We start from the raw sequence: 57,671 nt of genomic DNA on the forward strand, positions 1-57,671 counted from the left end.
CGGTTAATTGGAGCTTTACCACAAATTACTAAACCACCCCATTTTCCAGCTTCTTTAACTGTAGCAGTCATGATAACTGGTTTTGCAGCTGTACCGTTTACGTTGATTTTTCCTCCTTGTGCGATTGCGATATAAGATGCAGTTCCGCCAGTACCTTCAATAGTTGTTCCAGCAGGAATTGTTAAAGTTGCTCCATTTTCTACTTTTATTGCACCAGTCAATTTATAAGTTTTAGATGCATCAAGTACAACTTCACCATCAGCGATAGTTCCTTTAAAATTAGCAGCATCAGCAACAAATGTTGAAGTTGGTGTTTTTGTATTGTTATCATCACTAGAACAACTTGTAAGTAGGCCTCCTGATAAAGCGATAACTGTAACGAAATTTAAAATTGATTTTTTCATAATCGTTTTAATAATGTTTTTTTTGTGTTTAATTTCTTGTTGCAAAGATGGATCAGAAATCTTTTTTGGATGTTAAGTAACTGTGATTCTTAGTTTAATAAATAGCATTTTTTATATTAACTAAATGTTAACTGCTTAACATATCGTTTGAGGCAAATATGCAGTAAAAAATAAGACAGCTCTAGAGCTGTCTTATTACTAATTCAAAAAATATTTGTCTATTTAGAATTCATGGCTAAATTGTAAGCTTAGGTTTAAACCTTTTTTATAGCTTAAAACATTTACGTCTCCAGATTGGTTTTCCTGAACTCTGTTTACCGTTGGGTCAAGAATATTTTTTACAACTAGACCAAGACCATAGTTCTTACTAAGTTTAGATTTTGCAATGAAATCTAATGAACCAACAGCCTTATCAACTAAATCACCTTTTTCAAGTGTGCCAATTGCGTTTACTCGATCAGAGAAATAATTGTAAGCAATTGTTGTAGTCAGGTTACTGTTTTTATCATTCCATTCGTTATAGAAAGAAATATCAGCATTTAATAATAAAGGAGAAGCTCCTGTAAATTTACCCGTTTTATTAGTAAAAGTAGTTGGACGTGTTCCGTTAGTTTCTTCAAGAACTTTTTCGTCGTTTAACTCTTGTTTGCTATATAAATAAGAAGCATTAAGACCTCCTGTTAATTTTTTGGTGTTTTCACTGTCAAAATTGAAAAGTACTTTTTTGTATTCTAATTCGGCTCCAGCCACATAACCATAATCTCCGGAGTTTACATAAGAGATGTCATTTGTAGAAGAGTTAATAATAACTTCGTTGATTGGATTTAAAATATATTTTCCAAATCCTGTAACCGAAATAACTTCATCGCTATTTGGGAAAATTTCCCATTTTAAATCTAAGTTGTAATCATCTGAAGCGTATAAAAATGGATTACCAACTTTAGCTTGTAAAAACTCCTCATAGATAAAAGGAGATCTTTCCTTAAACTGTGGTAATGTGTATGTTTTACTGAATCCTAAACGTAAATTTTGTTTCTCGTTAAGTTCATACTTTAAAACTAAACTTGGTAAAAAAGCTGTTTTTTCTAACTTGTCGCTTCCGCCGTCTGGATCTAATTGCGTGCTCCATTCAACATTTTGAGTAATTACTTCAGCTCTTAATCCTAAAACTGCGGTAAGTTTAGTATTGAATTTGTATTCTGTATTTAAGAATCCACCGTTGATTGTTAAATCTCCACCGTAAGTTTGCGGGTCAAGTGCATTTGATACTTCAGGACCTCCACGGAAAGTTGAAATTGTAAAGAAGTTATTAGAAAAATTTTGTTGGTTATAAAACAAATCCAGATTATTTGGATCTACGATATCGCCAGTATGAGAAACAGGAGAGGTAGTTGTTTTTAAATTAAATTGAGTTGCCTCAAAATCTCTGTTTTTAAATCTTCCGTTATAACCTGCAGTAAATTTTCCTTTGTAATCTCCTTCGTCATTTTTATTAAACTTATAGTTTACAGATAAGTTTGCTGCTAATTCATTTTCTTTTAGATCTTGAAAATAACGGTTATTGTTTGGTGCAGATTGAGAGTTGATCACATAATTACCATCAATTTTATTCATGGTATTGTATGTTCTGTCCGGAATACTTTGGTTCACCATATTATAAGAACCTCCCCAGTTTAAAGTGCTTCTGTCGCTTAATTTATGCTCACCTAATAATTGGTTTACCCATAAATCAGTTTTTTCATATTCATTTCTACGGATATATCCATTTCCATCATTTGCTAAGTCAACAATATAACCTGATGATTCTTCTTTCTTTTGTGCAGATGTATTGATATACAAAGAGTTGAAGTTGATTTTGTTGTTGTTGTTAATCTTGTATCCTGCATTAAACATTCCTGTTGTATTAGTAGTGTATGCGAGATATTTGTAATCTAAATCTTTTCCAGCAACACCAGCAGCATTTACGCTTCCTTTAGCAGTTCCGTTTGTTCTTGAAGAATAGTCATTTGTGAAAGAAGCAGTTCCGAAAATATTAATTTTTCCTTCACTACCAACATTGAATGAATCACCACCAGAAAGTCCGAATGAACCTGCAAGAGGTGTTTTCTTTTCAAATTGTAGTGTATTGAAGTTATATTGATTAAGTGGATTGTTAGGAATTTCAGCTTTGCTAAATCCAAAAGCATTTGGACCTTTTTGCAATGTAAAATTATTTTCTCCAACAGCATTTGTGTTTATTTTTGATTCAACATCAATTTTGAAAAATCCGTTTCCTTTGTAATCTTTAGAAACAATATCAACATTTCCACCGGCAAAATCTCCAAAAAACTTACCATTGTAAACTTTATCAATAGATACGTATTCAATAATGTCGGTAGAGAAAATATCTAAGTTAATGTTTTTCTTTTCAGGATCGTTTGACGGAATTGGTAATCCGTTCATAGTAGTAGAGTTGTAACGGTCACCTAAACCTCTCACAAAAATATTACCAGTTCCTTCTTGTTTTGTAATACCCGTAGTTTTAATAACAGCATTAGCAACATCACTAACTCCTTTTTTAGAAAGTTCTTGCGCGCCAATAGATTGTTTAATATCTACAGCATTTTTTTGTTCTAAAAGTAAAGCTGATTCTTTTTGTCTGTTCACACCTGACGATTTTACAACAACATCTTTTAATGTATAACCGCCAGACGAAAGTACTTGATTTACAGTGATAGTTTCGTTTGATTTAACAATTACAGGTTGATCTACAGACTCATACCCTACGAAACTAAAAATAATAATATAATTTCCCGGATTTACACTTAACGAATATTTTCCGTCAATGTCAGTATTTGCGCTAATGTTTGTACCTTTAAGTAAAACATTTGCAAAAGGTAAAACTTCATTGTTGGTTTCTTTGTCGGTCAATACACCAGAAATCGTACCTTTGGTTTGCGCGATCGAAATCGTACAGATAAATAATGTGATAAATAGAAATTTTAAATTGAATTTCATTTCAGTGTTGTGTTTAATTTATTTTTGTGCAAAGAAAGAAACGCTGTGTAAAGTTCATGTTAGGCACTTGTTATGTTTTTGTGTCTTGTAGATTATCAAATTGTTACCACATTAAATTACCGTTAACCGCAATTTTAAACGGTTATTTTGTTAGTATATTTACGCTGTGAAATAAAAAACATCGAATGTATAATGAAGAAAATTTGATGTAAAAATCTCAATTTTTGCTATTTATGAAAAAAACACAAACCAAGATTTTATTAGTTGACGATGAACCAGATATCTTAGAAATCGTTGGCTATAACCTTGCTCAGGAAGGCTATCAAATTGTAACGGCTTCAAACGGAAAAGAAGCTATCGCAAAGGCTCAGAAAGAATTGCCGGACCTAATTATTATGGATGTGATGATGGCCGAAATGGATGGAATGGAAGCTTGCGAACACATCAGAAAAATTCCTGAATTAAATAATGTTATCATAACATTCTTGACGGCAAGAAGTGAAGATTACTCACAAGTAGCTGGTTTTGATGCAGGTGCAGATGATTACATCACAAAACCAATAAAACCAAAATTATTGGTAAGCAAAGTAAAGGCTTTGTTAAGAAGGTTAAAGGAACAAGAAGTTGTTAGTGATACCTTAAACGTAGGCGGAATCGAGATTAACCGTGAAGAATACAAGATCATCAAAGGCAATGTTGAAATTGCTTTACCAAGAAAAGAATTCGAATTGTTTTATCTATTAGCTTCAAAACCGGGTAAAGTTTTCAAAAGAGACGAAATCCTGGATAAAGTTTGGGGTAACGAAGTTGTGGTAGGAGGAAGAACAATTGATGTTCACATTAGAAAACTGCGTGAAAAAATAGGAGAAGAGCTTTTTAAAACCATCAAAGGAGTTGGTTATAAATTTGAAGTTTAATTTTTTTAAGGTACTGAGGTTCTAAGATGCTAAGTTGCTAAGGCTCTCAGTATAATGAGGGGTTTAGTTAGGATTTAATTACATAAAAAATAAACCATATAAGGAGTTAAAGAGCATATGAGCTTTAATTTCTTATATGGTTTTTGAGTTAACTTTGTTTTGAGTTCAAATGTTAATTTACAAGGAATTCATTAACTCAAAAGAGAAACTTAATTTTTCTTAATCTCTTAATGGTTAAATAAATCAATGAAAATTAATTTTAAAAAAACATACAAATTTGCTGTAAAATCGGCATTATATATCAGTCTTTTCGGGACAGGATTTGTGTTGATATTGATGAATTTATTCTACAAAAATCAATTAAAACATCAGGTGGCATTCGGGATAATATTTATTATTTCAATTTATATTTTCTCATTTCTGGTTGTACAATATCGTGTAGAACGATTTATTTACAGGCGAGTTAAGAAAATCTACGATGAGGTTTCGTTATTAGAATCTTCAACATTGATCAATCAGCCCATAACTACTGATATGGAAACACTTTCACGCGAAGTGAAAAAGTTTGCCACAGACAAAAAGCTGGAAATCGAAATGCTGGAAATTCGGGAACAATACCGCAGAGAATTTTTAGGTAACGTTTCGCACGAACTTAAAACACCTTTGTTTACCGTTCAGGGTTATGTTTCGACTTTATTAGATGGCGCGATGGACGATAAAACAATCCGAAAGAAATATTTAAAACGTGCCGAAAAAGGAGTTGAACGATTGATTTATATCGTAGAAGATTTAGATATGATTACCAAATTAGAATCTGGTGATTTAGATTTGAATATAACCGATTTTAATATAGTGGAACTGATTCAGAATGTTTTTGATTTATTAGAAATGAAAGCTGATAAAAAGAAAATTAAACTGGCATTTGAAAGCAAAAATGTACAATCAGTAATTGTGCGCGGAGATCAGGACAGAATCCAGCAAGTTTTGGAAAACCTGCTTGTAAACTCCGTTAAATATGGTAAAGACGGCGGTTTAACCGAAGTTGGCGTTGTTAATTTAACTAAGAAAAAAGTCTTAATCAGAATTAGTGATAATGGAGAAGGAGTGGAGAAACAAAATATCCCAAGACTTTTTGAACGTTTTTACAGGGTTGATAAAAGCGGAACCCGTTCTGAAGGTGGTTCTGGTTTAGGATTAGCAATTGTAAAACATATTATCGAAGCGCATAAAGAGAAAGTATACGTAGAAAGTGAATTCGGAATTGGCTCTGAATTTTCGTTTACACTCGAAAAAGCATTTAAAGCACAAAAAGCTGAGGTTAAAAAATTGTAATCTGGTATTTGTAAAGTGCCGTAAAACAGGAGCTTTTAACAATTAAGCAATCTACGCCTGAAGTTGGTAACATTAAATTTTTATTATAGTAACATCCTGTTAATGATTTCTTAACATTGATGCTACATCTTTGTATCCTGAAATTAAGGGATATTACAGAAAAGATGATAAAAAGAAAATTAATTGCCATTTTATTGCTGATAAATTTTGCAGCAAACGCTCAGGATTTGAATAAACAGGATGTGAAAAACGAAGTAATGCGTATTTTAGATTCTATCAACAAAGCAAAACTTCCAGATACTAAATCAGGAGTTAGCGGCGAGGAACATTGGTACGATAAAATTTCCTTAAGAGGTTATGCACAAATACGTTACAATGGTTTATTCTCTACAAATGATAAGGTTTCCTGCGAGCAATGTGATAAATCCTGGGGAACAACTTCAACAGAACCGGATGCAAAATCAAATAACGGACTTTTTATCCGTCGTGCGCGATTAGTATTTTCAGGTCAGGTTCATCCCAATGTTTTCTTTTATTTTCAACCCGATTTTGCAAGTTCACCAAGTACCGGAATCCAGAATTTTGTTCAGATTCGTGACTTGTATTTCGATCTTTCTTTTGATAAAAAAAAGGAATATCGCGTTCGTGTTGGACAAAGTAAAATTCCGTATGGTTTTGAAAACATGCAATCAAGTTCACAACGATTGGCTTTAGATCGTAACGATGCCATGAATAGTGCGATATTAAATGAGCGTGATTTAGGGTTATTTTTTTATTGGGCTCCTGCCGAAATCAGAGAGCGTTTTGCTATGTTAGTAAAAGACGGTTTTAAAGGTGCAGGTGATTTTGGAGTTTTTGCATTTGGAGTTTACAACGGGCAAATTGCCAATAAACTTGATGGTAACAGAGATATTAATGTGGTTGCCAGAGTAACATATCCTTTTGTGATAGGAAGCCAAATTATCGAACCCGGAATTCAGGCTTATACTGGAAAATGGGCTTTTACAGGCGAAATTTCACCAGGAGTAAAAGTAAATGATCCGCAATATGTAAAAGACCAAAGAGTAGGTGCAACTTTTGTTTTGTATCCAAGACCTTTCGGGATTCAAACCGAATATAATATTGGTACAGGACCACGTTATAATACTGTAACCAATACGGTTGACGAAACGGATTTAAATGGAGGTTATGTTATATTCAATTATAAATTAGACATAAAAAAGCAGCACATTTACCCTTTCGCCAAATTTCAATATTATGACGGAGGAAAAAAATACGAGAAAGATGCCAGAAGTTATGTTGTTCGTGATTACGAAATTGGTATAGAATGGCAACCATTCAAAGCCTTTGAATTTACCGCAGAATATGTAATTGCTGATCGTACTTTTGAAGACAGCGTGCTTCCTATCAACCGTCAACAAGGGAATTTATTACGATTACAAGCGCAGTTTAATTTCTAAATTAAATAATTTTAAAATCTGATCAGTTCGCCACGAATTTCACGAATTAGCAAGAATTACCAGGAATGAATTAGTGAAAATTCGCGAAATTCGTGGCAAAAAATCAGTGAAAATCATTTAATCTGTGGCTGAAGAAATTATTCTGTGCCAAAATGCAGTACGAGTCTAACTTTCAAAAACGGTAAACAGTTTATCCCAATCTATAGTATCGTTAAACTGAGTCAAACCTTTAAACGATTTTACTTTTGAAAGATCTTCAATAGTAAAGTCGTCTTGCATTGCGTAAGGCACAAGATTTTCTTCCTGAAGTTTTATAGCCAGATATTCCTGCTCATATTGCCCCGGAGTGGGAATAAAAAAAGCTTTTTTGCCCAATTTAGCCAAATCCATTACCGTAGTATAACCTGAACGGCACAAAACAAAATCACTTTCGTTAAAAGTTTGTTCCAGTTGTTTTGAGTTCATAAAATTATAATACGTAACATTTCCAGTTTGCCATTTGGTTTGTGCTTTTTCTACAATACCTTGAACAAAAACAACTTTGCCGTCATATTTCGTAATTTCCTTTTGAAGTTTGTCATCTAAAAAAGTACGTTGAGGTTCAGGTCCGGATAAAATAATCATTAAATCATATAATTTTGGCGTTTCTTTTTTGCGCATTCTGCTCAAAGGACCAATATATTTTAATTTTAGATCATTAGTTTTAAGATGTCCAAGTTCACCCGTTAAATTTGTAGCGTCATTTGTGTCAGGAACCCAGCATTCAGTATATTTTTTTATAATATGTTGATGGCATTTACTTGTAAACCATGTAGTATTTCCTGTCATCACATTCAATTGATGCGTCATAAATACCGAAGGAATTTTTTTACTGAAAACCCCCAGGCGATTATCTGAAATAATACCGTCAATACCGTGTTTTTTAATCCAGCTTTTTACCATTTTTTTCTCGTCAAGAATAGCGACGATCATTTTAGGCAGGTTTTTAATCAGTTTCCATTTAAAGTTTTTTGCATTCTTGGCATATTCAATATGATAAGAAGGCAATTCCAGCGTTTGAATGTATGGAAATTCTTTTCGTAACAACGCCAATGCAACACCATCAGAAGCTATTATTGGAATGTAATTGTTTTCCTGAAGCGCTTTTATAATAGGGATACATCTCGTGGCATGGCCTAATCCCCAGTTTAATGGAGCAACTAAAATTGTTTTGTTCGCAGAATAGTCAATGCTCATAGTTAACGCTTTTTAAAAACGAAGATAAAGAAATATGTTTTTTATGATATTTCGCACATATTACTAAATTATTAAGTCTGTATTTTTTTAAGGTTCTAAGTTGCAGAGGTTCTAAGTTTCTAAGTTTTTTGACTTCCAAATAAAAAAGCCGAACGTAAGTTCGGCTTCAAAGTTTATATCTTAGAAACTTAGTGCCTTAGCATCTTAGTACCTTTCGCTATTCCTGAATGTATGTTTTATTTCCGTTTTTATTAATGTAGTATTTACCGCCTTTTGGTCCTGTATACACTTTTTTACCATTATATTCTCCCGTAACTTTATCCGCTACTTTTGGAGCTTTTTCGGTTGTTTCCTTTAATGTTTTTTTAGTTGCAGTTTTAGCAGCTGCATCAGCTTTTTTTACGTCAGCTTTTGTACCATCTGCTGCGGCAGTTGCTTTTTTAGAAGCTTTAGTTGCATCGCTTTTTGCTTTAGCTGCATCTTTGTCGGCAGCTTTTTTAGTTGCTGTGGCACTTTCTTTTTTTGCTGTGGTTGAAGCGTCAGTAGCATCTTTCGCTGCTTTTTTTGATTTTGCTGCTTCTTTTTTAGCATCTGTTGCTGCTTTGTCAGCGGTTGCTTTTTTCTTTTTAGCCGCAGTTTCCGTTTTGCTCTTTGTATCTTTTACAGTTGTTTCCTGAGCATAGAAATTAGAAGAAAAAACAACCATAAAACAGAGTAATAATAATTTTTTCATAAGGTTATATGTTTAAATTTCAATTAAAATTAGTCAATTTATTAATACGTTTTTCGTAAAGTGTTAAAAATAAGCGCGAAGCTGAATATTACCGGTATGAACGACTGATCCAGTCTCACTTTTGCGCCCTTGATAGTTTACGTTTACATCTAAAAACTGTGTGATGTTTTTCTGTAAAAGTAACTTCCAGACAAGATTTTGTCCTTGCTGAAGTCCTTCAAGCATTTGAAATCCCACAGATGAAAATTCGTTTCCTGTAAATTTATTTTGATAAAAAGAAAACTCCCCATTTAAGGTTACTTTTTTCTCACCGGCAAATGAAAACGAAGTTCCAACTCTGTTTTGAACTAAAGCTTCTAAATTACCAATTTGGTTTTCTTTATTCTGAAATTCGTAGAAGAAATCTAAACTCGTGTTTTTAGAAAACAAATAACTAATTTTTGGAGCGACCTGATATCCTTTTAAATCATAGTTTTTTTCGACAAAATCTTCAGAAACTAAAGTAGTGCTAATTGTTTTTGTAAAGAAGTTGAACAGCCAGCTTTTTCTGTACAAATGTGTGTATTGCAATTGATTCGAGCTGTTTTTGATATTTTGAGATCCTATAGAAAGTAAATTTTTGCCTTTATTAATAAGATAAGTATAGGTTACAGAATGCTTTTGTTTGCCCCGGTTGTAATATAAACTATTTCTAAAACTCGAATTTAATCCCAGAATATTTTCTTCAGATGAATCAAACGGATTCAGTTCTAAACGCTCGCCCTGACTTTTCACTTTTCGATCCATAATAAACGAAGTCTGATTGTAAAAGTAAGAAGCAATTTTTTTGAAACCAGTTTCATTTTGCCATTGCAACGGATTCAAAGCAACAGATTGCGAAAATTTATTCTGATTTGTTTTGATATAAACCTGATTCGGTAAAAAGATGCGTACATATCTCGCCTGATCTGCAAAAGCAGCAATTTCAAATTCATTTAATTCCTGAATTCCGTTACCATTATAATCATTCCAGGTATAAACGCCTTGTCCCGTAGGAACTTCAATATAAGTGAATTCCTGTTGTGCGATAGTTCCGGAACTGGTTTCATAAGCCGAACCAATTTGCATGAATTGATTAAAAAAGCGATCATTATAAAGTATTCTTGAATTTAACGAAGGTTCATTTTTTCGGGTTGAATCCGTAAAGTCTAAATTACGATAACTTGCATAAACCGCTAAATCAGTTGTTTTATTCTGAATCAGTTTCGATTTTAAATAATAGGTTTGCGAATTGTTTACATGTTGTAATAATCCGTTTTGCAAACTATCATTTCGACGTTGCAAATATCCAATTTCAACAAATACGTTTGTACTATCACCGCGACCAATAAAAGCGCCATATTCTGTGAATTTTTGGCTTAAAGCCGAAAACTGATTAGTAACTTTATCTCTTTGCTGATTGTCCTCTATTTGCATACTCGCGCCAATCCAGTTCTTACCAAAATGATATTTAGTCCGGGTTTGATTTCTAATAAATTTTGAAGTAGAACTTGTCGCATCGCTATTCAAAAAACTACCTTGATTTTCAATCGTCCACTGTTTTAATTTGAAAAGTGCAGTTGTCGTATGTCTCGCTCCCGAATAACTTTCGGTATAATCTAATTTCTCAAATTGATACGTAAATAAACCAATGTTTGACGTTTCTTTTTTTGCAAATAAATCAAAATTCAAACCTGTCACGATTAAACTTTGATTGCCTAAAAGGGTTTCGTTCAAATTCCAGTCTCTGTTAAATTCTATGTTATATAATCGTTCCACAGATCTAAAATCTTCCTGAACAAATTGATAATTGGCAAAAGCGTCTAAAGTCCAGTCTCTTGTAAAAAGGCGTTTTTTGATATTTGTTTTAAGTGCAATTCCGCCATTATCGCCATCATCAATCTTCGAATATAAATTTTTATCGTTATTACTTACGGCAACCTCAAAGTCAATTAATGTCTTTTCGTCAGGATTGTATTTTCCTAAAAAAGTAGCAACCTGAAGTTTTATTGGCGCAACCAGAGTTACAATTGGTTCATAATTTCCTTGTAAAATACCATTAATTGGCGCAACATATTCGTAAATACGTTCGACCGAATTATTGTTCTGAATGATATAATTCCCCAAGTTATTTCCAACAAGACTAAACTTTACATTATACAAAACATTGCTCGCATCATTTGAATATTCATAAGCTTCAACTGAATTAACGGATATTTTTTTGTACAAAATCTTGTTATCTGCATAGGAATCTTCATAAGCTGATGGTGCTTTCATTAAGTCCGGATCATCTCCCGCCTGACTTAAAATCTGAACTTGCTCTGTAGAAAGATTTTGTTGCAGAGGCTGATTTTTCATATCATTTTCAGAATAGATATAGCCGCCAAAACTCCAGTTTTTGTTTTCGTGAGTAGCGCCCGCATACGTAACCAATCGATTGTAATTTCGTTCAGAATATTGGTATTCAACGTTAATTCGCATTTCAGAAGTAATAGGAAAAAGTGAGGTAAAAATGATTTCTCCGGCATTATAATCAATCACATAATCATTGTTTTCTCCTCTTTTAAGCAAAACACCGTTTATATAAACACGCTCAGATCCTGAAATCACCAGCACATACAATTCTCCATTTTGTCCTTTTAATTTATACGGACCCTGATTTCCTTCCTGTCCCGTAAACGTACTTTTTGCATATTGTCCTTTTACAAAAGCAACCGAAGCAAAAATATTGGTTTTACTTTCCTCACTGCCAAAGTTAAAACTCGTTGAAAGTCCCTGTACTTTTTTATTGAAATTTAAAAATTGAGTTTTTCTATTTTCTAAAAATACATCTCCCGCCCGAATGTTCCAGTTGTCGCTAAAAAGTTCCATGAAAATATTATCAAACTGATCGAGCTTTTGAGAATAACCACCATCCTGAAGCGGAATATTACTGTCCTGAAGCGAAGCCCGTAAACTAATTTTATCAGATATTTTTCCTGTAATCTGTAAATCTAAATTTGAGTTTAAAACCGTGTTTTGATTGTTACCAACGGTTATACCGCGCGTAATACTTCCTGAAGTGTTTAAACCATCAAAAGGGGCGACTTTTTTAATACTGGTATTTTCTATTTTGTACAGTTTCTCAGAACCGACATCATTTGTAACCACCTGATCTGATTTGTAAAGGCTGTATTCTTTAGTTAGAAAATCAGGATATTTTAGATAGTTTACAATTAGAGTATCTGAAATTGAACCTGATTTTTCATTCAGGATCAAAGTTCCTTTTTGAAAATTAATCTTATAAAAAGTAGAATCCAGAGGTTGGTTTTTAGTATTTAAGATTTCGAAAAAACTCGAATTAATGCTAAATTCTTCCAGATGAATCGTGTCGCGCGTTACAATTACTTTTTTAGTTTTATACGATGATTCCGTTTCCTGTGCCTGAAGCCCGGAATACCAAATAAAAACCGTAAATAACAGTAATTTTTTCAACATAAATACTTTAACTCTAAAAAATCAAAAGTAGTATTTATAATTGGGAAATCTTAAGTCTGCGATTTCAGTATTTAATGTTTATTTGCGAGTTATTTTCTACTTCTTATCTGCTGGTACATTGATACGGAAATTGAAAGTGCCAATACCATTGAAGTTCCCATTTTTATCATATTGTCAATATGATTCGAGTGATAAAAAAAGTAAGATAAATAAAGACAGCTAATAATTGCCATACTATATTTGAATATAAAGAATTTCATGTTTTTAAGTAATGGAATAAATTAATTAAAAGTTATGGTTTTTTTGACATAATTATTATCGTATCATAAGAACGATTGCAATTATAAAAATGAAAAGAAATGCAGCATTTGGATTGGCGAAATTAATTGTCCATCCCAGTTCTTTTATTCTTTTTCGAGGAAATAATCTATTGTCTTTTGGGTTAAAATAGAAAAATCTCCAAATAAAATTGTTTGGGTTACTATTCCATTCATTGTGCGTTTCTTTTGTAGGTTTGTTATTATGCATTAAGGATACTTTTTACTGAATTTGTATCCTAACGTAATTATAATCACAAGAAGTGATAGAAGCAATGCAGAATTTATCATAACTTTTTAGTGGTTTTTTTATTTTCTTATTAAACAGATTGGGGCTGATCTCAAGAAAATGTTTATTTGTTTTTGGCAGCCCTAAATTACCCATTTGTAAGTATTTGTATTATGCGTTTATCGGGTAATTTGTATAAGTAAATCAGAATAGTTTTTTTATATTCAAAAATAATGTCATTTTTGTGAGTATATTTTTATAAAACTGTCCTCTATAGTTTTGTAAGGAAAAATTCTGCCCATTATGAATGTTGTTGTTGGTAATAAACTTAAAGAACTCAGGAAAAATAGAAATTTGTCACAAGAACAAGTGGCTGATTATCTTACGATTTCACAATCTGCTTACGCCAGAATAGAAAGCGGAGAAAGTCATTCTTGAGCAAGTCACATTTTAAAGATATGTACCATTTTTGAAATAACTCCCGAAGAATTATTTTATTTAGAGAGTCAAAAAAAAGGATCTTCCGGAGAAACAATTTACCAATTATCTGATGATATAATCCAACAATATGAAGAAAGGATAAAAGAACTTAGAAAAGTAATTAAGGATTTGAAAAAGAAAGGGAAAGTGTGAAAACTTTAGATAGTTTTTATTATTTTTTGTTTAAAAACCGATATCCCAATGCGATTATTATAATAACAAGTGTTGCAGTAAAGGCAGAATCATTCATTGTTTATCGATTAATTATTAAAATTATATTTCTTTAAATTTACAACCAAAGTGAATAAAGTCTTATGCGAAAATAGAGTAATGATCTTTAATTTGAATAAGGTTCAAATTTCAATTTTATACGAATAAAAAAAGCCTCACCAATAAGTGAAGCTTCTTTACATATTTTTGAATTGAATAATTAACTTAATAACGAAGATTTAGTTCATCTCTTTAGTAACGATTTGCATCGTTTCACGGCTTACTTGTTTCAGTAAAACCACTTTGTTTTCTTCAACCGTTGAGGCAGCTTGTTCTGTAAAGTGACGAATAGTATATAAAGTTACATTTTCGTTATAGTCTACTTTGAATTTTTTAGATAATATTGCATTCAACTCATTGAAATTTTCAAATTTATCCTCCACACAAACAGAAAAACTAATTGCGGAGTTTTGAATCAGATTTACTTTTAGTTTAAACTGATGAAAAAGTCCGAAAATCTCGCTAATATTTTCTTCCATAATAAAGGAGAAATCTATTGATGAAAGCGAAATCAAAAGCTGGTTTCTCTTCACAATAAAGCAAGGATATTGTGGCTCTAAATCAACACCTTTAGAAACGCAGGTTCCTTTTAATAACGGGTTGATAAATGATTTTACATATAAGGGAATCTCCTTTTTTTGTAGCGGCTGTAATGTCTTAGGGTGAATTACGGTTGCGCCATAAAATGCAAGTTCAATTGCTTCGCGATATGAAATCTGGTTTAATAAACTAGCATTTTCAAAATAACGAGGATCGGCATTCATAACTCCCGGAACATCTTTCCAGATCGTAACACTTTCAGCATTTAAACAATAAGCAAAAATTCCCGCAGTATAATCAGAACCTTCACGCCCTAAAGTTGTAGTAAAATTATTTTCGTCAGCACCTAAAAATCCTTGCGTGATATTTAATATTTTACGTTTTACATTTTTACCAATAAGTTGTTGAGTAGCTTCCCAATCTACTTCGGCATCTCTGTAATTTGCATTTGTTTTAATAAAATTACGAACATCAAGCCATTGCGTCTGAATTCCTCTGTAATTCATATAATGACTTAAAATTGTAGTCGAAATCAATTCTCCAAAACTTACAATCTGATCGTAAACAAAATTATAATTTGGCGATTTATTATGTGCTAAGAAATATTCTAATTCAGAAAACTGAGCGCTTACCGCGGCAAAAACCTCGTTTTTTTCATCTTCAAATAAATCTAATAATATTTGATTGTGATATTTTTTTATTTCCTGTACGGATGAATTTAACTCTGTCGATTTATCAAAATAATTTTTGATAACAACTTCAAGAGCATTTGTAGTTTTTCCCATCGCCGAAACGACTAAAATCACATCTTCATAACCTACTTTTTGTAAAACGTCGTATACGTTTTTAATTCCATCAGCGTCTTTAACAGATGCGCCACCAAATTTAAATACTCTCATTTTTTATATGCTGCTATTTTTTTATAAAATTCCAATTTTCTAAATTCCAAATTCCAATTGCATTGTAAAGGCGCAGTAGTGCTTCTTTATTTTTGCCACAGATTAAAATGATTAAAAAGATTTTCAATTTGTGTCAGTTTGCCACGAATTTCGCGAATTTACACTAATTAATTCGTGCTAATTCGTGAAATTTGTGGCAAAAAATCTTGCAAATCATTTTTAATCTGTGGCAAACTTTTTTTACAATTTTTCCAAGTGCGAATTAATTCCTGCTTCGTCCATTTGAACAACGCGCCATTCCTCAAGGATTTTTGCTCCTGAATTTTCATAGAATTTTACTGCCGGAGTATTCCAGTCCAGAACATTCCATTCCACTCTTCGAACATTATCTTTTTTTCCTTGTTTCATAATTTCAGAATAAAGTGCAGATCCCAAACCGGTTCCTCGCATTTTATCCTTCACAATTAAATCTTCAAGATGTATCGTTTTTCCTTTCCAGGTAGAATAACGGTAATAATAAAGAGCGATACCCACAATTTCCTGTTCAACTTCGGCAACAAAAACGTGAAATAACGGATTTTCACCAAAGCCATCACGCACTAAATCATCAACAGTTATAACAACAGCTTGCGGTTCTTTTTCGAATATTGCCAACTCCTGTATTAATCCCAAAACCGATTCCATGTCTTCGGGATTTCCTTTTCTAATATTCATATTCTGTTAATTTAATTTTATTCCTAAATATACGATAACCACTTTTATTCCAAAAAATTGCTTGTACGAATTTCTTGTAAGAGCAATTCATATATTCTTATTATTAAGCGTTTATTAGCTAAAAATGTATTTTTTTATTTGATACATCTTATGTTTAATTAGCAAATATACAATAGTGGCAAACTAACAAAATAATTTTTGAATCATTCTCACAAAAAAAGCGATATTTGTGACTTATAATCAAAACCTACAACGATATAGTAATGGAAGAACGCAATAAAACACTAGGAGAGTTTATTATTGAGAACCAAAAAGCATTTCAGTATTCGTCGGGAGAGCTTTCCCGAATTATCAACTCTATACGTCTGGCGGCAAAAGTCGTCAACTATAAAGTGAACAAAGCCGGATTGGTGGATATTATTGGCGCTGCGGGCGAACAAAATATTCAGGGAGAAGACCAGCAAAAATTAGATGTGTATGCAAACGAAGTATTTATCCAGACGTTAATAAACCGTGAGATTGTCTGTGGTATTGCTTCAGAAGAAAACGACGATTTTATAACAGTTCAGGGGAGCGACAACTGTCATAATAATAAGTACGTGATCTTAATGGATCCGCTTGACGGATCATCAAACATTGATGTAAATGTTTCTGTAGGGACTATTTTTTCGGTTTTTAGACGAATTACCCCAATAGGAACTCCGGTAACAAGCGAGGATTTTTTACAACCGGGAATCAATCAGGTAGCAGCAGGTTATGTAATTTATGGAACTTCGACTATGTTGGTTTATACAACAGGACATGGTGTAAATGGTTTTACGTTAAATCCCGCCATCGGAACATTTTATTTGTCACATCCTAATATGCAATTTCCAAAAAACGGAAATATATATTCGGTAAACGAAGGGAATTATGTTCATTTTCCGCAAGGCGTAAAAAACTACATTAAATATTGCCAAAGAGAAGAAGAAGACAGACCATACACATCCAGATACATTGGAAGTTTAGTTTCTGATTTTCATCGTAATATGATCAAGGGCGGAATTTATTTGTATCCAACAAGTTCAAAAGCACCTAAAGGAAAGTTACGTTTATTATATGAATGTAATCCCATGGCGTTTATTGCAGAACAAGCAGGAGGAAAAGCAACAGACGGTTTTGGAAGAATTATGGAAATCCAGCCGACTGAATTGCACGAAAGAGTTCCTTTTTTCTGCGGAAGCTATAATATGGTAGAAAAAGCCGAGGAGTTTATGGCAGCTGAGTAAGTCTCAGTCTCAGTCTCAGTTTTCAGTCGCAGATTGAGTATAAATAGAAACCCCTATAGATTTTAAAAATCTTTAGGGGTTTCTATTTAAGTAGTAAACAGTATACTTCTGAGACTGAAAACTGAGACTGTAAACTGTAAACCAAATATTACTTGTTCATATTTTCCATTTCGAAAAGGAAAGTATCTAAATCTACTTTTTTGTCAACTAATGACAATGCTTTTCTAACAATATAATTTACATTTCCTGGAGTAAACCCTAAAGCTAATCCCATACGCGTTAACATTACTTCCTGCTGATCTCCTAAATGGTGGTCTACGTGAACCATTCTTGCTAAGTCATACAAACGCTCTAAACGTTGTGTGTATAAATAAGGAGGGTTTATTGGGTGTTTCCACGGATCTGAAAGAATTTCCGTGTATTCGTCTTCTGAAATTTGTAGTGTCGAAGCTAATTTATCTAAAAAGTCTTTTTCCTCTGTACTTACTTTGCCGTCAGCAAAAGCTACACGAACAATTGCAGAGAAATGACCTCTGTTTCTTTGTTTGAATTCGTTATCAAATAATTCTGAAAATGGCATAATTAATTAGTTTTTTATTGAGCAAAGATAAATCTTATTTTAATTTAACAAATTTAAATTTCTCATAAAATTTAACTTATTGATTTAATATGTTGCACGGTTACTTTTTCAAAATAAATCGTAAGTTTACAACCCCTAATCATTTAATAGTAGTACCAGTATGTCAGAATTTTGGATTTATTTTCAAATAGGATTAAAGCACGTTTTAGATATTCACGCTTACGATCACGTTCTTTTTTTAATCGCATTAACAACGCCTTATTTGTTCAAAGACTGGAAACGCATTTTGCTCTTAGTTTCTGTTTTTACAATAGGTCATACATTGGCTTTATTGCTTTCGGTTTACGGAATCATAGCCATAAAAGTAAATACAGTTGAATTTTTAATTCCGATAACGATTTTAATAACCGCCATCTTCAATCTCTTTACAGCAGGAAAAGCATCTAAGAGTGATGGTTTGAATTTAGTGTTTTTTGTAACCCTGTTTTTTGGAATTATACACGGACTTGGATTCTCAAATTATTTCAAAACTATTTTAGGAGGATCACCTAGTTCAAAATTACTACCTTTAGGCGAGTTTGCATTAGGGATCGAAGCAGCTCAGTTAGTGGTAGTTTTTGTGGTTCTGATAATATCTTATATTGTACAAACCGTATTTCGTTTTTCAAAACGCGATTGGGCGCTTGTAATGTCGGCTTTTATTATAGGAGTAGTAGTTCCTATGATTATCGAAAGCCCAATTTGGAATAGATAAAATAAATGGAAGAAAAGAAATTAAATAAATACGATAAAGCTTATTTGAGAATTGCGAAAGAGTGGGGTGCTCTCTCTTATTGTAAGCGAAAACAAGTAGGTGCAATTATCGTAAAAGACAGGATGATTATTTCTGATGGATACAATGGAACGCCATCCGGATTTGAAAATTGCTGTGAAGATGAAGACGGATTAACGCGCTGGGATGTTTTGCATGCCGAAGCAAATGCGATACTTAAAGTAGCCAGATCAACACAATCTTGTGAAGGTGCAACTTTATACATCACGCTTTCTCCATGCAAAGAATGCAGTAAATTAATACATCAGTCAGGAATAAAAAGAGTGGTATACCAGAACGGATATCGCGATGATTCCGGAATTCAATTTTTAATAAAAGCAGGTATTGAAGTCGAACATATTCCTGTTTTAGAAGAGTAAATGAAATTTAACCCAAAATATTTGCCAATCATTATCGGTGGGACTTTTGCCATCGGAGTTGTTCTCGGAAGCGTTATGAATGCTCCCGTTGATGAACAGCTTTTGGCTAAAAATTACTCTAAAACAAAGCTGAACAAACTAATTGATTTTATCAATAATGAATACGTTGACAGCATTAATACAGATTCTATTGTAAACCTTACAGTGGATAATATTCTATCAAAATTAGATCCGCATTCCGTTTATATTCCGCCAACAGAACAGGCCGAAGTCGCAGAAAGTATGAAAGGAGATTTCGTGGGAATCGGAATTAATTTTTATATGTATAAGGATTCTGTTGCGATTATAAAACCTATTGAAAACGGACCTTCGGCGAAAGCCGGATTAAAATCAGGAGACCGAATTTTATTTGCCGGAAAAACGAAATTGTTTGGCAGAAGATTGCCTTCTGATAGTTTATTTTCGAAATTAAAAGGATTAAAAGGTTCTGAAATTGAATTGACTGTTTTTAGAAAATCAGAACAAAAGAAACTTACCTTTAAAATAAAAAGAGATATAATTCCCATAAAAAGTGTTGATGCATCATTATTGCTCGATAATAAAACGGGCTACATCAAAATCAATCGTTTTGCCGAAACTACTTTTAATGAATTTAAAACCGGTTTAACGAGATTGAAACAAAACGGAATTGAATCCCTTGTAATTGATCTTCGTGATAATGGCGGAGGTTATATGGAAGAAGCGATTGCAATTGCCGATGAGTTTTTGAAAGACAAACAACTAATTGTTTTTACAAAAAATAAAAACGGAACAACCGAAAAAACTTTTGCTACAAAAGCGGGAAGTTTTGAAACCGGAAAAGTATATGTTTTAATTAACGAAAATAGCGCCTCAGCAAGCGAAATCCTGGCTGGAGCAATTCAGGATAGCGACCGCGGAACTATTGTGGGTCGTCGTTCTTTTGGTAAAGGATTGGTACAACGCGAAATGGATTTCAACGACGGATCTGCAGTAAGATTAACCGTGGCAAGATATTATACGCCAACCGGAAGATCGATTCAAAAACCGTATAAAAAAGGAAACGAAGAATATTATAAAGAATCAGAATCTCGGGTAAAATCAGGAGAGCTTTATGCAAAAGACAGTATAAAAGTAGCCGATTCTTTAAAATTTAAAACTCCAAAAGGCAAAATTGTTTACGGCGGCGGCGGAATTGTTCCGGATGTTTTTGTGCCAATTGAAGCAGAACACGGAAACGAAAATGTTGCTTATTTAATGCAAACCGGAATTGTAGGACATTTTGTTTTTGAAGAATTAGATAAAAACAGAGATGCTTTTAAAGGGCTTCATTTTAATGAGTTTTTGACTAAGATGAAAAACTCTGATGCCTATTTTAAAAAGTTCAGAACTTATATTTTAATGACAGGTTTAGACCTTAAACTAGATAAAACCAAAGCTTTGGTAAATCGTTATATCACTGCAGAATTTGCCAGACAGCTTTATGGTGAATTGTATTACTACGATGTTATTTTGAAAGAAGATGCGATGATAAAAGCAGTTTTGAATCCGAAAAAGTAACCCTTAATTTTGAATCAGATGAAAATAGAAACTATTGTAAATGCTGAAATCGAACTTTTCACGGCAATTAAAACGGCTGATATTCCAACTTTGGATAAAATGCTGCACGATGATTTGCTTTTTAATTTACCGGATGGACAAACCATTAATAAGGAATTTGATTTAGAATCCTATCGTTCAGGTAAAATGAAAATCGAAGTTTTAGAAGCTTCAGATCAGCTTATTAATATAATTGATAATACAGCTGTAGTTGCTGTAACCGTTATGCTAAAAGGAACTTATGAGGGCAACATCTTAAACGGTGCTTTTAGGTATATTAGAGTTTGGAAACAATTTGAAGAAAATGTAAAAGTAATTGCCGGAAGTTGCGCAGCGTTACAATAAAATAATAATAATTTTTTAAAATATAATGTAATAGATCTTTCTTGAAAATGAGCGAGCTTTACATCAAAATATAAAATATGAAAAATCTAAAAAGAGTAAGTTTTTTAATAGTTCTAATGACATTTGTAATTTCTTGTGCAAGTATGAAAAAGGATAATACAGTAACAGGAAAAGTAGATTCAATAGAATTTGGGAAAGACGGTTATACTGCAAAATTGACCACTGATAAAAAAGAAGTTTATTTTGCTGTAATCAGCATTGTAAATGTTGGCGGACCACAAAATTACAAGACATTAAAAACAGGTGATGAGGTTTCGTTAAAAGGAGAAATCTGGAAAACAGATACAGAGAAACATATGACAGTTAGAGAAATTGTTTCGGTAAAATAAACTCTCAACCATAATAAGTTATATAAGTTCATTTAATTTATGCGCATGCATTTATATTTACTTATATAACTTATATGGTAAATAATTTTATCGAATACTATCGTGCGAATGAGTCTGTACGCCGTTATTCCATAAAGTTAGAATATCTGTGGCAACAGCAGCGCCACTTCCGGCAGCAATTGCCAATTGGCTTCTCCAGCCTGCTAAAGTCCCAATAACATAAATGCCGTCGGTTACTTTATGATCATCGTTTTTAAGCTGAATACGTTGTTTTTCGGGTAGTGCCTTTTTATGCGGCTCGATGTATTGCATCAAGCCTTCGATGTCAAAAGTATTGGCAGAACCAATGCCGACAACGATATTTTTTGTTTTGTATGCGTTTTTGTTTGTAGTAACCGTGAATTCAGGATAAGAACCTTCCACTTTAATTACTTTTTCATTTGATATCTGAATAATATGCGGATAAGTCGTAGATAAGTCCTGCGTACTTTCTGTAAGTAGATCAGATCCTAATTTGCCTGGCATTATTCCATAAGCATTGTAGAAAATTGCTTCTTGTAAAGAAGAATTTTTTTGGTGTGTAAAAATTCCGATTTTTTTATCGGTAACAAAAGCTTTGTTTTTGGCTGAACCTAAAACCAGAGCACAAGACATGCCTGAAACGCCTCCGCCAATAATTAAAACGTCAAACATATTATCGACCGTTTGTTTTTTCTTCGATTCTTTTTGAAATTCTAAAAATCAAAAGAATTAAAACGGCACAAAATGAAGCTGCGATTCCAATAAAAGCAACTACACTGTCTCCCTGAAAAGGATTTTTGAAGTCTAGCAACGTAATATTAAAAACAATTAAAGCTAATGCCAGAAGCACTAAGATTGAAGTAAAAATTTTCATAATGGTTGTTTGTTTGTAAAATACTAAAGTAAACCTGAAGAGTTGAAAAATGTCCTTAAGTTGTATTTTTAAAATTTTATGGGGTAAATTTATAAAAATAATTGTTAGACGAACAAACCTTTAACATTAGCAGCGAATAATTTAACAGCAATTGCTAAAAGTATGACTCCAAATGTCTTGCGGACAACGCCAAGTCCGTTTTCTCCTAATAAAGTCTCTATTTTTTTAGAAGATTTCAAAACGATATAAACAAGGATAATATTCAATAAAATAGCAATAATAATATTAATGGTATGAAATTGAGATCGAAGTGATAGTAAAGTCGTCATAGTTCCTGCTCCGGCAATTAACGGAAAGGCTAAAGGAACGATAGAAGCTGATCCCGGCTCTTCGTCACGATAGATTCTGATGCCTAAAATCATTTCTAAAGCAAGGAAAAATAAAACGAATGAACCCGCAACCGCAAACGAATGCACATCAATACCTATAAGGCTTAAAAAACCTTCTCCCACAAATAGAAAAACAATCATAATAAGTCCGGCAACAATCGAAGCTTTCTCAGATTCAATATGGCCAACCTTTGATCTTAAATTTACTATGATAGGAATTGATCCTACAATATCAATTACTGCAAAAAGTACCATTCCAACAGTTATAATTTCCTTAAAATCAATTTGTAACATAATTTTTCTTTTAGTGTTTAAAGATGTGCAAATGTAGATAATAAAGTTAGGGCTTTTTTTAACACAACACACTTTTGTTATAAAAACACTGTTTTGCGGTTAAAAAAGTGTTTTTTGTAACAATTGTTGTTTTTGGTATCGAGTATCGCAATGATTTTTGTAAGCTTATGAGTTTTACCACAGAGTTGCACAAAGTTTTTCGCAGAGTTAAATTTATAAAGGATCTTTTATAGTTCACAAAGCTTTGAGATTAAACTTTGACAAAGCATAATAAAATCTTTGTGTATCTCTGTGAAAAACTTTGTGTTAGAATTATGCGGTAAAATTCAACAAATATTGCGGTAAAATTTAATCTCATTTCATCTGCTTTCTTTGTCTATCTTTGCACTTTATAAATTTCAGTACTTTATTATCATGTTTCAACTAGGAAAAACCATTATTTCAGAAGATATTCTTGAAAAAGAATTTGTGTGCAACTTGTCAGCTTGTAAAGGAGCTTGCTGTGTTGACGGAGATGCGGGCGCTCCATTAAGTGAAGAGGAAACCAGAATAATGGAAGAAATTTATCCTAAAGTAAAACCTTTTTTACGTAAAGAAGGAATTGCAGCAATCGAAGCTCAGGGAACTTGGGTAAAAGGAACTAATGGCGATCTTGAAACGCCGTTAATCGACGAGAAAGATTGTGCTTATGTTATTTTTGATGGTAAAACCGCCCTTTGCGGAATCGAGCAAGCATACAATCAAGGAATCATAGATTGGAAAAAACCGGTTTCTTGCCATTTATATCCAATTCGTGTAAAAGACTTTACAGAGTTTGCTGCGGTAAATTATGATAAATGGGATATTTGCGATGATGCGTGTTCTTTAGGAAAAGAGTTAGAAGTTCCGGTTTATAAATTTGTCAAAGAAGCGTTGATTCGTCGTTTTGGTCAGGATTGGTATTTAGAGCTTGAAAAAGTTGCAGAAGAACTTAAAAAGAAGTAAAAATTCAGCGCTTTAGTTACCGCTTTTTGAAGGCATTTTTTAACTCTAAAAATAAAGTTTTAACTCTAAAAAAACTTTTTAAAACAATTGAAAATTTCTTGCTTTTTATTTCAAAAAGTCTATATTCTACGGGGACTTTAGGTATAAATGACTATATTAAATGTCTCATTTACAAATAATTAATAATTGTCTGAAAAATATCTCATTTTCATGCGTTGTTAAAAACTATGCCGAATTGTGAATAAGTTTGGCTTTCATTTTTAGCGATAAATGACAATCTTTGTAGTCTATTGAATTAGCAAAAATTCAGTACAAAAATTAAACAAAAATTACCATGTCACAAGTCGAGCCTATATTACAAGAAAATAAAAATCGTTTCGTTATTTTTCCTATCAAACATCATGATATTTGGGAATGGTATAAGAAAATGGAGGCTAGTTTCTGGACTGCTGAAGAAATCGATTTGCACCAAGACTTGACAGACTGGAATAATAAACTGAGTGAGGATGAAAGATATTTCATTAAACACATATTAGCATTTTTTGCAGCTTCTGACGGAATCGTAAATGAAAACCTTGCTGAGAATTTTGTAAACGAAGTTCAATATGCAGAAGCGAAGTTTTTCTATGGTTTTCAAATCATGATGGAAAACATTCATAGTGAAACTTACTCTTTGTTAATTGACACTTACGTGAAAGATGAAGCAGAGAAAGCAGAATTGTTTAATGCATTAGAAGTTTTTCCTGCAATTAAGAAAAAAGCAGACTGGGCTTTAAAATGGATCGACTCTGATTCATTTGCTGAAAGACTAATTGCTTTTGCTGCAGTTGAAGGAATTTTCTTTTCAGGAGCTTTTTGTTCTATTTATTGGTTGAAAAAGCGTGGTTTAATGCCAGGTTTGACTTTCTCAAACGAATTGATTTCTCGTGACGAAGGCGTTCACTGCGACTTTGCAGTGCACTTACACAATCATCACCTGATTAATAAAGTGCCAAAAGAAAGAATTAAAGAAATTATAGTTAATGCTCTAGATATCGAAAGAGAGTTTGTTACAGAATCTCTTCCGGTAAGTTTAATAGGTATGAATGCCGTTTTAATGACGCAATACCTTGAATTTGTTGCTGACAGATTGTTAGTAGAATTAGGTTGCGAACGTGTTTATGGATCAGCGAATCCGTTTGACTTTATGGACATGATCTCACTTCAGGGAAAAACCAATTTCTTTGAAAAACGAGTTGCCGAGTATCAAAAATCAGGTGTCATGAACACGGACAGCGATGCTCAGAAAATTTCATTTGATGCAGATTTTTAGACAACAAAATATTTTAGTGTTTTCCCTAAATAAACACTGATTAAGATTAAAATTTTATAACAAAACATTTTTAGAATCTCTTTTCCCAAATCGAAGATTCAATAATTTTTAACGCATTTTCGGTTTGATTTCAAACTGGAAGAGGGTAGCTATTGAGAATGCTATAATTCTTAAAAAATAATTAAAAAACACACAATGTTTAAGTCCGAGAATTCGTTTTCCAGTGACTTTCATTTTTTCAATAAACTAAAAAAGTAAGCTTATGTATGTAGTAAAAAGAGATGGCCACAAAGAGCCGGTAATGTTTGATAAGATTACAGAAAGAATCAAAAAATTGTGTTACGGCTTAAATGAGCTTGTAGATCCTGTTAAGGTAGCCATGCGTGTTATCGAAGGATTGTATGATGGGGTTTCAACTTCTGAACTAGATAATCTTGCAGCAGAAACGGCAGCTTCTATGACTATTGCGCATCCTGATTATGCACAATTAGCAGCACGTGTGGCAATTTCGAACCTACATTCAAATACAAAAAAATCGTTTTCAGAAACGATGAAAGATATGTACTTATACGTAAATCCAAGAAATGGACAAGAAGCGCCATTACTTTCGGACGAAGTATTCAAAGTAATTCAGGAAAACTCAGAATTCTTGGATTCTCATATTATTTATACAAGAGATTTCAATTATGATTACTTTGGTTTTAAAACCTTAGAGCGTTCGTATTTGCTAAAAATAAACGGTAAAATCGTCGAAAGACCACAACATATGTTGATGCGTGTTTCGGTTGGTATTCACCTTGACGATTTAAAATCAGTTATTGAAACTTACGATTTAATGTCTAAAAAGTTCTTTACGCATGCAACACCAACGTTGTTTAATGCCGGAACTCCAAAACCACAAATGTCTTCTTGTTTCCTTTTGGCAATGCAGGATGATAGTATCGATGGTATTTATGACACATTAAAACAAACGGCTAAAATCTCGCAATCAGCGGGAGGAATTGGTCTTTCTATTCATAACGTTCGTGCAACAGGATCTTACATCCGTGGTACAAACGGAACTTCAAACGGAATCGTGCCAATGTTGAGAGTATTCAACGATACGGCTCGTTACGTAGACCAAGGTGGTGGAAAACGTAAAGGAAGTTTTGCGATTTATATCGAAACATGGCATGCTGATATCTTTGATTTCTTAGATTTAAAGAAAAATACAGGAAAAGAAGAAATGCGTGCAAGAGATTTATTCTTCGCCATGTGGACTTCAGATTTATTCATGAAACGCGTACAGGAAGATGCGTCCTGGACTTTAATGTGTCCTAACGAATGTCCTGGATTATACGATGTTTACGGAGAAGAATTCGAAACGATGTATTTGGATTATGAATTTAGAGGTAAAGGTAGAAAAACGATTCGTGCACGTGAATTATGGGAGAAAATCCTTGAATCACAAATCGAAACCGGAACTCCTTACATGTTGTACAAAGATGCAGCAAACCGTAAATCGAACCACAAGAATTTAGGAACAATTCGTTCGTCAAACTTGTGTACGGAGATTATGGAGTACACGTCTAAAGATGAAATCGCGGTTTGTAACTTAGCTTCAATTTCGTTACCAATGTTCATTGAAAACGGAAAATTCGATCACCAGGCACTTTACAACGTTACAAAACGTGTGACTCGTAACCTGAACAAAGTAATTGACAGAAACTACTATCCGGTAAAAGAAGCTGAAAACTCTAACTTGCGTCACCGTCCGGTAGGATTAGGAGTTCAAGGTTTAGCAGATGCTTTTATCATGTTGCGTATGCCGTTTACAAGTGATGAGGCAAAAGTACTGAACCAGGAAATTTTCGAAACATTATACTTCGCAGCTGTAACCGCTTCTATGGAAATGGCGAAAGAAGAAGGTCCATATTCTACATTTGCAGGTTCTCCAATGTCAAAAGGAGAATTTCAATACAATATGTGGGGAATGAAAGATGAAGAATTATCAGGACGTTGGGACTGGGCTTCATTAAGAAAGGAAGTAGTAGAGCACGGAGTTCGTAACTCATTATTAGTTGCGCCAATGCCAACTGCTTCGACTTCACAAATTTTAGGAAACAACGAAGCTTTCGAACCATATACATCAAACATTTACACACGTCGTGTATTGTCTGGAGAATTTATCGTAGTAAACAAACATTTACTTCACGATTTAGTAGACAGAGGTTTGTGGAACGAAACGTTGAAACAAGAAATCATGCGTCATAACGGATCAGTTCAAAATATTGATGTTATTCCGCAAGACCTGAAAGAATTATACAAAACAGTTTGGGAAATGTCGATGAAAGACATTATCGATATGTCACGTCAAAGAGGTTATTTCATTGACCAATCGCAATCGTTGAACTTGTTCATGCAAGATGCAAACTATTCTAAACTTACGTCAATGCACTTTTACGCTTGGCAATCAGGTTTAAAAACAGGAATGTATTACCTAAGAACAAAATCTGCGGTTGATGCGATTAAATTCACATTAAACAACGATAAAAAAGAAGAAGATGCTCCGGCAGCAGTTTTAGTTCCGGAAACAGAGGCAATCAGTGTAGAGGATTACAAAGCAATGTTGCTAAAAGCACAAGCCGGAGATCCTGAAGATTGTGAAATGTGTGGATCTTAAATTTTTTAGAAAAAAGAAGATAGAATAAAGAGGAAAGATTTTATTCTTAATAAATACGGAGCAGTTATTATAGTGATAACTGCTTTTTTTTATGCGTTATTTTAACGTAAAGACTGATGAAAAATAATTGTTAATAGGAGATAATAAGATATATATGAGAATATTTAAATCTGAAAGATTAGATGATAGAGAGAAAGGATTGGAGATTATTGCCAAACTTAAAAAAGAAAACGATAAAACTTTGATTATTCACTACAGCTGTGAATCTTTTTTTAATCTTGAGGGGAGAACTCCGAGAGTTACTTCAATTTGTATAAAAAATAGAGGAAACAATTCAACTAAAACATTTTCGATTCACTTACAGGCTCAATTTCATAAAAAAGAATTGTGTTGTATATCTGATGATGAAAATAACTATTTAGAAAAACAGATGCTAAAAGAATTTTTTGATTTTCTAAAAAAACACCAAACATATAATTGGGTTCATTGGAATATGAGAAACTCAAGTTATGGTTTTGAAGCGATAGCAAATAGGTTTAGAATACTTGGAGGCACAGTTAAAGAAATTGAAGATCAATTTAAGTTTGATTTACCTAGAAATTTTAAGTTTGATTTATACACATGATTTTGAAAATCATGGACCGGTTCCAAAAAAGGGGCAACTTTTAAATTTAGCGTTGCGAAATAAAGTTTCGCTAAGAGACGCATTAGAAGGTAAAGAAGAGGCAGAGTCATTTGACAATAGAAACTATTTAAAATTGCATATGTCAACTTGCAGAAAGGTTGATGTAATTAGTGAGATTTTGACACTTGAAGAAAAAAGTAAGCTCAAAGTTAAAATTAATGCGCTTAAAATCTATGGGTTAACGCCAGCGGGTTTTTTTGAGATTATAAAAAATAATTGGTTTCTAGTTGCTATATATAGTTTTATTCTTTTTGTTGCAGGTATAGTAATAGAAGCAAAAATTCAAATTTTATTAGGAATTAAAAATTAAAAATGATATTAAGAGAGTTTATTATTTTTAAGCTAATAAAAAGGAATTAGCAGATTTCTGCGTAATTATATTATTCGGGGATCAAAAAAATAAAGTGTTGTTAAGCTAATTCATTATAATGTAATTCCATTGACAATGACCATTTTGTTAATACCAACAAAATGGTCATTGTCAATTTTTTAATGAAATAATGATGGATGATTAAGATATAATATCATTTGATTATTATGTCTTTGAATTTTTGTTTTTTATGTTATTTTTTCCTTGTTTTAAGTTTTAACTTATATTGGTGATAAAATAATGAAAATTGCTTTGCTAATTTATTGTCTCGGATTCTTATTGCCAGGGATTCGCAATATCCCCAAAAAAAAACCGTTTAAATTAGTACCAAAGATTTTTAAAACTCAGCACCTTAGTAACTAAGAAACTCAGCACCTTCTCTTTAAACCTTTAAGAGAAAGTCGAGTCTTATTTCTAAACAAATTCCTGCGTTATGAAAAAAAGTAATCTTTGGTCGTTACGGTTGGGTTTTTCCGGAAAAGAATCCGATAAAATTGAGAAACTAGGATTAGAAAAATTTCTAAAGCATTCCTATGATTCAAAATTCGACACACAACTTCCTGCTTTTTTAAATGACAATCCCAAAACATTAATCGAACTCAAAGAGCTGCGTGAATCTATAAAAGCGGCAGATTCAGAAGAGAAGAAAAAAATCCAAAAAAAAGAAATCTACTCCGCAATTGAACTTAAAAAATGGTGGATTTCAAAAATGCGAAACGATGAATTTCCGTTACGCGAAAACATGGTGTGTTTTTGGCACAATCATTTCGTTTCTACTACTCAAAAAGTAAAAGTCAATTATTGGATTTATCAGCACAATATGATTCTGCGAGAACATGCTTTTGGAAACTTCAAAGAACTCACGAAGCAAATTGTGAAATCGAACGCAATGGTCAAATACCTGGATAATGTCGACAATAAAAAAGGCAAATACAACGAAAATCTAAGTCGGGAATTACTAGAATTATTCACGATTGGAATTGGAAATTATACAGAAAGCGACATCAAAAACGGCGCAAGAGCTTTGTCAGGATTAAATTACGGAGATGACGGCGCAGTTTATAGAAAATTTGCAGAAGATAATAGCGATAAAACTTATTTCGGCAAAACCGGAAATTTAAAAGCTGATGACCTTGTAGATATTATTTTCGAACAAAAAGAAATTCCATATTTAATTACCCGAAAAATCCTCAAATGGTTTATTTATGATAATCCGTCCGAAGAGTTAGTGAAATATTATGGAGATTATTTCAGAAAAGTAAAGTTTGAAATAGAGCCATTATTAACTAAAATTTTTACCGAAGAGTATAAGAAAGAGACTTCGGGAACTAAAATAAAAGATCCGTTAGTTTATATTCTACAGCTCTTAGAAGAATTGCATATCGATGATCTTGATGATGGTATGGTTATGTTTTTCCTGAAGCAACAAGGAATGGATTTGTACAATCAGGTCAATGTAAAGGGCTGGGATGGCGGAAATTCGTGGCTGACTTCACAAATCTATTTGCAACGTAACAATACCTCAGATTTGCTTTGCAGCGGAAGAAGTATAACAAGAAAAGTATTGAATACAATGACCTCCGAAACTGAAAAACCAAAATCGGAATTGGAGAAAATTGACGTAAAAATAGATTTTGATTCCAACGGAAATAATAAAACCGTTATTGCTGAATTGTCGAACAGGTTATTATTCAAAGTAAATGATTCGATACAAAAAGACATGGAGAATTTGCTGAAATACGATTTTGATCCGAAAGAGGAACACGCCAATTTTGCCGTAATACGACTCTTTGATTACATCACAAAACTACCCGAATATCAATTAATTTAGAAAGCTACAGCTATGAACAGAAGGAATTTTCTAACGCTTACAGGAACTTTTACAGGCGGAATGCTTGTACTTCCTGATTTTTTACACGCTTTTGGTACACAAAACAATTTGGTAATCGGGGAGCAGTGTATTGTATTTGTTCAACTGAATGGAGGAAACGACGGATTGAATACTTTTATTCCGTATGATAATCCGTTATATTATGATTTAAGAACCAAAATCGCATTGAATAAAGATTCAGTTGTGGGAAAAAATAAAGGAATGGCATTTCATCCTTCATTAAAAGATTTTGCCCAAATGCAGCAAAACGGAGATTTAACCGTAATTCAGAATGTGGGATATCCGGAACCTATTCGTTCTCATTTTCGCAGTCAGGAAATTTGGCAGACCGCAACAGATTCTAATAAATATATAAACGAAGGCTGGCTAGGAAGATATTTAGATTTACAATGCAACGGACATCAGGCAACGGCGGGAATAAATCTGGATTCGATCGATAATTTAGCTTTAAAAGGAATGGAACCCAATTCGATTACCGTAAAAGATCCAAACAGATTTAAGGTAAAATTAGATAAAGAAGAAAATGTAACGTTATCCGATAATCCTCAATTGGATTTTGTTCGAAAAATTGCTAATTCCGTTACCGAGGGTTCGGATGAAATTCAGAAAGCTTTAGCTAAATCCAAATCAGAAATCAGTTATCCTAAAACCGATTTGTCTAAAAACCTTGAATGGATTGGCCGATTGATCAAAGGAAATCTGAATTCAAAAGTATATTATACGTCGCTTGGCGGATTTGACACACATGACAATCAACTCGCGATTCATGAGAAAAAATTAACGGATTTGAATGATGCGTTATTTAGTTTTTATCAGGATTTAAAACAAGCACAATTACTTCAGAACGTTACAATTGTTGTATTCTCAGAATTTGGTCGACGAGTAAAAGACAACGGAAACGGAACCGATCACGGAACTGCTGCGCCAATGTTTATTATTGGAGGAAATAATAAAGGAACAATTTTAGGAAATAATCCGGATTTGGCGAATTTAGACAACGGTGATTTAAAATATGAAATTGATTTTAGAAGCGTATATGCTTCATTGTTACAGAAAAAGATGAATTTTGATTATACAAAAATTGGGATTAAGAATCAGCCGGTTTCGGGATTATTTTGAATAAAGAAAAATAAAACACTATAACATGTGGCTTTTTTCGTATAATTGTTGTTTGAGAGTTGAATCACAGATAAATATGTTTCACTTTAGAACAACTTTTATATATTTGCATGAATGATAATTTAAAGTTTAGATCTGTTTTTCTTTTTAAAGATTATTTTCGAAAATTCTACGAGAAACAACAAGATAAAGTTAAGCAGAAAATACTTTGGACAATAAGATTAGTTGAATATGTCGATAGAGTTCCAGTAACATATTTGAAATATATCGAAAATACAGATGGACTTTTTGAAATGAGAATTCAAGTGGGAACTGATATTTTTAGGATTTTTTGTTTTTTTGATAAAGAGAAATTAGTTGTTCTTACTAATGGCTTTCAAAAGAAAACTCAAAAAACACCAAAAAAAGAAATTGAAAAAGCATTAAAAATAAAAAAGGAATATGAAAGCGAAAAATAAAAACTTATCAAGCCTCGATGAATTTATTGAAATTGAATACGGTAAAATTGGGACATTAAAACGTGACGAATTTGAAGCAGGTTTTGAAAGTTTTAAGATTGGAGCGATGATACATGAAGCAAGGCTTCAAAAAGGAATGACTCAGGAAGAACTTGCGGTAAAAGCAGGTACAACAAAATCATATATTTCTAAGATTGAAAATAATGTAAAAGAAGCTCGATTTTCTACATTACAAAAAATAGTAGAACTTGGTTTAGGAGGACATTTAGAGATGTCAATTAAATTTTAAGATACAAAATTTTTATATCCTAATAAATGGAAAGCTCAAAATCAATTACCTAAATCACATTTTAAGACTGATTTATTATAATATCCTACAAAACCAATAGATTTTGTTAAGAAATCCTTTTTTGTTTCATAAAATGCAATATTTTTTTTGGTGCGGTGAAAATAATTTATACATTCGCAGAGAATTTATTGAAAAACACAAACAAAATGTCTAATAACCGTTTTTATTTTAGCAACTCTTTTTATTTCTTCTTTAGTAGAAGTGAGGATTGTGCTATGGTTATTTGAGAAAATTAAAACGACAAATAAAACTAATATACAATCCTGATGAAAATCAGGATTTTTTTTTGAATATATGACAACTAAAATTGCAATACAAGGTATAAAAGGTTCTTTTCATCATCAGGTAGTGAAGGAGTATTACTCTGAAAATGTGGAAATTGATGAGTGTTTGTCTTTCGAAGAATTGGTTGATAGTCTTCTTTCAGGAAAATCTGATCAGGCGGTTATGGCGATAGAAAATTCGATTGCAGGGCCAATTATTCCGAATTACGCTTTGATTGACAAGAATAATTTGCACATTATTGGCGAGCATTATTTGAGTATTCACCAAAATTTAATGGCGCTTAAAGGTCAGGAAATTGAGGATATAAAAGAAGTTCATTCGCACCCAATGGCAATTTTGCAATGTATGGATTTCTTAAAACAATATCCTAACATTAAGTTGGTGGAAGATAAAGATACTGCCGAAACTGCAAGAAGAATTCAGGAAAAACAATTAACCGGAATTGCAGCAATTGCAAGTAAAACGGCTTCGGAAATGTATGATTTGGAAATTCTGGCGCCGGAAATTCAGACAATCAAAAACAACATGACCCGTTTTGTGATTATTAAAAAACAGAATTCATTTCTGCCTGAAAACGAAATCAACAGAGCGTCTATCAAATTTGAGTTAGATCACAAAAGAGGAAGTTTAGCAGCGGTTTTGAATGTAATGAGTGATTGCAAGTTGAATTTAACAAAGATTCAATCGCTTCCAAAAATTGAAACACCCTGGAAATATTCGTTTTTCGTAGATGTGACATTTGAGAAATACGAAGATTTTGCAAAAGCCAAATCTTTACTAAATATAATGGCAGAATATTTAAAGGTATTGGGAGAATATAAAAACACAAAACCATAAAAAAGGAAATTCCAATTTTTTGAAATTCCAAATTCCAATCCCGAGGCTTCGGGAGAAGCCAGTAAGTCGGTGAGACGAAAGTCATAAAGTCAAAAAAAGAGCATACAGCTTATGGCCTAAAGCCTAAAGCATTTTTAATAAAAAAATAAAAATGATTACAACAGCAAAAAGATTAGATACAGTTGAAGAATACTACTTTTCATCAAAATTGAGAGAAGTTCGTCAACTGCAGTCTGAGGGAAAATCTATCATTAATATGGGAATTGGAAGCCCTGATTTGAGTCCGTCGAAAGCAGTAATTGAGGCAGTCGCTGCAGCAATTCAAGATGAAAACGGGCATGGTTATCAGAGCTATCAAGGATTACCGGAATTGAGAAAAGGTATGGCAGATTTTTATCAGAATCAGTTTGGTGTTGCGTTGAATCCTAATAATGAGATTTTGCCTTTGATGGGTTCGAAAGAAGGAATTATGCACATTTCGTTAGCATTTTTGAATGAAGGCGATCACGTTTTAATTCCAAATCCAGGTTATCCAACGTATACTTCGGTAACCAATTTGGTTGGAGCAGTTCCGGTTTATTATGATCTGAAAGAAGCAAATGCCTGGGAACCGGATTTTGAATCTCTGGAAAAATTAGATCTGAAGAAAGTAAAAATTATGTGGCTGGGATATCCGCATATGCCAACAGGAGCTAGAGGAAGTTTAGCGTTATTTGAAAAATTGGTTGCTTTTGCTAAAAAACATAGCATATTATTGGTTAACGATAATCCGTATAGTTTTGTTTTGAATGATAACCCAATGAGTTTATTGCAGGTTGAAGGAGCAAAAGATGTGGCTCTGGAATTGAATTCATTGAGTAAAACGTTCAACATGGCAGGCTGGAGAGTTGGAATGGTTTTAGGAAATCCTGAAATTATCGATGCGGTCCTAAAAGTAAAAAGCAACATGGACAGCGGAATGTTCTACGGAATTCAAAAAGGTGCAATCGCAGCATTGAATTGTGATAAATCATGGTTCGAAGATCAGAACAAAATTTACAGACGCCGAAGAGAATTAACAGAAAAATTAGCAGAAAAATTAGGCTGTAAAGTTTATAAAGAAGGAGTTGGACTTTTTGTTTGGGCAAAATTACCGGAAGGAATCGAATCATCAGAAAAGTTCATTGACGAAATATTATACGAGAAACATATTTTTATCACCCCGGGAACAATCTTCGGAAGTAATGGTGAAGGATATATCAGATTCTCGTTGTGTGTAAAAGAAGAAAAAGTACAAGAAGCGATAGATAGATTTTAGAGGCAAGAAGCAAGAGTAAAGAATAAAGAGCAAAGAATCAGGATTTTAGTTTTTTTTGCATAGTTTGTCAGGCTGAGCGAAGTCGAAGCCCATTCCAATTGGAATTTGGATTTTAAAATTTGGAATTTATAAAGAAGCTTAGCTTCTAATAAAAATAAATATGAAAGTATACGTAATAGGAATAGGGTTAATAGGCGGTTCGATGGTGCTGGACATCAAAGACGAACATCCTGATGCCACTATTTTTGGAATAGATAATAACGAAAAACACTTGCAGGAAGCAATTGATTTAGGCGTTATTGATCAGGCAGGAAGCTTTGAAGAATTGGCTGATGCTGATTTTGTAATTGTTTCGGTTCCTGTGGATGTGGCGCTGGTGGTTTTGCCTAAAGTGTTGGATTTAGTTGGAGATAAAACGATTGTTTTTGAAGTAGGTTCGACTAAAAAACCAATTTGTGATGCTGTAGCCAGTCACCCAAAAAGAAGAAACTTTATCGCCACGCATCCGATAGCAGGAACTGAGTTTTCAGGACCTTCGGCAGCGATAAGAGGTTTGTTTAAAGGAAAGACAAACATCATTTGTGAGGTGGAAAAAACCACTTTTAAATTGCAGGAAAAGGCTTTAAAGCTTTTTAGCGAAATTGGAATGAGGATTCGATATATGGACCCAACTTCGCACGACAAACACATCGCTTACGTTTCGCATTTGTCGCACATTAGTTCGTTTATGCTTGGGAAAACGGTAATGAACAAGGAAAAAGACGAACAGGATATTTTTGATATGGCGGGAAGTGGATTTGAAAGTACGGTACGTTTAGCAAAAAGTTCTCCAGCAATGTGGACACCGATTTTTAAGCAAAACAAAGAACATGTCATTGAAACATTAGAAGAATACATTTCAAACCTGAGTCGGTTTAGGGATTTGTTGAAAGAAGAGAATTACGACGCCATTTTTGAAGAAATGGAAAGCACAAATAAGATCAAGGAAATATTAAACGGATTAACAATTAAAAAATAAAAATAAACTAAAAATTAAGATGGAAAATAAGAAAGAAATGAGAAAGTGGTTAGATGATTTCAATTTAAATCACCCACTTGTGATAGCTGGACCATGTAGTGCAGAAACGGAAGATCAAGTATTGAAAATTGCTCATGAATTAAAAGATTCAAAAGTTAGTGTATTCAGAGCTGGAATCTGGAAACCAAGAACGCGTCCGGGAGGATTTGAAGGTGTTGGAGAAATTGGTTTAAAATGGTTGCAAAAAGCTAAAAAAGAAACTGGTTTATTGATGGGTACTGAAGTTGCAACTGCGGCTCATTGTAAACTGGCTTTAGAACATGATATCGACGTTTTATGGGTTGGTGCACGTACAACTGCGAATCCATTCGCTGTTCAGGAAATTGCGGATACATTGAAAGGAACTGATAAAATCGTTTTGGTTAAAAACCCAGTAAACCCAGATTTAGCTTTATGGTTAGGTGGTGTTGAGCGTTTACACATGGCTGGAATTGAGAAATTGGGAGTTATTCACAGAGGTTTCTCTACTTACGAAAAAACAAAATACAGAAATATTCCAGAATGGCAAATTGCTATCGAATTGCAAAATAAATTCCCTGATTTACCATTAATCATCGATCCATCTCACATTACAGGAGATCGTAAAATGATTTTCGAAGTAACACAAGAGGCTTTAGATTTGAATTACGATGGTATGATTATCGAGACGCACTACGATCCGGACAATGCTTGGTCTGATGCTGCTCAACAAGTTACTCCAGACGCTTTGAAACAAATCATTAAAGATTTGACGATCAGAAAAACGGATGATACTACAGATCAATACACTCAAAAAATGACTAAATTAAGAGCTAACATCGACGTTCTTGATGCTAACTTATTAGAATTGTTAGGGAAACGTATGAAAGTGGCTGACGAAATTGGTCAGGTGAAAAAAGATGCAAACGTAGCGGTTCTTCAAAACAATCGTTGGAACGAAATTTTAGGAAAAATGATCCTTGAAGGGGAGAAAAAAGGTCTTACTGAAGAGTTTGTTTTGAAAATGTTCAAAGCAATTCACCAGGAAAGTATTGGTCACCAGGAAAAGGTAATCAACGCATAATTGAATTTTTAAACCATATAAGTGATATAAGTTAATTTAAGTTTAGGCTATTGAACATATTAATTTTTCTTATATCAGTTGTGAAATATTCGTATAAAAATCTCCGTTCTTCGAAAGAAGTTTGGAGATTTTTTTGTTAGAGATAGTATTTGGATTTATGCCTGCTTATATTCGCTTACATTACTTAAATGGTTAAAATTATTAATTTATCTTTGCAAAGATTTAGTTTTCAAATCTGAAATCTAAAATCAACAATCTAAAATTAAAGAATGACAGGACTCGTATATAAATCTACAGGAAGTTGGTACACGGTAAAATCTGAAAAAGGTGATTTTATAGAATGCCGTATGAAAGGGAAGTTTAGGATGAAAGGTATTAAAAGTACGAATCCTATTGCTGTAGGTGATATTGTTGATTATGAACTCGAAGAAACTTCAGATACTTTAACCGGAACCATTTTTAATATTCACGAAAGAAAAAATTACATCGTTCGTAAATCGGTTAATTTATCGCATCAAATGCACATTATTGCGTCAAATATTGATCGCGTATTTTTGTTGATTACGATTAATAATCCGCCAACAACTTTCAACTTTATAGACCGTTTTTTGGTAACTGCCGAAGCGTATAATATTGAAACGATTCTGGTTTTTAATAAAATTGATACTTTTGATGAACCTACTCTTGATGATCAATTGTATATGCAGTATGTATATCAGCAAATTGGTTACAAATGTCTTCGTGTTTCTTCAACCGAAATGAAAGGAATTGATGAGCTAAAAGAAATGATGATTGGTAAAGTAAGTATGTTTTCCGGACATTCAGGTGTTGGAAAATCAACTTTGGTAAATGCCATGGAACCTTCATTACATCTTAAAACCAAAACCATTTCTGAAGCTAGTAAACAAGGTCAGCACACGACGACTTTTGCCGAAATGTATGATTTGTCTTTTGATGCAAAAATTATCGATACACCGGGAATTAAAGGTTTCGGAATTGTTGATATGGAGAAAGAAGAAATCAGCGGTTATTTTCCTGAATTCTTTAAATTAAAAGATCAATGTAAGTTTAACAACTGCTTGCATAAAGAAGAACCTCATTGTGCCATTAAAGCAGCTTTAGAAAGAGACGAGATCGCTTGGTCACGTTATAATAGTTACTTAAAAATCCTTGAAGGTGACGATGAAAATTATCGTACAGATAATTATGATGGAGATCGAAAAGCAAGTGATGAACTGAGAAAGTAATTGAATAATTGTTGATTACAAAGCTTGCCTGATCAAATTTAATTGCCAGAATAATTTCGCAAACAATAATCGTCAGAATAATTAACAATTTACAATTCATAATTAACCATTAACATGAAAGTAGTTCTTCAAAGAGTTTCGGAAGCATCAGTAACAATTGATAATCAAAAAGTTGCTGATATCCAAAAAGGTTTATTGATTTTGGTTGGAATTGAAGATCTCGATACTCACGAAGATATTGATTGGTTAGTTGGAAAAATCATCAAAATGAGAATTTTTGGTGATGAAAACGACGTTATGAATTGTTCTGTTCAGGATATTGATGGCGATATTATTGTAGTAAGTCAATTTACACTTCATGCTTCTACAAAAAAAGGAAATCGTCCTTCGTACATAAAAGCTTCAAAACCGGAATTAGCAATCCCAATGTATGAGAATTTTGTTAAGTCTTTGGAAAAGGAATTCGGTAAGAAAATTCAAACCGGAATTTTTGGTGCAGATATGAAAGTTAATCTCTTGAATGATGGACCCGTAACAATCTTGATGGACAGTAAAAACAGGGATTAAAATTTTATTAGACAAATGTTAAGAATTTCTAAAAATAATATATATTTGACGAAATTACTTACTAATGAAAAAGCATTTTTTTGCTCTCTTTTTTTTCCTTATTACCCTTATTTCTTCTGCTCAAAAGAGCGAATTGGCCGTAACTGCAATTGCGGATAGTCTTAAAGAAAATGCAAATTCCATAGTTCGTTTTGATCAGACTGATATTTCAATTTTATCACAACGAAGCCTGAATACTAAAAATCATCGCGTTGTCACGGTTTTAAACGAAAAAGGTTTTGATGCCACTCAAGCATATGAGTATTATGATAAATCAACATCGGTTAAAAATATCGAAGCCATTGTTTATGATGCTTTTGGAAAAGAAATTAAAAGAATCAAAAGAAAGGATTTTAAAGATCAAAGTGTTGTTGGCGGAAGTACGCTTTTCTCTGATAGCCGAATTATTTATTTAGATTATACTGCAATTTCATATCCATTTACCGTTGAATTTACTAGCGAAGTACAAACGTCATCAACTGCTTTTCTTCCTAATTGGATGCCTTTAAGAGGATTCAATACAAGTATTGAGAAATCTGTTTTAAATCTTATTTATCCATCTGATTTAGGTTTTAAAAAGAAGGAATTTCAATTTTCAGGATTTAATATTAAAAAAGGATTAGATACAAATACACAACTTTCATATGTTGCTACCAATATTTTAGCACAAAAAAAAGAAGATTACAGTCCGTCATATAAAGATCTTTTTCCTAAAGTAATGATGGGTTTAGAACGTTTCCATCTTGAAGGTGTTGATGGTAAGGCTACAAATTGGATTGACTTTGGAAAATGGTATTCGGAAAAAATATTAGCAGGAACTACAGATTTATCAGAAGAAACCAAAACAAAAATCAAAGCTGTTGTAGGAGATGAAAAAGATCCTGTCAAAAAAGCAAAATTAGTCTACGACTTTGTACAAAAAAAATCCCGGTATGTCAGCATTCAGGTTGGTATTGGCGGTTGGAAACCCATGTTAGCCACAGATGTTGATCGTTTAGGATATGGCGATTGTAAAGCACTAACAAATTATACAAAAGCACTTTTGCAAGTTGTAGATGTTCCATCATACAATACAGTTTTATATGGTGATAGTTATAAAACGAACATCGAATCTGATTTTGTGTCAATGCAGGGAAATCACATGATTTTATCTATCCCAAATGGAAATCATTATATGTGGTTGGAATGTACAAGTCAGGACGATCCTTTTGGGTATCAGGGAACTTTTACAGATGATCGTGATGTTTTGATTATTAAACCAGAAGGCGGAGAAATTGTGAGAACTAAATTATATGAAGATCGCGGAAATACGCAACAAGATAAAGGAACGTATACAATAGATGAAAATGGTCATTTTTCAGGTGCTGTTTCCATAATATCCGAAGGCTCTCAATATACTTCAAAAGCGAGAATTGAAAATTTACAACCCACAGAAAAGGAATCGCATTACAAAGAATATTGGGATAATATCAATAATCTTAAATTAGGAAAAATTGCCTTTACTAACAATAAGGAAGATATTCGTTTTACTGAGGATATTCAGCTAAATGCAATTAATTATGCAACAATTTCAGCCAATAAAATGATTTTTACCGTTGATGCTTTCAATCAGAGTTCGGCTAATGTAAAAAGAATCCGAAATAGAAAAAGTCCATTTCAGATTCAGCGTGGTTATTTAGATTCGGATGAAATCGAAATTAATTTACCAACGGGATTTACAATAGAATTTTTGCCTGCAAATTTTGAATTGAAAGGAAAATTCGGAGAATATAAAACCGAAATAATCAAAAAAGAAAATAATAAACTGACTTATAAACGCTCCATAATGGTAAATAAAGGAAAATATTCTAATAAGGAATATGATGAATATCGCCTTTTTATGGAGCAGGTTTCAAGAAACGATAATGCCAAAATTATTTTAACCAAAAACTAATTTAACCAAAACGAACCAATGAAATTTATTAAACTTTTAAGTCTGTCAATACTGTTACTTTTTCTCTCAAAAGTTACTGCTCAGGAATTTAAGTTAGGAAAAGTATCTATTGCGGAATTAGAGCAAAAAGTACATCCTAAAGATTCATCGGCTGCAGCTGCAATTTTGTACAAAAAAGGAAAAACCAGAATAGAATATGATGTAAATGATGGTTTTGTCACCATAACAGAAGTCCAAACCAGAATTAAGATTTATAAAAAAGAAGGTTATAACTGGGCAAATCAAAACGTCTGGTATTATAATGCGAATGGTATTAAAGAGAAAGTAAGTTTTTCTGACGCTGTTACTTATAATTTGGTAAATGGTAAAATTGAAAAAACGAAATTAAAGAGCGACGGTTCTTTTGATGAAATCATAAATAAATATAGAGGGCAAAAAAAAATAACAATGCCTAATGTTAAAGAAGGATCTGTTATTGAATTTAGTTATATGGTTAGAAGTCCCAGCGATCGCATGATTAGAGAGTGGGATTTTCAAACGAGTATTCCGGTAAATTATTCACAGTTTATAACATTTGTTCCGGAGTATTACGTTTTTAATTCCAGACAAAAAGGTTATGTTTTTCCTAAAGTTAGTACAGAGCAATATCCTAAATCTATTCTTCTCACAAGTAAAGAAAGATCATTAGGAAATAACACATCGTTTTCGACAGATAAGTTGGATTATATGGAAACTCAAACTACTTATTTGGCTATCGATTTTCCTGCTATAAAAGATGAAGATTATATCAATAATATTGACAATTATACTTCAAGTGTCCAACATGAATTGTCGATGGTTAAATCTCCTAATCAACCTGTAAGGTCGTATTCTACAGATTGGAATTCAGTTGTAAAAACAATTTACGAATATGATGACTTTGGTCCAGAATTAAACAAAACAGGTTACTTTGAAGAAGATTTAAAAAAATTACTTGTAGGTAAAAATACAAATGAAGAAAAAATACTTGCCATTTTAGATCATGTAAAAACAAATGTAAAATGGAATGACTACACAGGATATAGCTGTGATAATGGCGTTAAAAAAGCTTATAAAGAAAAAACAGGAAATGTTGCAGACATTAATTTAATGCTAACGGCAATGTTGCGTTATGCGGGTTTAACGGCAAATCCGGTTTTAGTAAGCACGCGCTCTAACGGAATTGCAATTTTCCCGAACAGAACTGCTTTTAATTATGTAATTGCGGCTGTTGAAACTCCAAACGGGAATATTTTATTAGATGCTTCAGATAAGTTTTCGACTCCAAATGTTTTGCCTTTAAGAGCTTTAAACTGGTCAGGAAGATTGATTAGAAAAGACGGAAGCTCTGAAGAAGTGGACCTGATGCCTAAAAATGCCTCAAACGATATTGTTTTTATGAATTACAGTATTGATCCGGAAGGTAAAGTTACGGGAAAAACAAGAAGGCAATGTACAGATTATAATGCATTAATTACCAGAGGTAATATTTATGGAGTTAAAGAAGAAGAATATTTAGAAAAACTCGAAAACCAAAATAGCAAAATCGAAATAAGCGATTATGCCAGAGCAAATGAAAAAGAATTGTTGCTGCCTACGATAGAAACATATTCGTTTACAGGAAATAATTTATGTGAGATAATAGGCGGGAAAATATATGTAAGTCCGATGTTGTTCTTTACAAATGTAAAAAATCCTTTTAAACAGGAAGTGAGAGAATATCCGGTTGATTTTGGATTTCCTTTTACAGATAAATACAATATAACGCTTCAGATTCCTGAAGGATTTATGGTTGAAACATTGCCACAGTCGGCAGTTGTCAATATGCAGGATAATTTAGGTGTGTTTAAATTTAATATAGGTACAAATGGTAATTTATTACAACTAAATGTTCAGCATCAAATTAATGAAGCAATATTTTCTACAGAGCAATATGAAATGCTTAAAGAATACTATAAAAGTATGATTGCAAAAGAAACTGAGAAAATTGTTTTAAAAAGAATATAATATGAAGTTTCAAAGCTTAGTAATAGCTGTTTTTTTATTTCTGGGAATTTTAAATACCAAAGCTCAAAATTATGAGTTGGGAAAAGTAACTATTACTGAATTAAAAGAAAAATCAAATCCAAAAGATACAACTGCTCCGGCTACAATTTTGTTTAAAAAAGCCAGAACGTATTTCACTTATGACAAAGACAAAGGCTTTTATGCCAATCACGTTTATGAATTTAAGATTAAAATTTATAAAAAAGAAGGATTAAAATGGGCAGATCAAAAAGTGCATTTTTATATTGGTTATGAATCGCTGAATGAGGACCGATTAGAGTTTTCAAATGCGGTTACATATAATCTGGAAAACGGATCAATCGTAAAAACAAAACTCGATAATCAGGGAACTTTCAAGAAAAAAGTAAACAAGTTCTGGAATGAAAAAACGATAACATTACCTAATGTCAAAGTGGGTTCTATTATAGAATACAGATATATTCTAAAATCTGAAAACATTGTAAAATTGCCTGATTTTGATTTTCAATTTGATATTCCAGTTAGCTATTTTGAATATAAGACAGATATTCCCGAATACTATATTTATAAGCCAATTTTAACAGGGAGTCATAAAATTGAAGCTGAATCAAAATTCACTAATGCAAATCAGTCTTTTGCGGATGAGCACAATATGACCAAGTCAATATCATACAAGCAAATTAGCGCTTTTTATAAAGGCAAAGATATTCCGGCATTAACAAATGAGCCGTTTGTAGATAATATCAAAAATTATACAGGATCTATTCATCATGAATTAGAAAGAGTTCGATATCCGGATCAGCCCGTAAAAGACTATGCGATGACTTGGGAAGGCGTTGCAACCAGTATTTTTAAAAGTGAAAATTTTGGAAAAGAACTTAATGAAAAAAGTTTTTTATTAGAAGATGTCAAGCGATTGCTGACTAATGTTGAATCTCAAAATGAAAGATTAAATATCATTTTTAAATTTGTTCAGAGTAAAATGAACTGGAACGAAGTCAATGATTGTTTCACAGATAAAGGTGTAAAAAAAGCATACGCCGATCAACTGGGAAACATAGCCGAAATCAATTTTATTTTAATCAATATGCTGAAATTGGGAGGTATTGATGTAAATCCCGTTTTAGTGAGCACAATCGAAAACGGAGTGCCGGTTTATCCCACAAGAACCGGTTTTAATTATGTAATTGCAGCCGCTGAAATTGACGGGAAACAAATTTTGCTTGATGCATCTCATAAATTCACTTATCCGGGAATTTTGCCACTAAACATTTTAAACTGGAAAGGAAGGTTAATCAAGGATGATGGAAGTTCTACAGAAATTAATTTAGTTCCCACTAAAACATCAAGAGAAGCTTCGACTTTGCTCGTGAAAATTGATGATCTTGGAAAAATAGAAGGCAAAATCAAAATTCAAAGAACAGATTATGATGCTTATATTTTTAGAATAGAAAATGCCAATAAAGCTCAGGAAAATTATCTGGAAAAATTAGAAGAGAAATTGGGAGATTTAAAAATTTCTAATTACACAATTGAGAATAAAAAAACGAATTTTCAAGATCCCGTTATTGAAACATTTGGTTTAGTTTCAGAAAATCATGTAGATATTATAGGCGGGAAGATTTTCATAAATCCGTTGTTGTTTTTTACAAGATCTAAAAATCCTTTTAATCAGGAAACAAGACAAATGCCGGTTTATTTTGGATATCCAACTCAGGAAAAAATAAATGTAAACTTAGAAATCCCTGAAGGTTATATAGTCGAATCCTTGCCCACGCCTGTTAGGATTGTGTCCGAAAATAAAGAAATTGTTTATCTGTTAAATATATCAAACGAAGGAAACAAAATTCAAATAAGTAGTTCAAAAGAAATTAACAATAGTATTTTTGCAGCTGATCAATATGAGGGATTAAAAAATCTTTTTCAGAAAATGGTCGCGAGTCAAAACGAAAAAATTGTTCTAAAAAAAATATAACTTATGGACTTGAAAAACGCACAACTTGATGTAGATACCTGGATAAAAGAACATGGTGTTCGCTATTTTAATGAATTAACCAATATGGCACAACTTACAGAAGAAGTAGGAGAAGTTGCCAGGATAATTGCCCGCAGATATGGTGAGCAATCAGAAAAAGAAAGTGATAAAAACAAAGATTTAGGCGAGGAATTAGCTGACGTTGTTTTTGTAGTTTTATGTCTTGCCAATCAAACCGGAATTGATTTACAAGCTGCTTTTGATAAAAAAATGGATTTGAAATCAATTCGCGACAAGGATCGTCATAAAAACAACGATAAATTAAAATAATTGTGAAATATCACTCATAAGTTTTGAATTATGACTTTTGAATTTTGAATTATGAGTGGGGAGTGGTAAATTGCGTGGCTGAATTACGTTTCTAATCGTTCATAATTCATAATTTACAACTTACAATTAAAAAAATGAATTTACTACTTCAAACAACTCAACATAATTTACAAGGACAAATTGCAGTAACAGGATCAAAAAGCGAAACAAATCGTTTATTACTTCTAAAAGCATTATTTCCAAATATTACACTCGCCAATACTTCCAACTCTGATGATAGCGAAGTAATGCAAAAAGCTTTATTAGGTGATGATGAAATTGTAGACATACATCACGCAGGAACGGCAATGCGTTTTTTAACCGCTTATTTTGCCGTAAACGAAGGTCGCGACGTTGTTATGACAGGTTCAAGCAGAATGCAGGAACGTCCGATAAAAATTTTAGTCGAAGCTTTAGCACAATTAGGAGTTGAAATCTCTTATGAAAAGGAAGAAGGTTATCCACCAATCAAAATCAAAGGAAAAAAAGTAACGGCTTCAAAAGTTACTTTGGCAGCAAATGTAAGCAGTCAGTATATTTCGGCACTTTTATTAGTAGCTTCAAAATTAGAAAATGGTTTAGAACTGACTTTAGAAGGAGAAATCACTTCGATTCCGTATATCAAAATGACTTTGGCTTTACTGAAAGATTTAGATATTCAGACTAGTTTTGAAGGCAATATAATCAAAGTATACCCGAAAGCAGAAGTAGTTTCAAAAGAAATGGTTGTAGAATCTGACTGGAGTTCTGCATCATACTTTTTTAGTTTAGTCGCTTTGGCTGATACAGCTTCAATCACTTTAAGCAGTTATAAAGAAAATAGTTTGCAAGGAGATTCTGAATTAGTTTCACTTTATGAACAATTAGGAGTTCAGACTACTTTTCAGGACAATAAAATGACATTGGTAAAACAAGAGAATTTTAAATTTGGAACAATAAATTTTGAACTAAATAATACACCGGATATTGCACAAACCATTGTTGTAACCTGTTTAGGTTTAGGAATTGGTTGTCATTTAACGGGACTTCATACTTTAAAAATCAAAGAAACCGACAGACTTGAAGCACTTAGAATTGAATTGACAAAATTAGGAGCTAATATTTCGGTTACAAATGATAGTTTGACTCTAACACCTTCAGAAAACATCAATCATAATGTGAAAATTGCCACTTACAACGATCACCGTATGGCAATGGCATTTGCTCCTTTAGCATTAAAAGTGCCAATTATTATTGAAAATGCTGAGGTAGTTTCTAAATCTTATCCTGATTTCTGGAATGATTTAAAAGCATTGAACTTCGAAATTTCAGAATTGTAGATTTAAACCATATAAGTGATATAAGTTCATTTAAATAAAAATGAGCATAATTTGAATAGCCCCTAGTTTCAACTAGGCGTTTTTGCGTTTAGTTTTTTCGGCTTTAGCCAAATAAAAACACCACCAATTTTTTGCAGCATCCAAAATTAAATGAACTTATATAACTTATATGGTGAAAAACAATTTTTTTATGTTCTTAAAACACCACTAAATCAACGACTTTTGAAAATAAACATCAAAACACTTGACAACGCCTATCTCACAATCGTATATTTGCACACGATTAAAAATCAGGTCTTCAAATAATCCTGATCGAAATCTATAACTCATAACTTTCTCAAATGAAATTATCACATTTTCAATTTAATTTACCGAAAGAACTTTTAGCGGAATTTCCAGCAGAAAACAGAGACGAATCTCGTTTAATGGTAATCGATCGTCAAAAACAAACTATAGAGCACAAAATGTTCAAAGATGTTATCAACTATTTTGATGACGGAGATGTTTTGATTCTTAACAATACAAAAGTATTCCCTGCACGTTTGTACGGAAACAAAGAAAAAACAGGAGCAAGAATTGAAGTTTTCTTATTAAGAGAATTAAATTCAGAGCAACGTCTTTGGGACGTTTTAGTTGATCCGGCTCGTAAAATCCGTATCGGGAACAAACTTTATTTTGGTGACGACGACTCTTTAGTTGCTGAAGTAATCGACAACACGACTTCTCGTGGTAGAACTTTACGTTTTTTATATGACGGTTCTTACGAAGAATTCAGAAACAAACTAACAGAACTTGGAGAAACTCCAATTCCTAAATACATCAGTAGAGAAGTAACAGCAGAAGATGCTGAAAGATACCAAACTATTTATGCAAAAGAAGAAGGAGCTGTAGCTGCACCAACTGCAGGTTTACACTTCTCAAAACACCTTTTGAAAAAATTAGAAATCAAAGGAATCAATTTTGCTGAAGTAACATTACACGTTGGTTTAGGAACTTTTAATCCGGTTGAGGTTGAAGATTTATCGAAACACAAAATGGATTCTGAGGAATTGATCATCAAACAAGAAGCTTGTGATATTGTAAATGCAGCTAAAATTGCTAAAAAACGTATCTGTGCTGTTGGAACAACTTCGATGCGTGCTATCGAAAGTTCAGTTTCATCTCAAAATACTTTAAATCCTTTTGAAGGATGGACAAATAAATTTATTTTTCCTCCTCACGATTTTAGTATTGCAAACTGTATGATTACAAATTTCCACACACCAAAATCAACATTATTAATGATGATTTCTGCTTTTTGTGGTCACGATTTAATGAAAAGAGCATACGAAGAAGCAATTAAAGAAGAATACAAATTCTATTCTTACGGAGATGCGATGTTAATCATCTAATTAGATATTTAGAATAAAATATAAAACCTGTCAGCGATGACAGGTTTTTTTATTTAAAATTGGTTTCAAGTTTTTTTGTTTCAGGTTTCAAGTTTTGCAGAACGTTAAACTTGAAACCTGAAACTTGAAACAAAAGAAACATTTCTTATTTTTACGATTCAAAACAAACAAAATGACTTTTCAAAATACACGCGAATTCGCGAAACAACTTGACGCAGAAGATAGCTTAAATCAATATCAGGATCAATTTATATTCCCTAAAGTAAATGATAAACGAGTAATTTATTTTACAGGAAATTCTTTGGGATTACAGCCTAAACGAACCAAAGCATACATCGACGAAGTAATGAATGATTGGGCAGATCTTGCTGTTGAAGGTCATTTTTATGCTGAAAAACCTTGGTGGGATTATCAGGAAAGATTTGCAGAACCATTAAGTAAAATAGTTGGAGCATTGCCATCAGAAGTTACGGTAATGAATACTTTAACGGTAAACCTGCATTTATTAATGGTTTCTTTTTATCAGCCAAAAGGAAAGCGTTATAAAATAATTTGCGAGGAAAAAGCATTTCCTTCAGATCAGTATATGTTTCAAAGTCAGGTACATTTTCACGGATACAAAACAGAAGATGCAATTGTAGAAATCAAACGTCGTGAAGGCGAACACAATATTCGTCTGGAAGATGTTCTTGCAAAAATTGAAGAAGTGGGTGATGAACTGGCTTTGGTTTTAATTGGCGGAGTAAATTATTATACAGGACAAGTTTTTGATATTAAAACCATAACCGAAGCCGGACAAAAAGCAGGTGCAAAAGTAGGTTGGGATTTAGCTCATGCTGCAGGAAATATTAAACTGCAGCTTCATGACTGGAATGTAGATTTTGCTGCGTGGTGCAGTTATAAATACATGAATTCAGGACCTGGCAATGCTTCTGGTTGTTTTGTTCATGAAAAACATCATAATGATCCAGACTTACCAAGATTTGCTGGTTGGTGGGGACATAATAAAGAGCGCCGTTTTAAAATGGAACCCAACTTCGATCCGGTCCATGGAGCTGATGGCTGGCAGATTAGTAATTTGCCCGTACTTTCTTTAGCCCCTTATTTAGCTTCGGTAGAAATGTTTGCTGAGGTTGGGATGGATGCTTTAATTGCCAAAAGAGATAAAATCACATCTTACTTAGAATTTATTTTACATGAAATTGATCAGGAAGTAAAAGGTAATTTCGAAATTATTACGCCTTCAAATCCTGAAGAAAGAGCGTCCCAACTATCAGTATTTTTACACGGAGAAGGGCGAAGTTTATTTGACTATTTAATGAAAAACGGTGTTATTACAGATTGGCGTGAACCTAATGTAATTCGTTTGGCGCCAGTTCCGTTATATTGTTCTTATGAAGATATGTATGATTTTGGACAAATTCTGAAAAAAGGAATTTTAGGTAAATAAAAAATATTCTTTCGCAAAGAGTCGCACAGACGCAAAGTTTTTTTTCACGCAGATTTAAAATAATTTAAGCAGATCCTTTTAATTTTTTAATCTGTGTGTAGAAAAAAACTTGGCGACTTGGAGTCTTTGCGATCTTATTTTTAGATAGTAACTTCAAAAATAATCTGCTTAAATATGTAAAATCTGCGTGAAACAACATTTTCAGAAAAGGGTAAAGAAATCTATTTTAAAATTCACCTTCAAATCTATAATCTTCAAATTCTATAACGTTTTAACTAAATCTTGTAACGCCGTTAATATATATCTTCTTTAATTTGTAGAGTATAAATTTTTAAAACTACAATCATGAAAAGCTTATGTATTATATTAGTTGCTTTATCTATCATTTCTTGTCAAAATCAGGGAAAAGAGGATATTAATAAAGCAAAACAAGCTAGCATTGATTCGATGAGAGTTGAAATTGATAAACAAAAAGTTATTGATTCAATGAAGACAGAAATGGCAAACCTTAAAGAACAGCAACAAGTAGAACAACAAAAAGTAGAATCTCAAAAAGTTGTGGTAGTACATCAACAACAAGCAGATGGAACTGCTACTACAACGACTACAAAAAAGAAAAAAGGATGGAGCGCAACTGCTAAAGGTGCCGTAATTGGTGCTGGAGTTGGGGCTGCAACTGGAGCTATTGTGAGTAAGAGAAAAGGCGAAGGCGCTATTATTGGTGGTTTAGCGGGTGCTGCTTTGGGAACTGGAACTGGTGCTGTTATCGATAGCAAAAAGAAAAAAGAATAGATCTATTTCTTATATAATATAAAAACCCCGATTTAATTTAAATCGGGGTTTTGTGTTTTAAGCTAATTCCAGACTGGGAATTTTAATGGCTTCTAATTTTTGTTTATAAAAATCAAACTCTTCTTTAATCTTATTTAAGTCATTTCTAAAATATAATGAAGATGAAAGGAAATTGTCATAGTATTCAATCCCTTCAAGAATATTGGCTTTAAAAGTATTCCATTTCTTAAGTTGAGAATTGGTGATGTCTCCGGAAACATTTTCGATTTCATTCCTGAAATAATCAACATACATTTTCAATTCTTTTACAAATAAATTCGGTCTGTTTTCCGTCCTTAGAACCGACTTGTTTCCATAAATATGACCCAACATATCAGATAAAGAAACTTCTTGGTCAAAATAAGCCATATTTGGACCAGGACAGATTATTACACCTTGAGCTTGTCCTTTTATTTTAATATCATTCTCTAAATACGATGCATTTGCTAAACCTACACACAAACAAGATTTTTCGGTAATATCAAATTTTGCCTTTTCAAAAGCTTTGATTGACATTGTTTCTTTTACATTTTCTAATGCTGCAAGTTTATGATCCTGATATTTTTTAGAAGCGCTGCAAATTCCTTGTGGATCGTATTCTTTGCTTAAAGCAAGGAATTTCTTCGGACAAGAACTTCCTGCTTTATTTTGGTCAATCCTTTTTTGTCTTAAAATTTCATTTGTAGTTCCTCTCAAAGTATTGAACGGAACTCCCAATGGTGAAATATGACTTAAATATAAATCTTCTTCCTTTGCGTTTATTAATAATTCACGAGTTGCTTGATCTACAGATGTGGCTTCCGGAACTAATAAAAATGGCGTTCCCCAACCTACAGAATCAACTTTGTAATTTTCTAATAAAAACTCATGTTCTTCGGCAGTTCCTACACCGCCCTGAACTGTAATTTTAAGAGGTAAAGGACTTTCTGGTGTGTGAAATTGTTTTTGTTGTAATACTTTTGTCATCAACTCATGCGCAGATTGAATAAGCTGATCCTTTTTTTCTTTAAACTCTTCTAATATCGGACCTAATAAAAGCCCGTCAGTAGCAAAAGCATGTCCGCCGCAATTTAATCCCGATTCAATTCTGTATTCAGAAACCCAAAGTCCTTTTTTAGCAAGGAAATTCCCTTGAATCATGGCAGATCTAAAATCACTTACCTTTAAAGTAATTTTCTTTTTTAGTTCATTATTCAGATTAGGAAAAAAATCTGAAAAATTCTCAAAATAGCTAAACAATCTCGGATTCATTCCCGCTGAAAGTACAACAGAAGATTCGAGATTACTATTTGCAAAACCTCTTAAAGCTGCATGGGCATCATTGAATTCGATTGGCAATTGTTCGTTTTTCTCAAAATTATCTTTATCTAGTTTTGTCATGATATTGACATCAATTAATCCCGGAGAAAGATGCGATTCGATATAATTTTGAATGTTTTCTGTAAAAGAAATTCCATCATCGAGTAGATTTTGAAAACCCTTTTTAATATCCGAAGTATTAGGCAGCATTGCAATATAATTTTCTACCGCCGTTTTGCTTTCTATAAGTTCATTTTTAAAATTGTCGAACTTTTGTTTTACAATTTTATCAACCAGATTAAGATATGAAGTGATTCTTTGTGCTCTGTAATCGTGAAATTTCTGCGTTATTTCTTCGTATTGAAAATTGAATTTAGTGCTGTAAAAATTACGCATCTTTTCAATTAAATCATCATCGGCTATAGAAACCACAGATGAAATTCCATATTGTGCCACTCTTATTGGGCTGTCGATTGTATATGCGAGCCCCATAACAGGAATATGAAAAGTATGTAAAGGCTTTTTTGTCATTTGTTTTAAATTAAAATAAAAACAAATGTTGGGAAATAAATTATTTAAAAACCTGATAATTGTCAGGTTTTTAAATGTTGGAAAAGTGGTTGCCAAGAATTTTACGAATTAGCACGAATTATTTTGCCAATATCGTGTAGTGCCTAACGGGACAATTATAAATTTCAATTATTTTTTATTACCAACATTTGACCTCTACGAGGTATAGTATTATTGTAGCTATACTCCTTTAGGAGTTAAATGTTGGTAGAAATAAAAAGTTGTCACCTAGTACGATTGTCCCGTTAGGGACTAAACTTTTACTCCAAATGAATTCGTGAAAATTAGTGAAATTCGTGCGCAAAAAATAATTCGCGGCTAAATCAAAATCTTCTTCAAAGACTCTGCAATACTTCGCCATAAAAAGTTGTAGAATGATTTCTCCTGAATTCTTTCTAATTCAACATCTGCGTTTTTTGCTTTGTCTTTTGAGTCGTTTTTGACAAGTAAATTAACAATCGCTGATTTAAGTTTTGCTTCTTTTTCAGGATGTTTCTTTTTGTATAATTTCACTTTTAAATCGTCATAATCTAAGGAAGCATTTCCTTTTGAAATATTGTCGTTTCCATAAAAATTAAAACGATATTTATTAAAAGTTCCGGTAAAAGACGCATTCATATACGGCTGGCTGAATTGTCCCATCGCTCTAACATCAAAATTTGAAATCACGCCCTGAATATGAAAACTATCTTTTAGATCCAGAACATTAAAACTCCAGTCGACATTTAAAGGTGAAGTTTTCATGAAAAGGCAATTGACTTTTATTTTTACGTCAGCCATTTTTTTTAAGCCAAAACCACTTTTTATATTCGTAACATACATATTAAAACGGTCAAAATTTAAAATACCCGGACCTTTTGAAAAATCAATTTCTTCCTCATAAACCAATTTCGATTTTAGAATTTGAATGGTATCAATTTGAAGCGGGAATTTAATTTTTCGTAATAAATGATTGTACAGATATTTTTTGCTCAAATCATCTTTTGGGATTTTATTTCGATAAACATTAGCATCAGCATGATTAACGATAAGCGAATTTGCCTTAAAGAAAAACTTGTCATTTTTAAAGCCCCAATCCATTTTTTCAATGTGAGCCGAATCAAATTTGATGGTATAAATATCTTTTTCTTTTTCCAGTCTTTTGACAAATTCTTTTCGTCCAAACTCAGGCAGGTAAGAAAATTTTTTAACTTTTAAAAAGTTATTTTCGGTACTTATTTTACCAATATTCATATGATAAAATGCGCTGGGTTTGTAATATAAACTATCAAATACCAAAACATATTTTTCGAATTGCATTGGAATTTTTTCTTTTAAAGTAGCATCTGTAATCAAAATACCTTCCAGTTTTAAAATGATTTTTTTTACACTTAAAATTGGTTTATTGGTATCTAATGAAACCACATCGACGGTTCCTTCATTTAAATAAATATTGGAAACAGCAACAATTTTTCGAAAAGGTTCAATGATGACGTTTTTTATGCTTTTATTATTATTCAAAAGTTTTTCACCTTTTTTATATAAAATTACACGAGGTCTATTGATGATAATGCTTTCGGCCTCAATAATATCGTGAAACGCTAAATCCCAAATATTAAAATGCTTAATTGTAATAGATTCAATTTTAGCGAAAAGCCCATTTTTACTATCTTTTGGTTCATTTTTTGGACTTACTAATAATGTCGTGGCATTAATATTTCTGGAGATAAGCGAAACCTCGATTTTCTCGTAATGAATATTGTAAGCAGTTGTGTTTTTCTCATTTATAATTATAGGCAATTGTTTTTTTATCCAATAATTGAAACCAATATTGACTAAAATCACAAAAAGAAAGACTGAAATTACACCTATTGCTATTTTTTTATAGATTGACATTTATCGTATTGATTTTAAATACATAAATTTAGACTTTTAAAAGTAATGTTTTTTATACGATTAGTTTTTTAAGTTACATTATTACCAAACCATTTATCATTATACTTTTTTTGAATATGAGAAAAACTAAAAAAATTCTGCTGGTTTTATTTGTCCTGATTGTTATTCTTGGAATTGGATTATGTGGCTACATTTTTCATTTGAAGCCCAAATATGAGGGTCAGATTGAATTGAAAAATATCGAGAAGGAAACTACAGTTTATTTTGATGATTTTGGAGTTCCTCATATTTATGCTAATTCTGAAAAAGATGCAATGACAGCTTTAGGATATGTTCACGCGCAGGAAAGATTATGGCAAATGGAATTGCTTCGTAGAATTGCTCCTGGGAGATTATCAGAAATATTTGGATCTGTTGCGCTTAAAAATGATAAGTTTTTCTCCGGAATTGGTATTGAAGAAGCATCGGCGAAAGCCATTGCAAAATTAGATAAAAACAGCCAAAGTTATAAAATGACATTGGCATATTTAGATGGAATTAATCAATATTTAGACGAAGGAACAACGCCAATTGAGTTTACTTTGGTTGGAGTTAAAAAAGAAAAATTCACGATAAAAGACGTTTATAATATTTTTGGGTATATGTCTTTTAGTTTTGCAATGGCTCAAAAAACAGATCCATTATTAACGGATATCCGCAATAAATATGGCGCTGAATATTTGAAGGATTTAGGCATTCAAGGCGAATTTAATACCACGCAAATCAAAAGTTCAAAAGAAAATATTGAAGAATATAGTACAATTGCAAAATCTGTAGCGGCATTGTTGGATAATAGCCCAATTCCTCCTTTTGTGGGAAGTAATAGCTGGGTTGCAGGACCAAAGAAAACCAAAAGTGGAAAAGTGATTTTTGCCAACGATCCACATATTGGTTTTTCTCAACCGGCAACTTGGTACGAAGCGCATTTAATAACACCTGATTTTGAATTATACGGTTGTTATCTGGCAGGAACTCCATATCCTTTATTAGCGCACAATCGTGATTATGCCTATGGATTAACAATGTTTGAAAATGATGATATTGATTTTTATCAGGAAAAAAATAAAGTAGGAGATTCAAACCAATATCAAACTCCAACGGGTTTTGCAAATTATGAAATCAGAAAAAAAACAATTAAGGTAAAAGATACTTCAGATGTGGTTTTGACGCTTAAATCCAGCCGACACGGACCAATCATGAATGATTTATTAGAACGTTTGGATAAAAAAAATCCAATTGCAATGTCGTGGATTTATACGCAACAGCCTATTCAGATTTTGGATGCTGTTTACGGACTTTCACATGCAAAAAGCAAAGATGATTTCAGGAAAGCCGTTCAATTAGTTGCTGCGCCGGGATTAAATGTAATGTATGGCGATGCTAAAGGTAATGTGGCTTGGTGGGCGACAGGAACGCTTTACAAACACAATAAAGGAGTGAATTCTTATTTGATTTTAGATGGTGCAACTGGCAAAGATGATATTGCAGAATATTTGGATTTTTCTAAAAATCCATCTGCCGAAAATCCTGAATGGGGTTATGTATATTCAGCCAATAATCAACCGGAAGCGATTGATGGTTATTTGTATCCTGGATATTATTTGCCGGAAGATCGTGCGAAAAGAATTTCAACTTTAATGGATGCAAAATCAGATTGGGATAAAGAAGCAATTGGTAAAATGATTTTTGATAATACGTCGCCAATTTCTCCGGGCGTGGTTCAAAGTTTAATTTCGAATGTAGACACCAACTCACTTTCATCAAAAGAAAAAGAAGTCATTGGAGTTTTAAAATCCTGGAAAGGAACGAATAATCTTGAAGATGTTGCGCCAACTATTTATAATAAATGGATTTATTTATACTTGAAAAATACTTTTGAAGATGAAATGGGAGACGATAATTTCAATTTGTTTCTGGGATTATCTCTTGGAAAACAAGTTATTGCAAGACAAATTGAGAATGAAAATTCGGTTTGGTGGGATAATATTAAAACCAAAAATGTAAAAGAAACCAGAAGTGAGATTGTTTCAAAATCATTTCATGAATCCGTAATAGCACTTCAGAAACAACTAGGAAATGAAATTAAAGATTGGAAATGGGAAAAAGTACATACTGTAGAACACGAACATCCTTTAGGGAAAATTGCTGCTTTGCGTAAACTTTTTGATGTTGGACCTTTTGCCGCTCCGGGATCAAATGAAGTAATAAACAATCAATTCTTCGGACTTACAAATGAAGGTAAATATTACGTAAAAGGCGGACCTTCAACCAGAAGAATTGTCGATTTCTCAGACATAGAAAACAGCTGGAGCATTTTACCAACAGGACAATCCGGAAATCCTTTCAGTAAACATTACAGTGACCAGGCGGAAATGTACAACGCAGGAAAATTCAGAAAAATGAAATTGAATAGAGAAGAGATTGTAAAAACGTCAACAAAATTGGTTTTCAAACCGAAGAAGGAATAGTTTTTTTAGTTTCAGGTTTAAAGTTTCAAGTTTGGCTTGTGTTGTTTTACTGCCAATATCACAAAGTTTTTACGCAAAGATTCGCAAAGTTTTTTTTATGCTTTTGTTTTAGTCAAAAAGAACACAAAGCTTTATGCAGAAATTAAAGGTTTGTGCAATCTTTGTCAAAGTTTTAAACATTGACAAAGATTTCTGCATTATAAAGAAACCTTTGTTCCTCTGAGCCTTTGCAACTTTGAACCTTTCACTTATATTTCCCTCGAACAATATCATTGGCGAAAATCTCTAAATTATATCCAAGAGCATCATTAGTAATCATGACATTTGTGGTTTGATAAGCAGTATCTTGTTTGTAAGTTTTTAGTAAATTTTCTAATTCTATTTCGTTGTAAAACGCAAACAAATTGTAAACAGCATCTCTAAAGTTTTTATAATTAATACTTTCAGTAATTTCTACAGTTTTCTTATCGTTCCAATTTTCTTTTTGAGCAGCTTCGTTTATAGTCTCCAGGCAAAAATCAATAACATAATTTTTGTAATGCGTTGCTTCAACAATTTTATCAATTATAATTTTGTTTTGCTGAGTAGGCATGGGAACCGCAACAGGAATTGGAGTAGAAGCAGTTTGAGAAATACAAAAACTTGGAATAAAAAGACATAGTAATAAAACTAAAAGAGATTGCTTCTTTAATTTTTTCATAGGTATTTAGATGTTATTTACAATTTTAACGATTGTAAATCAGATTGATTTGGGATTTATAATTGTTTTTTTTGGGCACCGCTAAAATAGTTTTTTTTATACTAAATATCGAATGGGAAAAACATTTTTTAAGATAAAAAAACTCCGATAGTTTTGGTAGTAAACCAGAACTATCGGAGTTGGTAAGATAAAGATT

The 57,671-nt window shown here is 32.6% G+C and carries 49 protein-coding genes (1 of these 49 running past the window's edge); 34 read left to right on the forward strand and 15 right to left on the reverse strand.

Annotated elements, in window-relative coordinates; all coding sequences use genetic code 11:
• A protein-coding gene (locus KHA90_RS12195) for a hypothetical protein (protein WP_213299975.1) crosses the window boundary here: on the reverse strand, positions 1-404 show its 5' end (the start). The gene continues 796 nt to the left of window position 1, outside the view; only the first 404 of its 1,200 coding nucleotides appear in the window; the start codon lies at positions 402-404; its stop codon lies beyond the left edge, outside the window.
• A gap of 222 nt (positions 405-626) precedes the next feature.
• Complete coding sequence (locus KHA90_RS12200; protein ID WP_213299978.1) at positions 627-3,401, reverse strand: TonB-dependent receptor; 2,775 nt, start codon at positions 3,399-3,401, stop codon at positions 627-629.
• A gap of 233 nt (positions 3,402-3,634) precedes the next feature.
• Between KHA90_RS12200 and KHA90_RS12205 the strand changes: the two genes are divergently transcribed.
• From KHA90_RS12205 to KHA90_RS12215, 3 genes are all read left to right on the forward strand, one after another.
• Complete coding sequence (locus KHA90_RS12205; RefSeq protein ID WP_213299981.1) at positions 3,635-4,318, forward strand: response regulator transcription factor; 684 nt, start codon at positions 3,635-3,637, stop codon at positions 4,316-4,318.
• A gap of 246 nt (positions 4,319-4,564) precedes the next feature.
• The gene (locus KHA90_RS12210) at positions 4,565-5,650 is read left to right on the forward strand and encodes a sensor histidine kinase (RefSeq protein WP_213299984.1); all 1,086 of its coding nucleotides are present in this window, start codon (positions 4,565-4,567) and stop codon (positions 5,648-5,650) included.
• 164 nt (positions 5,651-5,814) lie between these two features.
• On the forward strand, positions 5,815-7,110 hold the full coding sequence (locus tag KHA90_RS12215; RefSeq protein WP_213299987.1) for a porin: 1,296 nt from the start codon (positions 5,815-5,817) through the stop codon (positions 7,108-7,110).
• Between the two features lie 165 nt (positions 7,111-7,275).
• On the opposite strand, the gene KHA90_RS12220 is transcribed toward KHA90_RS12215, so the two are convergent.
• From KHA90_RS12220 to KHA90_RS12235, 4 genes are all read right to left on the reverse strand, one after another.
• Positions 7,276-8,346, reverse strand: coding sequence for a glycosyltransferase (locus tag KHA90_RS12220; RefSeq protein ID WP_213299990.1), 1,071 nt, complete (start codon positions 8,344-8,346; stop codon positions 7,276-7,278).
• Positions 8,347-8,563: 217 nt separating this feature from the next.
• Positions 8,564-9,079: a hypothetical protein gene (locus tag KHA90_RS12225; RefSeq protein WP_213299993.1), complete on the reverse strand. Its 516-nt coding sequence runs from the start codon at positions 9,077-9,079 to the stop codon at positions 8,564-8,566.
• Between the two features lie 63 nt (positions 9,080-9,142).
• The gene (locus KHA90_RS12230) at positions 9,143-12,574 is read right to left on the reverse strand and encodes a hypothetical protein (protein ID WP_213299996.1); all 3,432 of its coding nucleotides are present in this window, start codon (positions 12,572-12,574) and stop codon (positions 9,143-9,145) included.
• Positions 12,575-12,889: 315 nt separating this feature from the next.
• Positions 12,890-13,102 (reverse strand): DUF5808 domain-containing protein, encoded by a 213-nt coding sequence (locus KHA90_RS12235; protein WP_213299999.1) that lies wholly within the window; start codon positions 13,100-13,102, stop codon positions 12,890-12,892.
• A gap of 321 nt (positions 13,103-13,423) precedes the next feature.
• Here KHA90_RS12235 and KHA90_RS25390 point away from each other — a divergent pair, with 321 nt between their 5' ends.
• Positions 13,424-13,558: a helix-turn-helix transcriptional regulator gene (locus tag KHA90_RS25390; protein ID WP_244860313.1), complete on the forward strand. Its 135-nt coding sequence runs from the start codon at positions 13,424-13,426 to the stop codon at positions 13,556-13,558.
• Between the two features lie 491 nt (positions 13,559-14,049).
• On the opposite strand, the gene KHA90_RS12245 is transcribed toward KHA90_RS25390, so the two are convergent.
• Both KHA90_RS12245 and KHA90_RS12250 read right to left on the reverse strand, forming a co-directional pair.
• Complete coding sequence (locus KHA90_RS12245; RefSeq protein ID WP_213300000.1) at positions 14,050-15,309, reverse strand: aspartate kinase; 1,260 nt, start codon at positions 15,307-15,309, stop codon at positions 14,050-14,052.
• A gap of 240 nt (positions 15,310-15,549) precedes the next feature.
• Complete coding sequence (locus tag KHA90_RS12250) at positions 15,550-16,023, reverse strand: GNAT family N-acetyltransferase (protein ID WP_213300003.1); 474 nt, start codon at positions 16,021-16,023, stop codon at positions 15,550-15,552.
• Positions 16,024-16,286: 263 nt separating this feature from the next.
• On the opposite strand from KHA90_RS12250, the gene fbp reads away from it, so the two are divergent.
• Positions 16,287-17,291 (forward strand): class 1 fructose-bisphosphatase, encoded by a 1,005-nt coding sequence (gene fbp / locus KHA90_RS12255; protein WP_213300007.1) that lies wholly within the window; start codon positions 16,287-16,289, stop codon positions 17,289-17,291.
• Between the two features lie 148 nt (positions 17,292-17,439).
• Here the strand turns inward: fbp and KHA90_RS12260 are convergent, their stop codons facing one another.
• The gene (locus KHA90_RS12260) at positions 17,440-17,871 is read right to left on the reverse strand and encodes a tellurite resistance TerB family protein (protein ID WP_213300010.1); all 432 of its coding nucleotides are present in this window, start codon (positions 17,869-17,871) and stop codon (positions 17,440-17,442) included.
• Between the two features lie 160 nt (positions 17,872-18,031).
• Between KHA90_RS12260 and KHA90_RS12265 the strand changes: the two genes are divergently transcribed.
• The 5 genes from KHA90_RS12265 to KHA90_RS12285 all read left to right on the forward strand — a co-directional run bounded on the left by KHA90_RS12265 (position 18,032) and on the right by KHA90_RS12285 (position 21,413).
• Positions 18,032-18,625, forward strand: a complete 594-nt coding sequence (locus KHA90_RS12265) for a HupE/UreJ family protein (RefSeq protein WP_213300013.1) — start codon at positions 18,032-18,034, stop codon at positions 18,623-18,625.
• A 5-nt stretch (positions 18,626-18,630) separates the two neighbouring features.
• On the forward strand, positions 18,631-19,062 hold the full coding sequence (locus KHA90_RS12270) for a deoxycytidylate deaminase (protein WP_213300016.1): 432 nt from the start codon (positions 18,631-18,633) through the stop codon (positions 19,060-19,062).
• The gene (locus KHA90_RS12275; RefSeq protein ID WP_213300019.1) at positions 19,063-20,640 is read left to right on the forward strand and encodes a S41 family peptidase; all 1,578 of its coding nucleotides are present in this window, start codon (positions 19,063-19,065) and stop codon (positions 20,638-20,640) included.
• Between the two features lie 18 nt (positions 20,641-20,658).
• Positions 20,659-21,024, forward strand: coding sequence for a nuclear transport factor 2 family protein (locus KHA90_RS12280; RefSeq protein ID WP_213300022.1), 366 nt, complete (start codon positions 20,659-20,661; stop codon positions 21,022-21,024).
• 77 nt (positions 21,025-21,101) lie between these two features.
• Complete coding sequence (locus KHA90_RS12285) at positions 21,102-21,413, forward strand: hypothetical protein (protein WP_213300026.1); 312 nt, start codon at positions 21,102-21,104, stop codon at positions 21,411-21,413.
• Positions 21,414-21,500: 87 nt separating this feature from the next.
• Here the strand turns inward: KHA90_RS12285 and KHA90_RS12290 are convergent, their stop codons facing one another.
• The 3 genes from KHA90_RS12290 to KHA90_RS12300 form a co-directional block, all read right to left on the reverse strand.
• A complete protein-coding gene (locus KHA90_RS12290; protein ID WP_213300029.1) occupies positions 21,501-22,106 on the reverse strand; it encodes an FAD-dependent oxidoreductase in 606 nt (201 codons plus the stop codon).
• A 1-nt stretch (position 22,107) separates the two neighbouring features.
• On the reverse strand, positions 22,108-22,308 hold the full coding sequence (locus tag KHA90_RS12295) for a hypothetical protein (protein ID WP_017496183.1): 201 nt from the start codon (positions 22,306-22,308) through the stop codon (positions 22,108-22,110).
• A 104-nt stretch (positions 22,309-22,412) separates the two neighbouring features.
• Complete coding sequence (locus KHA90_RS12300) at positions 22,413-22,991, reverse strand: MarC family protein (RefSeq protein WP_213300032.1); 579 nt, start codon at positions 22,989-22,991, stop codon at positions 22,413-22,415.
• Between the two features lie 414 nt (positions 22,992-23,405).
• Between KHA90_RS12300 and KHA90_RS12305 the strand changes: the two genes are divergently transcribed.
• The 23 genes from KHA90_RS12305 to KHA90_RS12415 all read left to right on the forward strand — a co-directional run bounded on the left by KHA90_RS12305 (position 23,406) and on the right by KHA90_RS12415 (position 50,485).
• Positions 23,406-23,975 (forward strand): DUF3109 family protein, encoded by a 570-nt coding sequence (locus KHA90_RS12305; RefSeq protein WP_213300035.1) that lies wholly within the window; start codon positions 23,406-23,408, stop codon positions 23,973-23,975.
• Positions 23,976-24,309: 334 nt separating this feature from the next.
• Positions 24,310-25,287: a ribonucleotide-diphosphate reductase subunit beta gene (locus tag KHA90_RS12310; RefSeq protein ID WP_213300038.1), complete on the forward strand. Its 978-nt coding sequence runs from the start codon at positions 24,310-24,312 to the stop codon at positions 25,285-25,287.
• Positions 25,288-25,549: 262 nt separating this feature from the next.
• A complete protein-coding gene (locus tag KHA90_RS12315) occupies positions 25,550-27,949 on the forward strand; it encodes a ribonucleoside-diphosphate reductase subunit alpha (RefSeq protein WP_213300041.1) in 2,400 nt (799 codons plus the stop codon).
• Between the two features lie 154 nt (positions 27,950-28,103).
• Complete coding sequence (locus tag KHA90_RS12320; protein WP_213300044.1) at positions 28,104-28,574, forward strand: hypothetical protein; 471 nt, start codon at positions 28,104-28,106, stop codon at positions 28,572-28,574.
• Positions 28,558-28,944, forward strand: coding sequence for a hypothetical protein (locus tag KHA90_RS12325; RefSeq protein WP_213300047.1), 387 nt, complete (start codon positions 28,558-28,560; stop codon positions 28,942-28,944). The genes KHA90_RS12320 and KHA90_RS12325 overlap by 17 nt, the downstream gene beginning before the upstream one ends.
• A 493-nt stretch (positions 28,945-29,437) precedes the next feature.
• Positions 29,438-30,835 (forward strand): DUF1800 domain-containing protein, encoded by a 1,398-nt coding sequence (locus KHA90_RS12330; RefSeq protein ID WP_213300050.1) that lies wholly within the window; start codon positions 29,438-29,440, stop codon positions 30,833-30,835.
• 12 nt (positions 30,836-30,847) lie between these two features.
• On the forward strand, positions 30,848-32,014 hold the full coding sequence (locus KHA90_RS12335) for a DUF1501 domain-containing protein (RefSeq protein ID WP_213300053.1): 1,167 nt from the start codon (positions 30,848-30,850) through the stop codon (positions 32,012-32,014).
• A gap of 110 nt (positions 32,015-32,124) precedes the next feature.
• Positions 32,125-32,472, forward strand: a complete 348-nt coding sequence (locus tag KHA90_RS12340; protein ID WP_213300056.1) for a type II toxin-antitoxin system RelE/ParE family toxin — start codon at positions 32,125-32,127, stop codon at positions 32,470-32,472.
• A complete protein-coding gene (locus KHA90_RS12345) occupies positions 32,456-32,761 on the forward strand; it encodes a helix-turn-helix domain-containing protein (RefSeq protein WP_213300059.1) in 306 nt (101 codons plus the stop codon). Before KHA90_RS12340 ends, KHA90_RS12345 begins: the two co-directional genes overlap by 17 nt.
• 354 nt (positions 32,762-33,115) lie before the next feature.
• Complete coding sequence (locus KHA90_RS12350) at positions 33,116-33,943, forward strand: prephenate dehydratase (protein ID WP_213300062.1); 828 nt, start codon at positions 33,116-33,118, stop codon at positions 33,941-33,943.
• A 151-nt stretch (positions 33,944-34,094) separates the two neighbouring features.
• A complete protein-coding gene (locus tag KHA90_RS12355; protein WP_213300065.1) occupies positions 34,095-35,240 on the forward strand; it encodes a pyridoxal phosphate-dependent aminotransferase in 1,146 nt (381 codons plus the stop codon).
• A 160-nt stretch (positions 35,241-35,400) separates the two neighbouring features.
• Complete coding sequence (locus tag KHA90_RS12360) at positions 35,401-36,258, forward strand: prephenate dehydrogenase (RefSeq protein ID WP_213300069.1); 858 nt, start codon at positions 35,401-35,403, stop codon at positions 36,256-36,258.
• A gap of 19 nt (positions 36,259-36,277) precedes the next feature.
• Positions 36,278-37,360, forward strand: a complete 1,083-nt coding sequence (locus tag KHA90_RS12365) for a bifunctional 3-deoxy-7-phosphoheptulonate synthase/chorismate mutase type II (protein WP_213300071.1) — start codon at positions 36,278-36,280, stop codon at positions 37,358-37,360.
• A gap of 269 nt (positions 37,361-37,629) precedes the next feature.
• Entirely contained in the window at positions 37,630-38,607 is a 978-nt protein-coding gene (rsgA, locus tag KHA90_RS12370) for a ribosome small subunit-dependent GTPase A (protein ID WP_213300074.1), read from the forward strand.
• Between the two features lie 114 nt (positions 38,608-38,721).
• Positions 38,722-39,174: a D-aminoacyl-tRNA deacylase gene (dtd, locus tag KHA90_RS12375; RefSeq protein ID WP_213300077.1), complete on the forward strand. Its 453-nt coding sequence runs from the start codon at positions 38,722-38,724 to the stop codon at positions 39,172-39,174.
• A gap of 64 nt (positions 39,175-39,238) precedes the next feature.
• Positions 39,239-41,146 (forward strand): DUF3857 domain-containing protein, encoded by a 1,908-nt coding sequence (locus KHA90_RS12380; RefSeq protein ID WP_213300080.1) that lies wholly within the window; start codon positions 39,239-39,241, stop codon positions 41,144-41,146.
• An 18-nt stretch (positions 41,147-41,164) separates the two neighbouring features.
• On the forward strand, positions 41,165-43,171 hold the full coding sequence (locus KHA90_RS12385) for a transglutaminase domain-containing protein (RefSeq protein WP_213300083.1): 2,007 nt from the start codon (positions 41,165-41,167) through the stop codon (positions 43,169-43,171).
• Between the two features lies 1 nt (position 43,172).
• A complete protein-coding gene (locus KHA90_RS12390) occupies positions 43,173-45,164 on the forward strand; it encodes a DUF3857 domain-containing protein (protein WP_213300086.1) in 1,992 nt (663 codons plus the stop codon).
• Positions 45,165-45,167: 3 nt separating this feature from the next.
• Entirely contained in the window at positions 45,168-45,494 is a 327-nt protein-coding gene (locus KHA90_RS12395) for a nucleotide pyrophosphohydrolase (protein ID WP_041518431.1), read from the forward strand.
• A 134-nt stretch (positions 45,495-45,628) separates the two neighbouring features.
• Positions 45,629-46,852: a 3-phosphoshikimate 1-carboxyvinyltransferase gene (gene aroA / locus KHA90_RS12400; protein ID WP_213300089.1), complete on the forward strand. Its 1,224-nt coding sequence runs from the start codon at positions 45,629-45,631 to the stop codon at positions 46,850-46,852.
• 341 nt (positions 46,853-47,193) lie between these two features.
• Entirely contained in the window at positions 47,194-48,243 is a 1,050-nt protein-coding gene (queA, locus tag KHA90_RS12405; protein WP_213300092.1) for a tRNA preQ1(34) S-adenosylmethionine ribosyltransferase-isomerase QueA, read from the forward strand.
• A gap of 172 nt (positions 48,244-48,415) precedes the next feature.
• On the forward strand, positions 48,416-49,693 hold the full coding sequence (kynU, locus tag KHA90_RS12410; RefSeq protein WP_213300095.1) for a kynureninase: 1,278 nt from the start codon (positions 48,416-48,418) through the stop codon (positions 49,691-49,693).
• Positions 49,694-50,038: 345 nt separating this feature from the next.
• Positions 50,039-50,485: a YMGG-like glycine zipper-containing protein gene (locus KHA90_RS12415; protein WP_213300098.1), complete on the forward strand. Its 447-nt coding sequence runs from the start codon at positions 50,039-50,041 to the stop codon at positions 50,483-50,485.
• Positions 50,486-50,542: 57 nt separating this feature from the next.
• On the opposite strand, the gene KHA90_RS12420 is transcribed toward KHA90_RS12415, so the two are convergent.
• Both KHA90_RS12420 and KHA90_RS12425 read right to left on the reverse strand, forming a co-directional pair.
• On the reverse strand, positions 50,543-52,354 hold the full coding sequence (locus KHA90_RS12420) for a hypothetical protein (protein WP_213300101.1): 1,812 nt from the start codon (positions 52,352-52,354) through the stop codon (positions 50,543-50,545).
• 357 nt (positions 52,355-52,711) lie between these two features.
• Positions 52,712-54,268, reverse strand: coding sequence for a hypothetical protein (locus tag KHA90_RS12425; RefSeq protein ID WP_213300104.1), 1,557 nt, complete (start codon positions 54,266-54,268; stop codon positions 52,712-52,714).
• A 116-nt stretch (positions 54,269-54,384) separates the two neighbouring features.
• On the opposite strand from KHA90_RS12425, the gene KHA90_RS12430 reads away from it, so the two are divergent.
• Positions 54,385-56,775: a penicillin acylase family protein gene (locus KHA90_RS12430; protein WP_213300107.1), complete on the forward strand. Its 2,391-nt coding sequence runs from the start codon at positions 54,385-54,387 to the stop codon at positions 56,773-56,775.
• Positions 56,776-57,019: 244 nt separating this feature from the next.
• On the opposite strand, the gene KHA90_RS12435 is transcribed toward KHA90_RS12430, so the two are convergent.
• Positions 57,020-57,475, reverse strand: coding sequence for a hypothetical protein (locus KHA90_RS12435; protein WP_213300110.1), 456 nt, complete (start codon positions 57,473-57,475; stop codon positions 57,020-57,022).
• Positions 57,476-57,671: the final 196 nt, after the last annotated feature.

It is taken from the genome of Flavobacterium psychroterrae (assembly GCF_018380615.1).
Taxonomy (GTDB): domain Bacteria; phylum Bacteroidota; class Bacteroidia; order Flavobacteriales; family Flavobacteriaceae; genus Flavobacterium; species Flavobacterium psychroterrae.

Bases quoted from the DNA above. Each gene is read 5' to 3' on its own strand.
- KHA90_RS12260 (WP_213300010.1), bottom strand. From the start codon at position 17,871: ATGCCATTTTCAGAATTATTTGATAACGAATTCAAACAAAGAAACAGA.
- KHA90_RS12380 (WP_213300080.1), top strand. From the start codon at position 39,239: ATGAAAAAGCATTTTTTTGCTCTCTTTTTTTTCCTTATTACCCTTATT.
- KHA90_RS12305 (WP_213300035.1), top strand. From the start codon at position 23,406: ATGTTTCAACTAGGAAAAACCATTATTTCAGAAGATATTCTTGAAAAA.
- KHA90_RS12235 (WP_213299999.1), bottom strand. From the start codon at position 13,102: ATGCATAATAACAAACCTACAAAAGAAACGCACAATGAATGGAATAGT.
- KHA90_RS12220 (WP_213299990.1), bottom strand. From the start codon at position 8,346: ATGAGCATTGACTATTCTGCGAACAAAACAATTTTAGTTGCTCCATTA.
- KHA90_RS12205 (WP_213299981.1), top strand. From the start codon at position 3,635: ATGAAAAAAACACAAACCAAGATTTTATTAGTTGACGATGAACCAGAT.
- KHA90_RS12435 (WP_213300110.1), bottom strand. From the start codon at position 57,475: ATGAAAAAATTAAAGAAGCAATCTCTTTTAGTTTTATTACTATGTCTT.
- KHA90_RS12245 (WP_213300000.1), bottom strand. From the start codon at position 15,309: ATGAGAGTATTTAAATTTGGTGGCGCATCTGTTAAAGACGCTGATGGA.
- KHA90_RS12320 (WP_213300044.1), top strand. From the start codon at position 28,104: ATGAGAATATTTAAATCTGAAAGATTAGATGATAGAGAGAAAGGATTG.
- KHA90_RS12280 (WP_213300022.1), top strand. From the start codon at position 20,659: ATGAAAATAGAAACTATTGTAAATGCTGAAATCGAACTTTTCACGGCA.
- KHA90_RS12330 (WP_213300050.1), top strand. From the start codon at position 29,438: ATGAAAAAAAGTAATCTTTGGTCGTTACGGTTGGGTTTTTCCGGAAAA.
- aroA (WP_213300089.1), top strand. From the start codon at position 45,629: ATGAATTTACTACTTCAAACAACTCAACATAATTTACAAGGACAAATT.
- KHA90_RS12300 (WP_213300032.1), bottom strand. From the start codon at position 22,991: ATGTTACAAATTGATTTTAAGGAAATTATAACTGTTGGAATGGTACTT.
- KHA90_RS12290 (WP_213300029.1), bottom strand. From the start codon at position 22,106: ATGTTTGACGTTTTAATTATTGGCGGAGGCGTTTCAGGCATGTCTTGT.
- KHA90_RS12340 (WP_213300056.1), top strand. From the start codon at position 32,125: ATGAATGATAATTTAAAGTTTAGATCTGTTTTTCTTTTTAAAGATTAT.
- KHA90_RS12350 (WP_213300062.1), top strand. From the start codon at position 33,116: ATGACAACTAAAATTGCAATACAAGGTATAAAAGGTTCTTTTCATCAT.
- KHA90_RS12315 (WP_213300041.1), top strand. From the start codon at position 25,550: ATGTATGTAGTAAAAAGAGATGGCCACAAAGAGCCGGTAATGTTTGAT.
- KHA90_RS12215 (WP_213299987.1), top strand. From the start codon at position 5,815: ATGATAAAAAGAAAATTAATTGCCATTTTATTGCTGATAAATTTTGCA.
- kynU (WP_213300095.1), top strand. From the start codon at position 48,416: ATGACTTTTCAAAATACACGCGAATTCGCGAAACAACTTGACGCAGAA.
- rsgA (WP_213300074.1), top strand. From the start codon at position 37,630: ATGACAGGACTCGTATATAAATCTACAGGAAGTTGGTACACGGTAAAA.
- KHA90_RS12295 (WP_017496183.1), bottom strand. From the start codon at position 22,308: ATGAAAATTTTTACTTCAATCTTAGTGCTTCTGGCATTAGCTTTAATT.
- KHA90_RS12225 (WP_213299993.1), bottom strand. From the start codon at position 9,079: ATGAAAAAATTATTATTACTCTGTTTTATGGTTGTTTTTTCTTCTAAT.
- fbp (WP_213300007.1), top strand. From the start codon at position 16,287: ATGGAAGAACGCAATAAAACACTAGGAGAGTTTATTATTGAGAACCAA.
- KHA90_RS12355 (WP_213300065.1), top strand. From the start codon at position 34,095: ATGATTACAACAGCAAAAAGATTAGATACAGTTGAAGAATACTACTTT.
- queA (WP_213300092.1), top strand. From the start codon at position 47,194: ATGAAATTATCACATTTTCAATTTAATTTACCGAAAGAACTTTTAGCG.
- KHA90_RS12345 (WP_213300059.1), top strand. From the start codon at position 32,456: ATGAAAGCGAAAAATAAAAACTTATCAAGCCTCGATGAATTTATTGAA.
- KHA90_RS12395 (WP_041518431.1), top strand. From the start codon at position 45,168: ATGGACTTGAAAAACGCACAACTTGATGTAGATACCTGGATAAAAGAA.
- KHA90_RS25390 (WP_244860313.1), top strand. From the start codon at position 13,424: ATGAATGTTGTTGTTGGTAATAAACTTAAAGAACTCAGGAAAAATAGA.
- KHA90_RS12200 (WP_213299978.1), bottom strand. From the start codon at position 3,401: ATGAAATTCAATTTAAAATTTCTATTTATCACATTATTTATCTGTACG.
- KHA90_RS12415 (WP_213300098.1), top strand. From the start codon at position 50,039: ATGAAAAGCTTATGTATTATATTAGTTGCTTTATCTATCATTTCTTGT.
- KHA90_RS12365 (WP_213300071.1), top strand. From the start codon at position 36,278: ATGGAAAATAAGAAAGAAATGAGAAAGTGGTTAGATGATTTCAATTTA.
- KHA90_RS12210 (WP_213299984.1), top strand. From the start codon at position 4,565: ATGAAAATTAATTTTAAAAAAACATACAAATTTGCTGTAAAATCGGCA.
- KHA90_RS12385 (WP_213300083.1), top strand. From the start codon at position 41,165: ATGAAATTTATTAAACTTTTAAGTCTGTCAATACTGTTACTTTTTCTC.
- KHA90_RS12360 (WP_213300069.1), top strand. From the start codon at position 35,401: ATGAAAGTATACGTAATAGGAATAGGGTTAATAGGCGGTTCGATGGTG.
- KHA90_RS12230 (WP_213299996.1), bottom strand. From the start codon at position 12,574: ATGTTGAAAAAATTACTGTTATTTACGGTTTTTATTTGGTATTCCGGG.
- dtd (WP_213300077.1), top strand. From the start codon at position 38,722: ATGAAAGTAGTTCTTCAAAGAGTTTCGGAAGCATCAGTAACAATTGAT.
- KHA90_RS12275 (WP_213300019.1), top strand. From the start codon at position 19,063: ATGAAATTTAACCCAAAATATTTGCCAATCATTATCGGTGGGACTTTT.
- KHA90_RS12335 (WP_213300053.1), top strand. From the start codon at position 30,848: ATGAACAGAAGGAATTTTCTAACGCTTACAGGAACTTTTACAGGCGGA.
- KHA90_RS12250 (WP_213300003.1), bottom strand. From the start codon at position 16,023: ATGAATATTAGAAAAGGAAATCCCGAAGACATGGAATCGGTTTTGGGA.
- KHA90_RS12425 (WP_213300104.1), bottom strand. From the start codon at position 54,268: ATGTCAATCTATAAAAAAATAGCAATAGGTGTAATTTCAGTCTTTCTT.
- KHA90_RS12420 (WP_213300101.1), bottom strand. From the start codon at position 52,354: ATGACAAAAAAGCCTTTACATACTTTTCATATTCCTGTTATGGGGCTC.
- KHA90_RS12430 (WP_213300107.1), top strand. From the start codon at position 54,385: ATGAGAAAAACTAAAAAAATTCTGCTGGTTTTATTTGTCCTGATTGTT.
- KHA90_RS12270 (WP_213300016.1), top strand. From the start codon at position 18,631: ATGGAAGAAAAGAAATTAAATAAATACGATAAAGCTTATTTGAGAATT.
- KHA90_RS12390 (WP_213300086.1), top strand. From the start codon at position 43,173: ATGAAGTTTCAAAGCTTAGTAATAGCTGTTTTTTTATTTCTGGGAATT.
- KHA90_RS12265 (WP_213300013.1), top strand. From the start codon at position 18,032: ATGTCAGAATTTTGGATTTATTTTCAAATAGGATTAAAGCACGTTTTA.
- KHA90_RS12285 (WP_213300026.1), top strand. From the start codon at position 21,102: ATGAAAAATCTAAAAAGAGTAAGTTTTTTAATAGTTCTAATGACATTT.
- KHA90_RS12310 (WP_213300038.1), top strand. From the start codon at position 24,310: ATGTCACAAGTCGAGCCTATATTACAAGAAAATAAAAATCGTTTCGTT.